Consider the following 53,927-nt stretch of genomic DNA (forward strand, 5'->3'; position numbering starts at 1 on the left):
TTGGCGTCCCCCGCTGATTTTGAATCCATCAAATCACAGCAAGGACGATGCCAACGTTTTTACACGGTCTGGGCCGGTTGCTGCCTGTCGCGACCGGCAGCTTGGGGTCGACTTAGGCCGGTCGTCACTACGGCGTGTATTGGTCAAACCGCATGCAATCGAGTGGTCAATGCGAATGCAATTCGGTGGTCAAGTCAGTGCAATTTCGCAGGCAAGCGCCAACCGAGATTGGTCCAGCCACCGCCTCACGAGCGCAAACGAGCCCAATGCCGCGAGAGTGATGCACACGGAGCGCAATCGCCCGTTGACCCTGGACGAGCGCCGCGAGCTGACGGCAGGCTATGAAAAGCTGGCCACCATGCTCGCCTCCCCTGCCCGCCAGGCCCAGCCAGAGGAACGGGCTCACATAGAGCAACTGCGAACAGCCGCACAGCAAGGCCTTTCGAGTGGTCAGGCAAAGGTTGCGGAGTTTGAAGAAATCAACCGCAACTATCAGAATGAAGATCCCGGCATGGATAGCATCATTCGCAAAGGAACATTGATTGACGCAGAACTTCGCCACGAAGCCTATGCAAGCAAAGCAATGAGCCCCGATCAAATAAAAGAAATCGCGGCAAAAGATCTTGAGGGTTACTCTTTCCTGCAGGGAAAACCCGAGCAGCAGAAGCTAGCCGTTCTAATGGGCGGCATGATGGGTGAACCTGATTACAGGTCAGCTATTTACGAGAATCCTGCGCTAGATCTTGATACTTCAATTGCAGCCGCGACCAGTATTGAGAGCCAGGCAGAAATGACAACAACACACGACAAAACCCGCGATCAGGGCATGGAACTTTAAATGACCCAACTTGTTATTCAGCATCGAGAAATCGAGGCGCAAATAAAATCCCTAGAGAATGAACTTAGAGCGATTGAGGCTAATCCTCGATACGCCCAGGAAAGGGCCTTTTTAGACGCCCTGGAGGGCCTGCTGGGCGAGTATGGGAAGTCGCTCAGCGACGTGGTTAAAATCCTCGATCCGCAGGCCGCTGAGCCACGGCGGGCGCGCGGTGCGCGAGGCCCTGCGCCTGGTATAATGCGCAAGAAGTTGCGCTATAAGAATCCGCACACGGGCGAACACATTGATACGGCTGGAGCCAATAACCGTATTTTAAAGGCGTGGAAACTGCAGTATCCTAACGACAATATCAAGGACTGGATTGTTGGGGAGTCGAAATGAAAAAACTGTTTATCGCTGCACTCGCTGTTGTTGCCCTGGCCGGTTGTAAAGAGGAAGGCGGCGCCTTTGTCGGCCAATGGAAGAACAACGCCAAGATGCCCGAAACTATCACCGTCACCGAGGCCAGCGGCGGCTACCGTGCCGTTGCCCAGATCGACGAAGACAAGAAAGGCTATATGAACGTCGAAGTCGTTCTTAAAGCCGAGTCCGACAAGCTCCTAGTCCGCGATAAAGATGGCAAGCGCGCCCTGGAGATTGCTGCAGACGGCAAGATGACCAGCTACCTGCGCCACGGCAAGGACGACACTTTCACCAAAGTGAACTGAGCTGCCCTCCCCCAAAAAGCCGCCTTCGGGCGGTTAATGAGATGGTCACCCCCACACCCTACGAGGGCTACGCTTTCGCAGGGTGTTTTGTTTCGGAGGCCATCATCATGAGCGAATTAGCATTGGTCGGCATCGACCTCGGCAAGCACAGTTTCCACCTGCACGGCCAAGACAAGCCCGGCCGTGAACTGTTTCGCAAGAAGCTCTCGCGTCAGCAGATGATGCGGTTTTTCAGCAACCTTCCGGCCTGTACGGTGGTGATGGAGGCCTGTGCCGGCGCACACTTCGTCGCTCGCCAGCTACTGGGCATGGGGCATCAAGCCAAGCTGATTTCTCCGCAGTTCGTGCGACCTTTTGTCAAGGGCAACAAAAACGATTTCGTCGATGCCGAGGCCATTTGCGAGGCCGCTTCGCGTCCGTCGATGCGCTTTGTTTCGCCCAAAACCGAGGCCCAGCAAACCCTTTCAGTGCTGCATCGCCTGCGCGAGTCGCTGGTGCGTGACCGCACCAAAAGCGTCAATCAGCTGCATGGCTTCCTGCTGGAGTTTGGTATCAGCCTGCCTAAGGGGCTGGCGATCATGAAGCGTCTGCCCAGTGTTCTGGCTGAGCATGAGTTACCTGTTCGGCTGACTGTACTGTTGCAGCGTTTGCACGAGCATTTTGTCTACCTGGATGAACAGATCAAGGCGCTGGATAAGGAGCTGGCTGGTCAACTGGCCGAGGATGACTTAGGCCGCCGGCTGCTGGGGATGCCCTGCGTTGGCCCAATCACCGCGAGTCTGCTGGCGGTGGAAATGGGTGATGGCAAGCAGTACGGCTGCAGTCGCGACTTTGCCGCGTCCGTTGGTTTGGTACCCAGACAATACAGCACCGGGGGCAAGGCCAACCTTTTGGGTATTAGCAAGCGTGGAGATAAGAATCTCAGGCGGCTACTGGTCCAATGCGCCAGAGTCTACATGCAACGGCTGGAGCAGCAGACGGGGCCGCTGGCCGATTGGGTGCGCTCGCTGCTGATGCGCCGGCACTCGAACGTAGTGGCCTGCGCCTTGGCTAACAAGTTGGCGCGGATCGCCTGGGCCATGTCGGTTCGCCATACAGAATTTGCAGCGGGGCCAGGCACCTTGAATGCCTGACCTTGCTGCTGTTGCGGTACCACAATCCACCTTTCTGGTTTTGCGATAGCTGAACAACAGATGACGTGAACGGCCTACCAGCCTGGCGAACACCCTGACATAAAAATCGGCTTTAGAAGCCGCGCGGTTTTTCAGGATCGTCAGGCGCGACTCTCATCGTGGCGCGGGGCTTGCCCCAACAGACGCCGGATAGATTTAAGCAAGCCAACCACATCGCCCGTTAATCAGTATTGCAAAAGTGGGGGTGACCATAGATTTTTATTGCCCGCTTGCCACAACATCTAGTGGCTGATGCGGGATGCAAAAAAAAGTTTCATCCTAACGGGAACGATTTGCTGGGCTGGCTGGGAAGCTCACTGCCCGACCTGTACCTAAAGTCTCATCCTAATGCCTCGCAGCGGCCTTCAAATGGTCGGAAAACCCCGGAGCCATGCGAATAAAGTGTCATCCTTACCTGAAATCGTAAGTCGTTGATTTCTATTGTGACCTTGCTATTTTCCTCCCTGATTGCGGCCTTGCAGGCCGTAATCATTGGGGGTTCCAGGGGGCGGACAAGGCCAGAACCCGATTGCTCGGGATGACACTTTATTTCTAAGGAGAAACTTTATTTGCATCCCACAGCAATTGCTCACCGTGGACACCGAGCTGTGCGTCCACTGCCACTGGTGGCATGAAGTCTGCGAGCTGCAGTTCTCGGATGATGAGGGCGGCGGGCTGTGCGATCAGTGCCGAGAAGAGCTGGGTATCGAGGGCGAGTGAGGTCTGCACGGCGGCGCGCAAATAGAAATCCACGGCCAGCCCCTAACCTATATAGTATTATTGTACCGTACTAATACAGGAGGACTTCAGATGGCCCATCGCACTGCAGGCGAGTTCCCCATTCACCACCGGCATGCCCGCCTGATGAGCAGGCGCAGGCATTTTCTTGCTGAAGCCGTCGAGCGCATCCGCCAGGTAGTGCCGGACGCGACTGAAATCTGGTGCTACGGCATCAATGCCATGCGCCCAGAAACCCCCGGAAGTGATTGGGACTTTATCGTGATGCTGCCCTCTAGCGTCGCTCCTGAGCGACTGGAGCTGCTCAACAACTTGAGCGGCCCGCTTAGCGATATCCGCAGCATCGGCACGCAGACGCTTGATGTTCAGGCCTTGCGTGTTGATGATCGATCCAGTTGCGCGGGACTGATCCGGGTCGAGGGCTTTCGCCTCTGGCAAGCTGATCACGATGGCTCAGCGCAAACACTGCCGGCCTACCCCCGCCGTGCAGCCAGCCAACAGATCAGCAATCACGCCCTCGGGTAGGCGGCAGAGGTTCATGATGGAGCAGACGATTGAACTGATCTTTCAATGGGGAGGCGCAGCATTCGGCATTGCTGGCGCTGGGCTGCTGTCGAGCAACGTCCGTCTCTCTCCCTACGGCTGGCTACTCTTCTTGGTGTCGAGCGTGCAACTGTGCATCTACGCGGTGCTCATCCAGGCATGGGGCCTGCTGGCGCTCAATGCCTGTTTCGTTTGCACGAACTTCAACGGCATCTGGCGCTGCCTCATGCCCTACCTACGCGCCCGCAAAAACGGATGCACAGATGGCACGCCAGAAGCCGCGCGCTGAGGTACAGCTGCTCCTATTCGGCGCCCCGCTACAGCCAGGCGCCTACTCCCTTCCTGCCCTACCTCCCCCCGGTGATGACGCTGCCTACCTGGCGCAGCGCCGCGCCCACTTCCGCAAGCTCAAACAGGCCCAGCTGCAGCTGGATTTGGGCGACCCCGTATAACACTCGTTCCATGCTTGGCGGCAACGACGCGGCGTGCTAGTTTCTTTGTTTATTACTTACTTTCTTTGTTTCTTGTGCGAGGCACGCCATGCGACCACCCGAGGTTCACGACGACCAGATCATTGCCGCTGGCACCCAGATCGAGGCGCAAGGCAAGCGCATCACCGGGCACGCACTGCGCCAGCTCATCGGCAACGGCACGCCAGCTCGACTGATGAAGGTATGGGCCGAGCATAAGCGCGGCACAACCCCGGCCCCGGAGGACCAACCACTCCCCACCCTGGCCGAGCAAACGCTACGCCTTGGCATCGACCAGATGACCAGCAGCATGCAGCAGCTGCTGGTGAGCCTTAACGCCAGCTGCCAGCAAGCGGCCAACGCAAAAATCGCGAGCATCGAAGAGGCGGCGGATGCACAGTGCGCGGTCTACATCGACGAGCTGAACGAGGCCAGCGAGCGCATCCAGGCCGCAAATGAGGCCCGCCAGCTGCTGGAGCGAACCCTTACCGCTCGCGAAGACAAGATCATCCAGCTGAGCAATCAGCTGGCTGCCGAGCAAGAACGCAACCGGCAAGGCGAGGCCGCGCTGGCGACCCACAAGGCCGAAAGCAAAGCCGAGCTGCAGGCAGTAAAAGAGGCTCATGCCCAGCAACAACAACAGCTCGCACAAGAGCTGGCCGCTGCCAGGCAGGAGGCCAAGGATGCTGAGCAGCGCGCCCTGGCCACCGCGTCACGTCTGCAGCAACTGGAAAGCGAAGCAACCTTCACTGCGAAGGAGCATGCCGCCGAAACCGGGCGACTAAAGGCCGAGCTGGAAACCGCGCAGAGTGCCAGCAGTGCAGCAACCAAGGCCAAGGAGCTGGTTCAGGTGACGTGCGATGCAGTGACCGAGCAGCTCAACAAAAAGAGCATGCAGTTTGAAGTCGCGCAGGCGCAGATCAAGGGGCAAGAAGAACGCATCGTAGAGCTGTGCATGCGCATAGAGGAATATCGCGGCACAGCATCCAGCCAAGCCAAGCATATTGCCCGGCTTGAACTGAAGATCGATCAACTGGAGAAAGAGCGCCAGCAGCTTTCCAGCTCGCGCCAGCAGGGCAAGAATGAGTAAGGCAGGAGCCAGCCTCTCCCTGCTGAGGCTGGCTTGGATTCAGAGCCGCGTCACCGAGGCCAGCGCTTAGCCGCCAACCTGGCGCTATCCGCACCGTAAACCACCAAGCTATCACCGACGCCCGCAGCCCGCTCATCGAGCGCATGAGCCAGCATGTCGTGGAGGGGGATTTTCCGCGAGATAATCGAGCCATCCAGATCACGACTGATCCGCAGCACGAGACTCTGGTTCTGGCTTGCAAACTGGTAGCCACGGGACGCAGCGTTATGCGCAATCATGCCCTGCCTCCTAGGTCCTATTGGACGACAATCTCGTTCTGGATGGAGGCTTTCTCGGCGTCGAGCCAGCCAGGATTCTTCTTGTCCTGCTCATCCTTGATACCGCCCAGGTACTGCAGCTCTTTGCCTGCCGCGTAGTAGCCCAGATCATCAGCCAGGCTCACCAGCGCATAGGCCCGCGCCTCTTCGCGTGAAGATTTGCGGCTCTTAACGAGGATGTCCATACCCTGCCGGTAGTAGGCCCGGCCCTGCATCTTCGATACTTCTTCTTGTCCTGCAGCGACGAGCGCCATAGCTTTGGGGTGGTCCAGCTCGCGAGCCTTTTCAAACTGCACCCTTGCACCAGGGATATCGCCACGCGATTGCTTCAGGCGCCCGAGCTGATACGTTGCTTCGGCATCCTTGCCGTAAGAGGCCAGACTGAGATAGTGCTCGGCCTCGCCCAGGTCGGACAGATGGGGCCTGTAGATATTGGCATACAGCATCCCCAGCTCACGCTGAGCGCGAACGCTATTGCGCGCTGCCGTGCGCATGAGGTCGGTGCCCAGCTCCATTTCAACCCGGCCATATTCGCCCAGCAGGTAGTTCCAGCCCAGCACGCGCAGCGCTTCGGCGTTCCCATGCTCGGCAGAGTGCTCCAGGTACACCTTGGCCATGTTCACATCCTTCTCCAGAAGGACGCCCTCACTTAGCATTCGCGCCATTTCATAGCTCGCGGACGCATTGCCCAGCTCAGCGGACTTCATGAGCTTGTCGAGCATCATCTCGTAATCACCCGTGACCTGAGCCGTCATGCCGTCCGTGTAAAGCTGCTGAGCCTGCACTTCGGGCGCAACCGGCTCTCGCTTGGCGTTCTTGGAGGCCCGGCCTGACTTAGCGGCCTTTACAGGCTTCACCGGCTCTGCCGGCACAGCGATCATTTCCGGCACAGAGTTATCTTGCCCGGTGCTGAACAGGCTTTCAGGGCCGGGGATTTCCGTCAGCGGGTACGGATTAGAAGCGCAGCCGGTCAAAAGCGCTGCAGCCAGCGCAGCAGCGAGTGCGGACGCCCGGAACAGACTCGGGCAAGTAACATTAGTGGGCATCAGGCCTCCTTCATCGTTCATGTGCTGGCGGCACTCGCGAGTGTCAGCCATTAGAAATAACACGGTTCAATGTTACTACACGATAGCAACTGCAGAGCAACTAGATAGCAGCAATGACTCGCCCAACATAGGCAAGCCCGGATGCTGCAATGTCGATAGGTGGATGCAGGTCAACAAGCAGCGGCCCGAAGATCGTCCGCTCAGGCCCAATTTTCTCGACCGACCCCAGATACGCTATGTCGCCCCTCGGGCAGCGATAGCAGTAAATCGGGCTACGGTGCTCAGGGTGAGCATCCTCGTGCATGAGGTAGGGATCGGTGCTGACCAGGAACACCTGCGCGGTATGGTGCATACGGGTTTTGGGGCGCAGCCAAAATCCACGCTGCACAATCACGTTGCCTGGCGGAACCTCTAGGTACGCGCAGCCAGTTGGCACGTCCCCATTTCTCAGGTACGCCTCAATCTGCGAATCCTCAAGCACCGGCAGGCCGCTGAAACTGCGCTGACAGTTACGAATAGTCTTGATCACAGCGCTATCGCTCCATCGTGATGCCGATATCAGGGATAGCCGGGTGGGAGCTTCTCAGTACCAGGAAGTCGCTGGTAAAGCCGGCCAGGTTGTACTGCCGGGAAAGCCGGTTATAGGTCGTGACCAGAATCTGGTAGAGCTTGTCAGCCAGCTCTTCCGGGTTTTTTACCGAGCACATGCTCGTGCTCTTGAGGCTGTCGTGGTCGTAGACGACTACTCGCAGGCCTTCGCTGGCCTTGCGCTCGACGGGATCGATCTGAGTGATGCCGCTGACATATACCGCCAGGCAAAGCGCGTCACAGCGCAGCTCAACGGCGTTGCGCGTGTAGGCGCGGCTGTCGCGCATTTTGTCGATGACGAATCGCAGAAAGTGGTTGGCACGACCATCCTCGTAGTAGCCAATAAAGGCGTTGTAGGGGCCGGTGCTCGGCTTGCGCTGATCGAAGGCGGCGCTGCCATCAGACTGGCCGATCCACGCCCCGCTAACAGGGCGTCGGATAAGCCCCTTGAAAGTCCGGCTCAGGTGCTCAATGAGTCCACCGCGAGTCAGGCTGCCGGTGCCGTCTTGCACAACGGCAGGCGCGTGCTGTCCGCCAAAGCGCCCATAGATGATTTTGTCGTTAGATTCCTGTCTCATCGTGCGGCCTCCGAGTGCCCAACCGCCAGGCTGCAGGTGTGCGGCCCGGCCGGCTCATTTGATTTGATATTATTAAATCACATCAATTATTGACGCTCAATCCCTTATTTGGTAGCGCCCTCGCGGTGGTGATATTCTGTTATCACGGTTTACTAATTACAGGGCAAACAATGCGCGGTTATTACGTCAAGGGGTCCGACAAAGACAAAGCCATTGGCAGCAATCGCGGAAAGCCCCGCATCTGGCTGCAGGGCGGTGAGCTTGCCGGCGCAGGCCTAGCCCCCGGTGATCGCTATGAAATCCATCTGAAGGGCGGCACCGTGATACTGCGCGCCAACCCCGATGGCTCACGAACCGTTTCTCACAAGGAAGTCCGCAGCGGCGCTCGTGTCCCTGTGATCGACTTGAACAGCAAAGAGCTGCTGGCGCTGTTTGACGGCATGAGTTCCATCCGGCTCGTGCAGCGCAAGGGCGAGGTATACCTACTGCCTCTGGCCTCAGAGCTGCGCAAGAAAGAGCGCCTGCAGCGGCTCAAAGACAAGGTGGAGAGCGGTGAGCCGCTGGCAGTCGGCAGCTTGTCGCACGGAGGCGGCCTGCTCTCGCATGCCGTACATGAGGGTCTACAAGAAGCCGGCATTGAGTCTTACACCAGGTTCGCCAACGAGATTCGCCCCGAGCTGCTTGAGCACGCAGCCAGAGTCAGCGAACACTGGCGCGAGGACACCATTGCGCTCGCGGCACCGATGCAGGAGCTGGCATTCGATGAAGCCGGTATGCGCCACATCCCGCGCGTGGATGTCATGGAAATGGGCCTGCCCTGCTCCGGGGCGTCCAAGGCTGGGCGCGCCAAGCGAGGCACCGATCACCCCGAGCAACACCCTGAAGTCGGCCACTTGGTTGTGGCGGCGCTGGTGATCCTCGCCAAGGCCAACCCTGCTGTCGTGCTTTTCGAGAACGTCATTCCCTACGCCTCCAGCGCCAGCGCCAGCATCCTGCGTAACCAGTTGCGCGACCTCGGATACAACACGCACGAAACCGTACTCAGGGGCGAAGACTTCAACGCCCTGGAGCACCGCGACCGCTGGTGCATGGTTGCGACTACCGAGGGCATGCACTTCGACTGGAGCATGTTGCAGCTCCCGGCCAAGGTTCCACTGAAGCTCTCTGACGTACTCGATGACATTCCAGCTGATGATCCAGCATGGAGCGAGATGAAGGGCTTGAAGGCCAAGCAAGAGCGCGATATCGCAAATGGCAAAGGCTTCATGATGCAGACCTTCGGCGCGGACTCCGAGAAGATCGCAACGCTGACCAAGGGATACGCAAAGGTCCGGTCTACCGACCCCAAGATCGAGCACCCCACCAACCCAGACCTACTGCGTCAGGTCACTCCTGCCGAGCACGCCCGCATCAAGCAGTTCCCCGAGCGACTGATTGCAGGGATGAGCGCAACCATCGCGCATGAAGTGCTGGGCCAGGGCGTACAGCGCGACCCCTTCAAGGCGGCAGGCAAGCTATCGGGCGAAGCCATTGCCCGTTTTGTCTTCGGGCTTGATCACAAGCCGGCTGACGAGCTTGAGCTTGCAAACGTGATCAGCTCCGAGCTGACCGATACCGCGAGCCGCGTGGTCGCAGAAATTCGCGCGCCGCTCAAAGGCGTCATCTACGAAGGTCCGGTGACCGTCAACGACCTCGGCATGACCATCCAAGACATCGGCAACGGCGTTGGCATCCTGCACAAGACCGACGCACTGGAGCAAGTTCGCCTTGGTGAAGTGCTGCGGGTCCAGTACCCATCCATGAAGGCCAATCCTGTCGTAGAGCACCTGAGCAGGCCATCGCCTGAAGTCAGTAACTCGCTGGCGCACGCCATCACTGAACACCAGCAGGAGGCGCCTGCTCAGCAGTCCGATCTGTTTGCGCAGCCCGCCGCCCGTAAACCTTACTCACCTGGAATGTAAGCTGGAGACTCAACATGCAGCATGACGACCTCGCCAACTCCCTCGACGAATGCTCCGGCCTGATCGGTCAAGCCAAGATCAGCCAGGGCACTCGCAACCACCTGCTGAGCCAGGCATCGATCTACGCCCTGTTCCTTTCCGATCTGAGTTCTGGCCGGCTCACTCCTGATCGCTCTCACGGCAATGCCGTGAACAGCATGCTTGAGCTGATCAGTGAGTTTTGCAGCCAGGTACGCACCGCACTCAACACCCACCAAGCTGAGTGAGAGCATTCGCCATGGAACTTGAAGACAAGCTGATCAGTGCCACCAACAAGACGTTCGGTAAATTCACCGAACTGCTTGCGAAAGTCGATCCGGTAGCCGCTCTCGTTGTGACCGGTGCAGTAGGTGCCGTTGCAGTCACCGTCAACTTCGGCGCTGAGTACCTGCACCAGCAGGAGATTTTCCGAGAAGGTGGCATTGAAGCACTGAAGGCCTATCACGCCCAAGGAGCCAGCGGAACCTTGGACTTCATCGCCAAAGGAATATCCAACGCCCTGCCCAGCGCGACGCAGAACCGGCTGGCCCTATCCACCCTCGGCACCTTTACCGTACCCGTGATTGCCTCCGTCAGCACCTTGATTGCAGGGCGATTCCAGAAGCTGAAACAAGAGATCAAAACACTGGAACAGGGCGGGCGTCAGGATAAGACGCTGGAGGCCGAGAGCGACCGACCGCGCGGAGCAACACGGATCAGCGCATCTGAGCGCTTCAATATGTCTATCGACTCGCTCTCGCGTAAGATCACCGAGGTACAGCATCAGGAGGAATCCCAGAAATCTGGGCCTAAGCTATGACACCAGAAGGTATTTTTCAGCTCCCAGTGTGGCTGGTAGCGATGGTCGCGATGCAATTCATCGGCGGCCTCTTGTACTGGTGGCTAAGGCGTCCTCTCCTGCCAGTTGTGGCCTCTGGGCTGCTGACTGGCAGTGTCGCCGGCACACTGGTTTACCAGGTAATCCCGTTCGCGGGCAGCGCCATGGCGATTGCGGTCGTCGCCGGGGTTGCTACCTGCTGCCTCTACTGCGCGCTGATGGATAAAGCCATCGGTCGTGAGCAGCTTCTGAGTGAATAGTCGTAACTCCCACGTCCCTTCACCACGTCACCACGGCTGGAAATCTGAACTCGATCCTGCACCTGGCCTTGCGCCGGGTGCGGGCGCTCGACCCTCACGCTGACTTGGGATACCGCGTCACGCCCCGTACATTGAGCGTGTCTCCCCAAGGATCAATCCTGTAAACCGGACCGTCCTTGGCAATCTGCGCCCCAAGCCCCTTCGTTCAGCGTCATCACAAACGATCAATCTTGCCCTTGCCAAGCCCTGTCAGCGGCCTGAGCGTGGCGGCTCATAGAGGCTGTCGCGGTGGCTTTTCGCAAGAGCCGCGCGAGCACTGCGTATTGCTGCTTGGCGGCGTAAATGCGCTCCAAGTCACCGCCAACAAACTCACGTTTATGTATTATTATTTCGCATTCATCATACACCCAAAGGACATCCCCATGAACAAGACCGAACTCATCAACGCCATCAGCCTCGACGCTGAGCTGCCTAAACCCCAGGTTGAGCGCACGGTAAACACCCTGCTGGAAAAGATCAGCGATGAGCTGGCGCGTGGAGGCGAAGTCGCCCTACTCGGCTTCGGCACCTTTACTGTCAAGGAGCGCCCGGCACGCACTGGCCGCAATCCCAAGACTGGTGAGCCGATGCAGATCAGCGCCTCGAAAGCACCGAACTTCAAGGCCGGTGCCAAGCTGAAAGCGTCGGTTGGCCTAAGCTGAGCTGGAAACACAAAGCCCGCCAATGGCGGGCTTTTTTGTTCCTGCATTAACCCCGGCGCTGGTGCTTGTCCGAGTAGGCCTCTGCTCTGAGCACGGCGCGAACGCCGCGAGTGCGCTTCGACTCAAGAACAATCCCGGCAGGGTGTATCTTCGACCCTAGAGCGCGCGAGGCTTCGCTGATTCGACGAATGCGCGAGCGCATCCAGTTAGCATCAGCTGTGTAGTTAGCGCACGGATTGCCTGCATACAGAGCCGCCATCTTCTCTTCAAGCTCAGCGGTCAGCACAACACGCCCCAGGATATGAAAGTCGTGATGCTGCAGCGTCAGACAGTCCTCTGCGGTCATGGCTGCCAGGTTCGACGGGACGCCTGCGCAGAATCGATCCGTCTGGAAGATGGCTTTGGCAAGCGCCAGCAGCTCACCCGCCGAGCGTTCGCCGCACTGCAGGGGAATGATCACCCTCGCCCCCGAGGCCATCCACGACTGAATACGGGGCGCGTGCTGCTCCCAGAGGGCAATCGTTGCAGCCTGATCACCCACTACGTCAGGGGCGACAATGCTCAGCCCATCGGCACGATCCGTGCGGTCAATGATGGTTTCGTATGCGGAAAAGACTTGCTGCCAGTCCACTAGCTCTCCCTTCACGAAAGCAGAGAACGCACCGGAATCGATGAACACTGCGCCACCGTTATCCAGGTACTGGGGAATCACCCGCAGCTTGGCGATCAGGTTCAGATTCAACGCTACAACGCCGACCGCAACACCCTCAGCAACCGCAGCGATTAGATCCCCTTGAGCGCTCATTCCCGAGTGGAAGGCCACATCCCAATCACGCGCCATAACCATTACCCTCTAGTCGTTTTCCCACTGCAGCAGCCCCGCCGTGTGCGAGGTTGAGTGGTAACGCTTGGGGAAGTCAGCTCTTGCGCTTGCCCCCTGAGAACTGGGGGAGGCCACGGAGCGCGTCATCCCAGTGCAGGGGCCGTTCCGGGTCATTGATCAACTTGCTGACCCAAGATGGGGAGAAGTCCCACCGCTCAGCAAGACTTCGCCCTGACCAGCCCTTTTCCTTCAAGCCAGCCTTGTATTCAGCTGGTGTCAAACGCGCCATATCACTACTGCTCCAGTTGGTGGGTTGTCATCAAGCGCGCCCAGGAAGCGATAGTCGCCCGCTTCGCGCCGAGCCGATCACCAGAGCGCGCCACGTCGAGAACGCATATTGAACTATAGGAAACATATAGGCAAGCGTTTATTGCCTATAGTTCAACACTGTTAGTGGCGTTTATAGGAGGGTCACCTGAGTTAGGTGGGTGCGCCCTGATCAATAGCAGAGGCCGGGCGTGTTGAGGCCGCTGGCAATGGAGCCTGCGGCCTGTTTCCTAAGTCGCTGAGGCGTGCATGTAAGCCGCCATATCGCCCATCTGCTCGATGATGGCAGCTTCGCTTGCTTCGTGTGCGGAGCTGATCTTGGATTGCCTTCTCAGGCACAAACCGCAATCGACGTGTGCCCAGTTGCTGGAGCCGTTGCTGGCTTCCCCGAGCCAAGTACCGCATGGCGCCTGCTCGGCTTCATCGTCATCAGGGTACGGGGTAAAGTGCGTAGTCATCGAAGGGTTCCTCTCCAGTTCACTTACGCGCTTGGGCATCATGTTTTCCCCGGCGCACTGGTCATAGGCTGACGTTCCAAGAAGGATTCAGCCTATACGGCGAGGTTCAGCTAGGTCATTGGGCGCGGGCGTTGCCCGGATTGGGGAAAGCACGCACGGCTTCATACACAACCTGCCCAGACGCAGCATGTACCACGGCACCACCGAAAAGCTCCGCGTAGTCCTTGGCCGTGCTGTAGAAGAACTTATGGGACTTGGCTCCCATCCAGGTATCGGACGTAGAAACGGCCCTGAGTCGCCTCAACGAGGTGCCAGCCCACGCGCCGCTTGTCGATCCAGAGCAGCAGTCTTTGCCAATGCGTCATTGCTTATCTCCTGCAGTCTTCTTGCTGGCCGCGATATTGGCGCTGCAGTAGGGGCAGTACCAACCGGAACGGGTCAGCTTCCAATTCAAACGGCGCGCCAGCGCCTTAAATATCCAGCGCTGGCAGGCTGTTTACGATCTTTTGGGTTTCCAGGCTGACAGTGACCACGCGCTGGAACAGTTCCAGCGGGTACTTGGGGTTGCCCATGGTTTCGATGGCCCAGTCGTTGGCGTCGTTGACGATGCCGCTGGCTTTGTCGGTACGCACGGCCTGGCGCTCCATTACCCAGTCGAGTGCGGCCTTACCGTTGACCACGTAGTCCCAGGCCGCTTCGGGGATGCCCTTGATCGTGATTCGGTGGTTGTAGATGACGGTGGTCTTGTCGCCTTTCTTGGCGAGCTTCATCTTTTCCACGCGGTAGTCGGCATCGGTGAGGGTGCCCTTGGCCTCGATGGTCAGCGGGTACGGCTCGACAGTTTCGTAGTTCAGGTGAAGCTCGGCCAATGCGCGGCCGGCTTTGCTGAATGCCCAGAAATCGGCAGCCTTCTTCACAGCCGGAATACGCGGTAGTTCCTTGCTGAGATTGTCGGCAAAGCGTTCGCGGTAATCTGGGGAGTGGAGGATGCCGTAGACGTAGTAGAACAGGTCTTCCTTGCTGATCTGCTCGCCTGGATAGGCCGACTGGAAGTGGGCCAGACCAACATCGGTGATGGCATCGCGGCGGCGCAGTCCACTTTCATCCGGCTCAGCAAAGAGATCGCCTTTGGGAGCCTGTCCTGGTTCGTCGTAAAGGTACAGGGGAAAGCATTGCGTGCCACCGTCACTCTGCAATTCAGGAGGGCTATTTACCATCAGAGCAAGATGACTACCTTCAGCTGGACGCTGCTTAACCATGATAAGCAAGTTCTTGGCCTTTGCGTCCGGGAAGATGCGTGGCATCTGGTAAACCCTTTCATTGAAGCGACGGTTGTAATACAGCCACTGTTTGGTGAAAGGTCGATAGACGCTAGGGACTAGGCTTCTAGCATCAAACGCATAGCAGTAATCGCGGATAAGGTCCTGCTTTAAGTTATGTGTCCAGCTGATGCGTGATGGATTGGTGTCGATGAAGTCATCAACCAGTTCCTGCCGAAGCTTAATATCTAGCCCCGGATGGACCGCGTTGAAGCGAGTCACTTCGGAATTGTAGAACCCAATCATACTTGCCATGTGTGTTTCTAATTTGGCCTTTCCAGAGTTGTAGGCCCAAGCGTCCCGCTGAGTTTTCACGCCGCTGGAGTAGTTAGCGAAAAGAGCCAACGAGCTTTTGTCGTCCTTGTCGCCCAATACGATGAACTGGCTAAAGCTGTTGTCGCGCTGCCTCAACCAATCACCATGCTCGTCAGGGACTAAATGCTGCCAACTTGGAACACCGGCTACGCTGGCATAGCTGACGATCTTCTCCAGCTTTTCTTCGCGGCTAAGGTAGTCGCCAATATCGTGGAAATAGATCTGGCCGTGAGCCTGTGCGTCGGGGTTCTTTACCAGCAGCGAGATGGCAATGGGCGCGCGGCTGCCGCTACCGAATATCTTGCCGCCTTCCTTCCGAGAAGTTTCGCCACTGGTGCGCTGGTTGCCACGAAGATGGAACACATAAAGGCTGGAGAACTCATCGACCAAGCACTTGCGCAGGCCGTCTGCGGTGTTTGCTTCGACAAAGCCAGCGTTGGTGACAAAGCCGATGATGCCGGCATCGCCAATACGGTCACTGGCCCAGCGAATGGAACGAATATAGCTGTCATACAGCGCGTTCTTGTTATTCGCGTCTGAGCGAGCGGCATAGGTTGTTCGGATGCGCTCATCCAGGCTGGGGTAAGGCACGTTGGCATTGTTGGCGTTCGCATCGCCTTGCCCCACGGAATACGGTGGATTACCCACAATCACCCGAATATCCAGCTCCTTCTGACGCTTACGCCGGGCACTGTTGTCCTCCAGCAGCGCGTCCACCAGATCGTCCTTCTCATACATCTGGAAGGTGTCAGTCAGGCAGATGCCTTCAAACGGCGTGTACTCGTCGATCACTTCGCCGTGGTAGGCCGCTTCGATATTGATGGCGGCGATGTAGTAGGCCAGCAGCACCAGCTCGTTGGCATGGATTTCGTGCTTGTACTTGTGCGGCAGCTCTTCCGGCTTGATCAGACCTGACTGAATCAGGCGCGTGATAAAGGTGCCCGTACCTGTGAACGGGTCGATGATGTGGACGCCCTTGCTACCTAGGGTCTGGCCGAACTCCTGTTGCAGCAGGTGGTTGACGCTGTGAAGGATGAAGTCCACCACCTCGACCGGGGTGTAAACGATGCCCAGGCGCTCGGTCATCTTGGGGAAGGCGTTGCGGAAGAACTTGTCGTATAGCTCGACGATGATCTTCTGCTTGCCCTGGGAGCTGGTGATGCCCGCTGCGCGCTGACGCACGCTGGCATAGAACTTCTCCAGGGTGTCGGCTTCCTTGGCCAGGTGGTGCTCATGAAGTGCGTCCAGCACGCCTTGCATGGCCTTGGACATGGGGTTGTGACTGGCAAAGCTGTATTCATCGAACAGCGCATCGAACACCGGCTTTGTTACCAGGTGCTGGGCGAGCATTTCGACAATCTCGCCATCGCTGATGCTGTCGTTGAGGTCGTCGCGCAGCTCGGCGGCGAAGGCGTTGAAGGCGGCCTTTTCCTGAGTGTTAGCCGGGTTTTCCAGAATGGCCTGAATGCGGTCGATGTGAGTGCGGGCGATCTTGGCGATGTCGTTGGCCCAGTCTTCCCAGTGGTGGCGGTTTCCGCACTTCTCGACGATCTTGGCGTAGATGGCTTTTTCGATTTCACCCACTTCATAGGTCAGCTCGGCCTGCTGAGTCATCTGGCCTTCGGCATCGTGCCGTGGACGCTTCTCACCGATGCCGTATTGGCCTTTGCCGGCCTGGCCGTTGCTCGTGCCGCTGGCTTTCTTCGCCTTCTTGTCGGCCTTGTCGGTGATGGCGATGACTTCCATCTTGCGCGGGTCGGAGCCAATCAGGTCGAGCTTGTTGACCATGGCGTCGAAGCTGTCGTCGTGCGAGCGCAGGGCCTGGAGTACCTGCCAGACAACCTTGTAGGTCTGGTTATCGTTGAGCGCTTCGTGAGGCTCCATGCCCGCAGGGATGACCACGGGCAGTACGACATAACCGCGCTTCTTGCCCGGAGCGTTGCGCATCACGCGGCCAACCGATTGCACAACGTCCACCTGGGAGTTACGCGGGGTGAGGAATAGCACGGCGTCGAGCGCCGGCACATCCACGCCCTCAGACAGGCAGCGCACGTTGCTGAGGATGCGGCATGTGTTGGCGGGCGGCTCGTCTTTAAGCCACTTGAGCTTGGCTTCCTTCTGGCTGGCATTCATGCCGCCATCGACGTGCTCGGCCTCGCAGATAATGCGCGAGGCTTCGTCGATGTTTTCGGACTCCTGGTAAGCCTCAACCACCGACTGGAACATGCTGGCGATGTTGATCGAGCTGACTTTGTGCTTAGTGCCCTTGTAGTTGGGCGAGATAACCTGGCAGAAGGCGACTGCGCGCTTCATGGGCTGATCGTCGCCAATCAGCTGCTCGTGGAGTCCCTGCTTGGCCAGCGCCTTCCAGCAGCCGACGATCTTGGCGGCGTCGTCTACCTTGAGCTGGTTGTCTTCGTCCTTCAGCAGCTCCTGAAGGCGGCGGTTAATGACGCTCTCTTCAACCGTGAGTACCAGTACCTTGTAATCGGTGAGCAGGCCGCGCTGAACGGCCTCGGAGAAATTGATGACGAAAAGCTCTTTGCCATACAGCGCCTCGTCATCCATCGAGCACAGGGTGACTTCACCGGACTCGGCCTTGATCTTGGCGTTGTCGCCATAGATGCGCGGCGTGGCCGTCATGTACAGGCGTTTGGCGGCGCGGATGTAGTCGGCATCATGGATGCGCACGAAGGTGCTTTCGTCATCATCGTCAAAGGTCGCGCCGGTTGTGCGGTGCGCCTCATCGCAGATCACCAGGTCGAACGCTGCCAGGTCATAGTCATGCTGGGCGCGACTGATCACGTCGATGGAGTGGTAGGTGGAGAACACCACGCTCATGTGCTCGGCATCATGGCGCTTGAGCATTTCCGCCGCAAGGCGATCCGCCTTGGTGGTGGCTGGGTAGCGCAGTTCATGGGTGAACACCTGAACGGTATCCTCGTCAGCCTTGCGCTTCTTGCCTACGTCGCTGTCGGAGCACACGGCGAAGCTATGCAGTGGGGTTTCGCTTTCCTGTGTCCATTCGGTGAGGGTCTGTGACAGCAGCGAAAGGCTGGGGACCAGGAACAGGACACGCTTACCCTTACCGGCCAAGCGCTCGGCGATCTTCAAGCTGGTGAAGGTCTTGCCCGTACCGCAGGCCATGATCAACTTGCCGCGCTCGGCATCTTTGAGGCCTGCAGCGGTGGCGTTCAATGCGGTCTGCTGGTGATCGCGCAGCTGCTTGCGCGCCTTGAGGGCAACAGCTTGGTTGGGCTGGTACTTGGCCCAGTCGATCTGGCTTTCTTCCAGGGCTTGCAGGTCGATCTTGCTGACAGGGGGCTGCTGGCCCTGCAGGGCATCCTCGGCGTGCTCACTCCAGTTGTTGGTAGTGGTGACAATGATGCGGTGCGAGAAAGGTGCCTTACCCGAGGCTGTGAAGAAGCTGTCGATGTCCTTTTTCTGGACGCGATAATCCTCGGCGTACAGCTTGCACTGGATGGCGTGGTACTCGCCCGTGCCTTGAGTGCGCGCCACCAGGTCGATGCCCGCGTCCTTACCGCTGAGGCCCTGCTCCTTGGCCCAGTCAGCGTACATCCACACCTTGTCGTACAGATCACGGTAGGTGGCCTCATTGCGCAGGTACGCGCAGATCAGCTCCTCGAAGTAAGTGCCTTTTTCGCGTTCGGTGACAGAGGCGGAGCGGTAGGTGTCGAGCAGGGCTGAGAGAGCGGACATGCGCGAAGTTCCTTTCTAGTGACGGCAGGCGCCATGCTTGCGCCAAATGGCGTGAGTCTACCATCGTGCTCGTTGATCCATATCTGGCTTATGTAAGGGGTGAAGCCAATATGCACGCGAGGAAATGGGGTAGAACCCAATCCGCCCCCGCCGTCTGGAAATTATCGAGGCACTGAGCGCGGCGAACGATCCTCAGCAGCAGAATATGGAGTGGCTGGCCAGGTTCGCCGTCCTGCTGTAGTGCGGGTGGTGCTTGCCACCAAGCTAGGTCAGCCCATCTTATCAGCGCAAGAGGTTTGCCCGCACTTTAGCCCAGCGCCGTATCCGAGCGCGCGAGGGATTGGCCGGGCAATATGCTTGGCGGGGCGCTGTCGCAATGCGCCGGAAACGGCGTGACGAAGGCGGCACGACTGGCCAATACGCCGTAAATTTACCCGCGTAAACTTGCGCGTATATTTTCAGCGTGTAGACTCAGGCCACGAATCGTAAATTTCACACGTATAACCAGCAAGGAAGTCAGCCATGCCCGTTCCCGTGATCGTCTCCACCAACTACAAAGGAGGCGTCGGCAAAACGACCACTAGCCGTGTGCTTGCCCAAGCAATGGCTGACGATAAAGCCTTCAATCGCGGCAAGCCTGTCCTGGTCATCGACCTCGACCCGCAGGGTAATACCAGCCGGCGCTGGCAGCTGCTCAAGACCTGTGAAAATGGGACGCGCATTCCAAAGCCGCATCCGAAGTTGGAAAATGATACGGTCCCCTACTCATCCGTCTGCGACCTCTGGCTTGACTTGCTGGAGCTGGGTGAGCCTGTTGCGCCTGAGCCTTACGAAACGGCAAACCCTCTGATCCATGTCGTGCCGGCTCACGAAGAGCAGATGAACGAAGTCATGCTGGTGCCGAAGGCGTCACGCGAGAAGCTGGGCCAGATGATGCGCAACTGGCTGCGCGACGTGGGCGCGAAGCCCGGTGATCGACTTGTCGATAAATACTGCTGCGTGATCATCGACACCCAGCCAAGCAAGACCCCCCTGATCGATGCGGCACTGACTGCCGCCACCCACTGCTACATCCCATTCGTTCCAGAGCCGCAGCCTGTAGAGGGCGTGTACTCGATCATCAGCTACGTTCACAGCCTGTCTTCGCAGCGCTCCGGCGATATCCCGCTTGAGCTGCTGGGGCTGCTGCCGAACATGGTGCAATCCACGCGACTGCACACCCTGCACCTGAAGAAGCTCCGCGACCATCCGGTGTTCGGCAAGTACCTGATGCCCGTCAAGCTCTCGCGCCGTATCGGCTATTCGGAGACTGATGACTGGCGCAACACGCCTGACCAGGTAACCGACCTTGAGGGCACGCAGATCGAGTTTGAGGCGCGTAAGTTCAGCAAGCACTTGATGAACAAGATCGCGGCAGGCGTGGTAATGAAGAGCGCTCAGAAGGAGGCCGAAAATGTCTAGTCGTCGCCAACTCGGCGCTGTCATCGACGACCACGCTAACGTGGCAGCTGCGCACCTGCTCGAAATGGAAGCGGCGCGCTCCGAGCGGATGGATACCAGTTATCCACTCGCAAAGATCATCCCCTCGGTACACAACCCACGCCGCAAAAGTCTTGATGCCGCAGGCGTAACGCGCGAGCGAATCGAAGAGCTTAAAAAGCAACCGGGCGAAAATATCGCGAGCTGGACCCAGCGCCTCGATAACTTTATGTCCGGCCTGAAGGGCACCATTTCAGCCGAGTCCTACGGCGTCTGGGAAGACCTGATCGACCTCGCGGTAACGATCAACGGCAAAGGCCTCATTCAGCCTATTGTCGCAACGCTGGAAGGTGAAATCGTAGCGGGCGAGCGTCGTTGGACGGCGTGCCAGATTGCCGGCCTCACCCATGCCCGCGTCATCCTGCGCCAGATCGATCCAGATACAGCAGACGTTATCCGCCTGCTCGAAAACGTCAGCCGCAGCGACCTGAGCATTGCCGCAATCGCAGAGAGCATCCGCAAGGTAATGGCCGTGAGTACCGGCGAGCCATGCGGCCCTCGAAACAACCGCATCACCATCAAGGAGCTGCAGGCGGTTATCGGCGGCGGCAGGACTCAGTGTGCCTACTACCGCGCTATCTGCCGCCTCGACGAGAATGACCCGCTGTTAGCCCAGATCGTTGCTGGCGCTTACACCAGCCTGCGCACAGCATACGAGCATGCCTCTAAACGCATGGTCGAGTACGAGAGTACCGGTATAGAGCCGCCAGCACCTCCCCCTGTTGCTGCAGTTGCCACCCCGGCGAACGATGCCACTCCCGCGCGCAACACGCCCCCGGCCCCACCTCTGCCGCAGTTCAAGGCTCGTATCCCAGGGACCGAAGGCGGCATGCGCTTCATTGACTTGCTCGGTGATATGCAGGGACTCAGCGAGGAAACCCAAACGCGGATAAAGGCCATCCGTACCGGATGGGCGGGGGCACCCGACAAGGCGCGCAAGAAGATGTTTTCTGAGGTGCTGTCGCGACTGTTCACTGACCTTGACCGACTGGATGAAGACGCAGAAGGGGAGCAGCAATGAGCCGCCGCGCACTCGCCTCAGTCGCAAGCGATCAAGAGGTTGCCGTGCCCTACCAGGTCAGCCTGTCCCCCGAGGTGGCCGAAGCTGTCAGGACGAGCATCGATCACAGCAAGCAGAGCTGGCCCGAGTGGGTTGATCTAGCCATATCCAGGCTGATGCGAGAGAGCAAAGAAGAGCGCGAAAACCTCTTGGCCGACCCCAAGCCGGGCAGCCGGTCGGGCAAGCAGACGCTCTCGTTCCGCATTTACCCCTCGACCCTGCAGCAGATTCGCCAACTGGCGAAGGAAAACCGCAGCAACATGCATACCGTTCTCTCGCATGCGTTCTTCATGCACGCCCTCTCCACCGACCTCTCCGCATAACCCTCTGCTAGCTGGGCCTAAATCAGGCCCAGCTGTTTGCGTCCGACTCTAATCATATATATAGTTAGTCAAACACGCACACGAGGGACACCCCATGCCAGCTCTACAGCTTGAATGCGCCATCCCCGCATCGCCCGATCATTGCGCCGTGCTGATCACGGACCACGCCCCGCAAGCGTTCTGCGCTGCGACCGAGAAAAACGATCAGCTCTATTTCATAAGCCAGGCAAGCGCCCAGCGCTTTGCCGAGGCTGTCAAAGCCGCTGGTTATCAGGCCCAGTGCTTTGTTGATCAGGCAGGACAGGAATTTGGTTGCACCGATGTTTTTGGCGTCCGCTACAACGCTCCCAGCGTGACCGCGTGCAGCACGACACCCTATAGCAGCCTTGGCCGTCAGGCCTCGCGCTTTCAGCCGAAACAGTAGCTGACAAAGGCGCTGAGCCTTGCTCAGCGGTGGGGGGCGCCCCTTGAAACGCCATTCACCCTATAATCGCCGGAGTTTCACAGCATGAAGCAGATCAGCCCAGAAGAGTTCCAAGCTATCATCGTCGGCCAGGCCGAGCGCGAGAACGCCGAGCGCGCCGAGGTAGGCCTGCCCCCGCTGGAAGTAACCGCGCACAGCTACGGCTCGCTCACGAGCGATAGCGGGCTGACCGAATACTTCTTCGCCGGGATGATGATCGGCTTCGTGCAAGGCGGCATCCACTACTCCAACGGTCTATGAGGCCCCGTACCCGGTCGCGCTACAGCGCTGGCGGCTTGTCTAGGACGTACCCCATGAATGAAAAGGTGCTTTACATCCACTACAACGCAAACGGCGTTGAGTGCTGCATCGTCGCCAGCAGTATCAACCAGGCAGCCAAGGCATTCGGCACGTACCACCAGACGATCAAGAGCCGCAGCAAGGTGTATTCATCGCCTGATCAGGTGCCGAGCGAGCTGCACCAGGCAATGTCGATAGCCGTCGAGCAGCCGGGCCAGATCGTGCATCTGGAGGATGGCCGCTGGAAACGCTTTTCCGGTAACACCGACCGCCTGCAGTCGGCCAAACAGCTCTCCATGCGCGGCACGAAGAATGCCCAGATCGGGGAAGGCAAGATGAACATCCGCTCGGTCACTTGCGACGACGACACATGGTCCGACTTCCTCGCGCTGGGCGGCTCCAAGTGGTTCCGCAAGGCCGTCAAGGCAGCCCGCAAGCGCCAGCTGTCCAGTGAGAGTAAAGCGGCGCAGGACAGCTGATACGCCCGCTTAGAGCAGGTAAACAAAGGCCCACTTCGGTGGGCCTTGTTGCATCTGCAGGTGACCGGCGCTCAGGGGGCGCTGAACAGATCACGCTGGTCTTGAACTTCGACGCTGGTGAAGCACTCGCCGGTAATGCAATAGCCCTCCCCATCGCGATCCTCAACCGGGCTTTCGCAACTGCGGGTAAAGCGCAGGAGGCAGGTCGTCCAGCTCGTAGACGCTGACGCCAAGGGTAATGCTCTTCATATCCTGGTGGTTTGCCACGGAGCATCCTCATTCATCAGTAGTGCAGGTATCAGAGTGCGATACCCACTTCTCTCACTTCCTGCTGCGGCGGCTCTTCACTGCCGTCATCCAGCTCTGGCGGCTCGATCCAGTAGCAACGCCCAGGTGCATCCGAGCAGTTGGGCACCACATAGACCGGCACAGCGTAGACCGTGGGCGGCTGGGGAGGTGGCGGCGGTGTTACAGCGCAACCGGCACTGGCAAGCAGTACGGGGGCAAGCGCCAGATAGCGCATAGGGAGATTCATGGGGTTTCCTTGATCGACTCAGTGCGGCCATTGCCCGCCTGTAGGCCCTATTAAACCCAGTCTTCGTAAACCCGGCCAAGGAACACGGTCACGCGCAAAGAAGCTCAGCCACGCGCTGCCAGGGGCCTTACGAGGCGACAAGCCACGGGGCACGGGCGTTTGCGCGACACGGACACGCGCAGAAAGATTTAACGTCTGAAAAAAATATAAGAAATTTCGGCTCACCCTCTTGCGCGCACTCTAATTATATATATTATTGGTCACAACACGCACCAACAGAGGGTCACAACGATGCAGACCAAAGCCGTCACTAACGCCATCACGCATGCTTGCGGTCATAGCGGCACCGCCCGCGTTTACTCACGCAGCACCCGAGATGTCCGTTCGGAATTGCAGCAAGCTCGTTGCACCCTCTGCCCTGATTGCGTCGAGCTGGTGAATACCTGGCTGACCACCGATGGCGGTGCCGCACCGTTTGATGTTGCCGTGTATCCGATGCTTGGCACTCCCAAGCGATGCTCGTGGGCTGAGAGCCTGCGCAAGGAGTGCATGAAGCGCTTCCTGCCGGCCATGACCGTGGCTGCTGAGCGTGGTGATCGCCTCGGCGCAGGCGTTTGGAAGGCGCTGTATGCGCTGCTGCGCTGCCGTGATGCGCGCTTCTGGATCGACAACCGCACGATCATCGGTCAGGCCTTCTACGTGGGGCAGGAGGCGGCGCACTTCATCCGCCACCACTCTACCTCTACCCCCACGTCCTCGATCTACGCCTGGCTCAGGCGTGAGCCGGCTTTTGTGCGCCGCGACATTGAACGCCTGTGCCCTATCTCGGTCGCTGCTTGAGCAGCTGACCGTGTAATCAAAAACGTGCTGCAATGGCAGCACCCCATTACGGATGTGAGGTGAAACATGACCGCAAAGCCTTCGACCTCCCTGCGCGCCTACGCTGAACAACGAGCCAGCGAGGCCAAAGTCGACGAATCAGTACAGCCGCTGGGGCGCCCGCGCGTCTACTCGGCAAGCCCGCTCGACATCAAGGTTTATCCCGAGCGCAACATTCGTCCGATCAGCCCGGAAACCATTGCTGAGTACAAGCAGGCCTTCCTTCGCGGCGATGTGTTCCCCCCTATTGATGTGACCGTCGAGCAGGGCCAGATCGTGCTGAAGCACGGCTACCACCGCACGCTGGCAGCTCAGGAGCTGGTGCGCGAAAAGCCGGAAATGGCGCACCTGCAGCTGGAAATGCGCGAGTTCAAGGGCAACGCCAGCGACACGATCCTGCTGATGCTCAACTCGCAAAACTCGCTGGATGTTGACCCGGTGTCGCGTGCCGAGGCCTACCGCACGCTGCTCAATCAGGGCATGCCGATGCAGAAGATCGCAGAGCGCATTGGCAAAGTGCCCGAGCATGTGAGCCAGCAGCTGATCCTGGTCGAAGCCGACGAGGCCGTTAAGCAGGCTATCCGCGAGAAGAAGATCGCCGCTACCGCCGTCATCGAGCTGCTCCGCAACGAGAAGGAAACCGGCGAGCCTCATGGCAAGGTTGTCCGCCAGATGCTGGAAAACGCAGCGGCTGCCGGCAAGACCAAGGCCACCATGAAGCATCGCGCACCGGCTGCCCCTCGCCCTGGTGTCGCGCCGAAGCTCTCGATGAAGGTCGTGCGCACCTCGCTGAAATCGATCAGCGAAATCTCAGGCAGCCTGCGTGACGCACTGGGCGATTACCAGGCCTCCACTGAAGAGGGCGCCGAAAATAACGCTAAGATGGTCGCGGTGAGTCTGCCGGCCAGCAAAATCGCAGAGCTGCTGCAGCTGCTTGATAGCCAGAACGAGCACGCCGCCCAGGAAGCAGTCCATAAAACCGAGGGCGAATAAGCCTTTGGTGTTACAAAGGCATCTGGGTTGATAAGAGCGTGGCAGAACATCCGATCAGCCGGCCATCATCGAGCACAATCCAGTAGTGCAGCGAGATGCACCGGTCTGGCTGGCCTCTTCGCTCCATGCGCCCTATGTAGGTCTTGAACGCAACGCCGGCCTGCACAAGCTCGATACTGGCCAAGCGCACTCAACTGGCGCAGCAATGGCTGGCGCGAGCAGATCGAGTAGAGCGCTGTCTGTTCTCACTCGGTCGTGTCTGCCGTGTAGGTCACCCCAAGGGCGCAACCGCTGAACTGGTGCCCAGTGACTGCCAGCTGCTCGCCACCCTCGAAAACGAGGGTAAGCACATGCTCCCGAGCTTCGACACGAGCAACGGTCTTGCCTACGAGGCTATTCGCGTCATCAAGCGTCAGCTCAGAGAGCGGTGAAACTTCGTTACCAGGGTCATCCGCGAACATTACTACTCTCCTTGTCTGTATTCAGCGGCGGCGCGGTGCGCCGGTAGGGGCTACTCGCTTGGGGCTTGCTGCGGCTTTGTCGCGGGCCTCTTCTGACGCAGCCGCTCCGGCATCCGCATATCAAGATCGTGCGCATCGGCTTCAGCATTGAACTCGGCCCACGGGTCGCCCGGCCTGCCCGGCCAGATCGGCTTGCGCAGCGCCGGCTCATCCTCTTCGCCCAGGTGATACCCATAACACTCAGGGCAGAACATCCCATGAGGCACCGACATTTCACCGCAGGCGTAGCAGGGCTGCGTGTCGTGGGCGGGCCTAGACCCCTTCTCCGGTACAGGCACCCTACCCGACTGCACAGCCACCGGCTCGGGCATCGTCGGCTCGGGCATCGTCGGCTCGGCCATCAACTGTGAAGCCCGCTGAGACGCACTGTCCCAGCTCTCGCCAGGATAGGCGATCTGCGAAGCCAGAGCCTCGACACCCAAGGGGTCTTGCTCAGGATTGCGCAGGCTCACGTCGAGCATCACGATGGCGCGCTGGCGCGTGCTCTCCCAGTCTTCACCAGGGCGAGCGATCCGCTCGGCCAGATCCTCGATTCTCTCTTGTGCGTGGAAGCGCTCACCAGTCCAGCGATCCTGTGCGTCGAGCTTCACCACCGCGCGCTTACGTGCAGCTTCCCAGCTCTCCCCCTTTAGGATCATCCGCTCGGTCATCGCGTCGATGCGGGCAGGATGATGCTCGGGGGCTGGCACTGCTTTCTTACGCTTCACTGCACCATCCACGCATGTAGTTGCTTGAGAGGGGAACCGCCCGCGAGCGCGACAGCCATGACCGCAAAGGGAGCCAACAGCATCAGCTTGGTGAACCATCCGAGCGAAGACATCGCTGCACGTCGCAGGAATTTCCCACTCCGGGCGCCAGCGCCATGGCCAGTGAAGTGCTCACGCAAAGCAGTGATAGCGGCTTCGCGGCGAGCGGCGCGTTGTTCTTTGGTCAGTTGTATAGCGTTCTTCAGCTGCATAATTTCCTAGCCGTGTTTAGGCATGATCCAGCTGGGCGATTGCTTTGCGGGACATGCTGTGAATTTTGGCTTGTGCAATGCGTACAGACATATCAAGCCACCGAGGAAAGAAATCTTCAAAGGTCAGCTCGATGACTTCCCCGTCCTCTGGGGCATCCCCGCCAAGATCAATGAACTGGCAGGTGTCACCCACACGGCAGAGGTCGTATTCATTGTCCTGCCCAAACCACGCCAGAAATGCTGACTCAGGCCCAAATTCAACAGTCACTTCGTAAACGTCATAATCTGGGCCAGTGTGGAAGTGCTCCGGGTCATCGCTGGTTTCAACACTCTCCACGATCCTGATAGTCGCCCGAACAAAGCTCTCAGTCTGCTCACTGCGGGTCACAGCCGACCCCCTTCGCTTTGCCTGGCATTGTGAATGCGTACAACCGCAAAGCCGCACAACGAGAGCAGCCCGAAAACAGGCGCAATCCTGATTGCATCTGCAAAACTCACCGCAAGGCTCAACTCCGTAAGAAGCCCTGCGGCGAACACTACACTGACGAGCAAGCTGACCGCCCAATAGGGCATGCTGAGTAACCGGTTAATGCTCTGCTTCATCTTTCACTCCTGAACGTAGAAGCAGCTGCTGAGCGAAGCTGCCTGCTGCAAGATATCCGCCCGATCATCGCCCGCCGCCTCACGAGGCGCCCCCAGCGTTACGCCACTGAGCGGCGACTGAAAGCCATCCATGCTACCGCCTGCACCGTGGCGCAGTGCTGCCCCGGCAACCAGATCGATCATGTTCGACATAGCGCCAGCTTGAGGCCCGAACAAGTCCGCGAGGCGCGATGACGAGAGCACCTTGAGAACGTCGCAGCCGGCGCGATCAAACGCGATCACCGCGACAGCAATGCGCTCACCAGAGCACATGATCGGCTCCATGTAGATCGACTGCCAGGTGCCCTCATGCGACGGCATAACGGGCAGCTGCGCCAGCAGCTCCTTTGGGAATGAGTCCATCGCACCCTCGCGATTCAGTTGCTGTAATTCAGAGGTGCCGGCTGTGCCGGCAGGAGCGGGGAAAAGCAGATCAGAACATCGGCATTTGCGCGCCGCTGGCCACCTGACCGCCCCCAAGTCGCGCCATGATAGCTTGCGGGTCGTGCAAGATCGGCGTGAGGCCACTGCGGTGTATCTGGTTGCTGAGCTTCAGCATACGGTTCCACTCGCCGTGAGTGCCCTTGAACAGCTCGACAGTACCCAGGCCAAGGAAGTAGTGAACCACCTCTGACGGGGCTTGAGTAACGCCAATGCGCTTGAGTGCTCGGTCGCTCTCAAACTCCCAGAACAATTCCGCACCCTCTTCGTCCACGTCGAACTCCGCGCCCTCGTTCACGGCGGTCATCAGCGCACCACTGCGCGTGACGGTCAGCGACTCGCAGTCCGCAGCAGCTGCACTGAGGTTGCGCAGCCCGTTGAAAACATCGTTGTACTCTTCGTCGCAGAAAGGCACCTCGCCACGAAAGGCAATGTCCTTCTCGGTGAAGGTCGGCATCGACGCAACGTCTGGGATGCGCCAGCGCTTGCCCTGCTCATACACCGCCTTGTAGATGCGCAGCGCCGTGAACGGCTTCTGGTAGCCATAGCGCCCCCAGAGCATGTCGATAGCGATCACCTGCCGCAGCGACAGCAGGGTGAAGCGCGGCGGGACACCGGCCTTGCTCGCGGCCAGCTGCTCGTTCGCCTGGATCGACAGCGCCAGCGCCAGCAGCTGCAAGGTGAAGGCCGGGCTGTAGCTGTTCGGAGACAGCTGCACAGTACCCGTCTCTTCGTTCACCGTGCGCCCCAGCCAGCAGCGTGCTGCCGGGTCGAAGTGGCGGGCCATCAGGAAGTTGCGAAAGCGATTCAACGGCTCCATCCAGCGGTACTCGCCCGAGTCAGACGCAATCATGTTCTCGGCGCTGGTGTCGCGGCTCACTCGGCAGCATGCCCAGCAACCAGAGCGACCTGAGGCTGAACATGGAGAAGACGACTGGCTCTTACCCGCCAGGTACGCATTAACCATGCACTCCCCGCCGTTCATCGAGCGGTAGACAGCTACAAGCTCGCTGAAATCGTCGTAGCACTCGATCTGCTCAGAGCGCACACGCCCGATGTACTCGAAAACGTCAAACTCAGTGAACTGCGCGATAGGACTCAGCACCAGTTCGCCCGAGCCTGACATAACCTCCACAGCATCGAGCGCACTCTCGCCCCTCGCCTCCATAGCACGCTTGCGCGCTGCCGATTCGTCGAAGCGGGTTCCGATCAGGGAGAACAGTGGCGCATCAGCCGGTTTCACGCCTGCTTGCTCTGCGACTTCTTTGCGAATGAGGCGACGCAGGCGGGCCATCGGCACTGCTTTCAGTGACTGCTGGCACTTGGCGTTATTGCCCACCGACGCAATCGTGCGCCCGCCGATCATGCTGACCAGGTAATCACCGCTCAACCCCGGCTTTGCCACCCATACGCGGATGCTGAGGCCGCTGCGCTCACTGTATTGCTCAATCTTCTTGAGCTGGCGCTTGTTGTATCCCACCAGCGCCGGGTTCTCGACCAAGGTGTCGGAGTGCATGACGTGGAGGGTCGGCACATTGAAGCCCTCAGCTTTCAACTGGCGGAAAGCCGTAATCGCCAGACTGAGCGTTACCGAACTGTCTTTTCCTGCGCTGAAAGCAATAATGGGTGTCATTCCCATTTTTACATGCCGTTGAATGGCCTCAATAGCGCCTGCGATCTTCTCATCCAGGGACGCATTGCTGCTGGCGCTGGATTTTGCTGGGCTGACCTCTGCGGCCATGCTCGGCATCAGCATCTGAATGGCGCTCATTGTGCTCTCCGAAAACTTGATTCGACGGGCACATGTTGAACTATAGGAAACATCAAAGCAAGTATTTTATTTAACTATAGGAAACATTTCAGCAGGCATGCCGCCCTCCCTATAAGGTTCGCATGCGTATCTTTTCATTGATTTTGTTCGCATGTGGACATAGACTGATGCCAACGGATACACCGTAGGAGCAACACCATGCGAGTAGTCAAAAGCACCAACAGCGATACGAATACGCCGCAAGCTGGGCGCGTAGCGCTCTCTTTCTTCTTCAGCCTGATGGAGAAATGGGGCTGCACAGCCGAAGAGCAGAAGGTCTTGCTTGGCAGCATCGGCAGGACGACTTTCCACAAGTACAAGATGCTTCCCGAGGTGGCACTGTCCCGCGATTTGATGGAGCGTATCTCCTACCTCATGGGCATCCACAAGGCGCTGCGCATCATCTTCAGTGCAGCGCCCGAGAGCAGCGCCTATCAGTGGGTCAAGAAGCCGAACAAGGCCGCGCCATTCAACGGACAGAGCGCGATGGACTACATGCTCAATGGCCGGATGATCGACTTGGCCGATGTGCGCCGCTACCTTGATGGGGTGCGAGGATGACAGCAGCTATCACGACTCTGCCGAGCTGGCGCAAAGCCTACCGACTGGTAAAGAGCGCACTGCCGACCATCGACATATTTGAGGACGTGCTCGACCCTGCCGACCTTGAGCTGGCGTTTGCGATTGAAGGGCTGACCAATGACCGCCTACTGAGCGAAGCCGGCGTGCTGGCCCGCGTTGCACCAGAAGACCGTGTGTGCGGGCCGGGTTCATCCCCGCTGATGGCAGCATTCACTCACATCGGCGCGCCAAGCCGCTTCACAGACGGAACCTATGGCGTTTACTACTGCGCCAGCTCGATTGATGCCGCGATTGCGGAAACTCGTTTCCACAGCGAGCGCTTCCTTGCGGCGACGAACGAATCGGCTCTTGAGTTGACCATGCGCTCCTACGTCAACCAGGTTGCAGAGCAGCTGGCCGATGTCCGAGGCATGCCCGAGCTGCACAGCCCTGATATGGCGAGCTACCCGGCATGCCAGCACGTCGCCCGCGAACTGCGCGAGCAGGGTTCGTTCGGAATCCTCTACAACTCAGTGCGCCTTCCAGGCCACGAGTGCGCTGCGATCCTGCGGCCAAAAGGCGTCACAATCCCGGTGCAGGGTGCGCACTACCGCTACTGTTGGGATGGCACCCGGATCAGCACCGTACTCAAAGTTGCCGTGGCCTAGCGCCAGTGAAGAGGCCGGTATGGCTCTTCACTCTCCACAACTTGATGCACTGGAGTTCTAGCCCGATGCCCATGGCGCTTTCTTACAAGAAATCGTCGATAGCGGGGAAGTCGGTGGGGCCTGTATCAGACCGGCGAAGCCAACCACGTTGCAAGCGATAGTTGAGCATCCTTCACGAAGTAATGCGTTGTCGCACCCCACCAGCCGCCACAGCACCACCGAACTGATCAGCATCAGGTCATGTGCTGGCAAGTAGATCGAGCTGGCCGGGGCGCATCTTAATCGTTGCCATGTACCGGCTGGCCACCGATCACTCTGACGCGGCTTCTTGCTGCCGCTGGCAGTGCTGGTAGCCGCTATGCCAGGCGGTGATATAGCTGCGCGACCAGGACAGCCGCCCATCGTCCTTGCGCTTGTCGCGGTACGGACAATCACTCACAGGCTTGCCGTCGAGAAAGGCCAGTACGCCCTTCTTGAACGCTCCCTGTAGCGAGCGGTTCCAGCAATCAAAGCCGCTGGGCGCGGGGATGGGAAGATCAACAGCCATGCGTGCCTCCAGATTCAGTCCAGCTCAAGAGAATTTGATTAGGTAATTCTATACCGTGCAATACTCTCTTGAAAACATGCCAATTATATATATTATTGCACAAACGGAATCGAACAGAGGTGCCGCATGGCAACGCCCACAGCAGGTAATCAGCTTTACATCGTTCGCGTGGAGTGCCGCAGCGAATACGCCGGCAGCATCGCAAGCCCCTACGTGCCGGTATGCGCCAGCAGCGAGGATGAGGCGAGCAAGCGAGCTGTCGAGTGGCATGGCGATAGCTGCAAGGCCCACCAAGATTGTGACCTGATCTGGCTCGTGAGTGATCGTGAGCGTGATCTGGAGTTCAGGGCCACAAAATGCCTTCGCGTCACTGATGACGAAATGGACTTTTTCCTCTCAGTCACTCAGGGTATGGCCAGCCCGCTAATCATCGGTAAAAACCAAGCATGAGTACCCGTCCAGACAGGAAGTCACCCTTTCGCCACGCATTGCGCCTGAAGCAGCCGTGCGCCAACTGCCCGTTCCGTAAGAGCGGCGGTATTGAGCTGCGAGAGGGCCGCATGCAGGGCATAGTCGATGACCTGTTGCAGGACGACCACAACACGTTCCACTGCCACAAGACCGTGCATTCAGCCCGTGGCGGCGACTGGGATGATGAGCATGAGCACTACACGCCTTCCGGCCATGAGGCCATGTGCGCTGGCGCTGCGACCCTGCTCATGGCGAAGAAGCACCCGAACCTCATCATGCGCCTTGCCTTTCTGTTCGGTGACGCCGATCCAAGCGACTGGGATGAAGCAATCAAACTGGTGCAGGTGCCGGGCGAAGAACAGACCGAAGCCACCGCGAGCACCGACGCCGCGACTGCTGCCAAGAAGGAGCGCACATGCTGATCGAACGCCCCGAAGATATGAGTCCCGATGGTCGCCTTGCGCTGTTCCGTGACAGCGATGGAGACATCCACGTCCGGGTCATTCCACCGACTGAGCGCACCGATGACTACGCACCCTCCATTGAGTTCGTCACGCATTGCCAGCGCAGCCCGCGCACCGTTGAAGCCCTGCAGGCGCTGATGGAGGCCATGCGGCTCGACAATGAAGAGCGCCCGCTACCCGGCATGCTGACACTGGAATAATCCAGTCAGCCACACGACCAGCATTCGATCAGTAAGAGGAAAGAAATGGAACATTTCGACCAGGTTAGGCATGTCACCGCGCTTTTCTCGGCTACATGGATGCAATGGAGCACGCCGGAATCCTGCCACCGCATTTGGCCGAGAAACTGAGCCCGCGACTCAATGCAGTTGTTGAGCAGGCTTTCGAGGCATTTGAAGAGCTTGAAGATGAGCGCTGCGAGCTTGAGTCGCGGGCCGGCCTCTGATCTTGGATCACCAAAACATGACGACGAATAAGCACGAATGCGAGGCCGCTGGCCTTGATCCCAAAGAGGTCGCCCGGATCGCACGCGGACTGTCCAGGTATGCGAAGCAAGCAGAGGCGCTTGGCATACAAGTTTTCGGGGGCGGCGGGACGGGGCAACTGCGCTTCGATGACGGAGCCAGAGGCGGCAACCTGATCCTGGCCGACCTTCACGGTAACTTTGATGGCGGTGACGGCGCGTGCAGCCAGGATGATTACGGCCTGCTGCGAGGCGAAAGCGCGTAAACCACCCTGCAACGAAAAAGGCCCGCGTCATGCGGGCCTTGTTGTATCTGCTGCGCTATAGGCTCACTCCCAGCTATGCAGGATCGCCGGAGCGGTAGCCGCTACCAAGTCAACGCGCAGCGGCGGCAACGTGTTGCCCTCTTCGTCACGCATCGGCTCATCCAGCAGCTTGTCGCTGACTGCGGAGGTTTCATCAATCGTCACCTCGCCATCGCTGTAGTTGTACTGCTCACACAGATAGGCCAGCGCCTCAGCAGCGCTGTAATGAGCCACGATGTCGTGATCACCAACCTGAAATGCCTTCAGCTCTTGTTGCATGTGTTCTCTCCGTAGTGGGTGATCGTTGCGACTGAGGACTGCCCTACCCGGCCAGTCCGTAAACCTCAATGCGCGCTGCCTTGTAGGCCGCAAATTCGACCTGGGCATGTTTACAGGCGTTCCATGCGTTGATGTACGGGTGGCGCTCCTGAACAGCCTCCACTGCGGCCACAACGTCATCAGCGTCTACGGCGCCTTCGGTGAGCATCTTTTCGGTGTACATGACTGACTCCTGAGTAATCCGTTGGCCAGCGGCTGCCGGCAAGAGCGGCGCGTTGCGCCGGAGGGGGAAAGCAGATCGATGTATCGGGCTTGCCTCCCCATTCCAATAATATATATTATTAGTCACCCACACACAAAGAGAAAAGCACCATGACTCACACCAACCAGACTCAAACCCACAAGCTGGCGCTGGCGACCGCAGCTCACACCCGGCTCCGTCTTGAGGGCACCCAGGCTGACGCGCTCGCGGCCTATGAAATGCTCAAGGGCAAAGAATCCAAGCTGCGCCTGTGCGAAATCGAGGAAGAGATCGGCATCTGCTGTGAAGATGAAGATGTGACCGCAGGCAGCATGGTGCTGATTATCGAGGGGCTGGCGAGCACACTTGCCGAGTTCGCCCGCGACCGTCTCGCAGACGCCCATGCCGGCCTCGTGGAGCTGGCCATTGATGGCGCGCTCGATAGCGATGCCACCGCCTGGCACCTGCCGGGCATCGTAGAAGACCAGCTGAGCAAGCGCTGCTCGGCGGCATCTGAGCTGAGCGCCAGCCAGGACGCCTACAGGTCGGTCGTGGTGTCCCTCTCTCACCTCCCCAAGGAGGACGTGGCTCTGATGAGCGAAATGGCCGAGAACGGGCAGAGCGGAATGCTGGCGGCACGCAGCTACGGCTTCTTCGTGAAGCTGCTCGACCAAGAAAGTGACACCCCGGTGACAGAGCAGTACGCGGGCGCATTCAGCGAGCACTTCTACCGCGTGCTCAGCACCGCCCGCGATGCCGGCTATGAAATGGTCGAGTTCGACCGCGACGGCACTACCTACAACGGCTTCCAGACCTTCGCCCACTGAACCACCCAAGTGGCTCGCCATGCGTGAGCCACCCTCTCGGAGCACAACCATGACCTTTGAAACCACCGCCGAAACCGCGCTCAACAGCGCAGACCTCGTAGTCATCGAAGGGTACTCGCTGGATGAGCCTATTGAGCAAATCCGCATCCAGGGCGACAAGTACCTGCGCCTCTCGCTCGACGATCTGGAGTGGCTGATCTGCGCCGACCAACCAGTATCTATCTGCGCAGGTCAGGCAATGATGGCGTTCTACGACAATCAAGACCTCACCCAACCAGCTCGCTCGGGTGCCGTTGAATTGCACGTCCGCCGTCCGCTGGCGCAGGCCGATCTGATACCTCGCGGCTGAGCGCTATGCCGCCAGCTGCCTAACCCCCGTCATCAGGCCGGTGCAATGCCGGCCTTGAGCGCCGCTGGCGCATACCCGCACCACGGCCGCCGCAATCCCCCCGCAAAAAAATGAACTATGGGAAACTTTTCTCTTTACCTTATCCCCTGATTCACTATACAGTTAATCACGCAATAAAACCGCGCCCGACTGCCTTAAGGAGGTTCCCATGACCGATCTGCAAGCCCTCACCGAGCAATTCCTCGCCAACGGCGGCAAGGTCAAGCACTGCCTTGCAGGTGATCGTGCCGTGCGCGTCTCTCCCCGCGATCTGGCTCTGTGCGAATGCGGCTGCCACGGTGATTACACCGAGCACTCCATGCGCGCTGGCGAGTCTGGCCGCGACCCTCATGTGATCGTTCGATAAGGATGCACGTCATGACCCCCATTACCGCCACTGAAAAGAGCCAAGCCGCTCGCGGCCTCGCAGGCGTGGCCGATGTGCTTCGCCAGGTCGCCACAGGCCAATTGCAACTCAACGAGGCAACCCTGCTCTCGGCCCTCGCGCGGATCGAGAATGCCTCTGCCGTGATCGAGCGCATCGACGCACCAGTCGTTCGCAAGCTGCTGGCGCTGGAGAAGACCGACAACGAAAACTGCCGGGTCTACTACCGAGGCACCAACGGTCTGCGCTACTGCTACCAGCTGGAGTCGCGCCAAGTCTTCGCCCTGTTCACCTGCACCGCGCAAGGCGAGCCAAGCATTCAGCTGGATGTGGCGGAATACGCCATCGACTACGCCCCCGGCTCCGACTGCAAGACCGCCAGCGCCTTCCGTGCATTCGCTCAGCGCCACGGCTGCGAAGCCGAGCAGGAGTGATGACAGTGAACATCGACCGGCTGAAAGACTTGCTGGCGCAAGCAGGCACTCCGCTGAGCCACTGCCAGGTATCGGGCGACAAGCCCGGCATTCAGGCAGGCGACCAGCCGGTCTGCCGCGTGCGCGAGACGCCCGATGGCGCTGCCTACGCCGCGCTGATCGTGGAGGGTATCAACGCCCTCCCCAACCTGCTTGCCGCGCTGGAATCGGCCCCAGCGCCAGCCACCGCCCCGGTAGAGGCACTGCCTGCCGACAACCCCATGCGCCAGCAGGTCGAGGCGAAGATTGCCCAGACACTGACCATGCTGCCCGGCTTCAAGCCGGCGATCACCGCAACGTGGGCCAAGCTGATCTTCGCTGCCGTCGAGCCTTGGCTGGCCGGTGGCCGCGAGTCACTGAGCAGCGCCAGCAGCGAGCCGACCCCAACCCTCAGCAGCACACCCCCAGATCAAGCCCAGTCTCGCCTGGATGCCGTGGCCGACTTCTGCGCCTACATGCTGGCGCAGGAAGGCGCTGGCGACCGCCCGAACGAGTACGCACTTGAGCGGTGGGCCAACGACTGGAACAAGACCCGCAACAAGAACACCGGAGCACCCCAATGACCACGATCACCCTCCCCGACTGCGCGGCTACGGCCTTCGCAGCCGAGGGCATCACTCTGATCTGTCTCCCCGCCGCTGGCGCTGAACCACCCGCCGTACCGGGCGAGCCGATCACCCTCAACGCCGCCGCCCCCTACGGCAAGACTCGGCAGCTCGGCACGGCCAAGGTCACCAGTGTCATGCGTGCCCGCTTGGAGTCGATCAGCGATAACGACATCCTGGCAGCCGGCTTCCCGAACTGGACGCGCTTCTCGGCTGACTGGACAACCCTGCATGGTGCCAAGGGCTTCGCGTGGGACGTTGACCCCGAGGCGTGGTTTATCCGTATCGAGGTGGCCGCATGACCGCAATCACCGGCTGGCAACGCATTCGCCCCGCGCGCTACCGCCATAACGATGGGGCTGTTGTCCATCGCGCACCCGCTGGCGCTGAAGGCTGGCAACTGGTCAAACCGTGCGGACGTGTTTTCACAGGCTTTGACAGCAGGCAGGAGGCCATGCGTAATGCGCGACTTCCAATCGCACACAAGGATTAGCCTCGTGAATGAAAACACCGTCTACGCCTACGTTGATCCAGACGGTAACCGCCGAGTCGTCGCTTACAAGAGCCTGGCCGGGGCGGCGAAACTGCTCGACCTGACCCCGTACCAGCTCAGGCAATACGGCGAGGTGAGTGAAAAGCCGAGCGAAGTGGAGCTGGCGCTATCGGAACCCGGCTCCGTGTGGCAGCGCGCCAGGGGATCAGATGACTGGGCCAAGCTCTCAGGCGCCGAGAAACTGGCCGACATTCCCCAGGTCGGCGGCAAGCGCAAAGGCGCTGGCCGACACCGCATCGCTGACGAGATATCGACTGGGCGCAGCGTCAGTCTTGACGATGATGCGCACGCCGCTTTCATCGCACTGGGCGGCTCCAAGTACCTACGCAAAGTATTGGCCGCGAACCTCGACCTGGACGATCAGGAGTGGGAGCAGCTGCGCGAGCGGGGCGGCGCTTCGTTCATTCGCCAATGCCTGCGCCAGCGATAGCGCTACCCTGCAACAGGAAGCCTGCTCTTGCGCTTGTATGTGACCACAGCAGCATTGGCAGGCTTGGCCTGCTGGCGCTTGCTGCGTACAGGCGACCGGGCAACCCCAGCGCCCGCTCTGTAGCGCTCAAGCGCTTTGCCTTCCAGCTCCCTGACTTCAAACGTGGCACCGTCGCCCGTGACTTCAATTACGATCAGGGCAAACACCGCGCTCGCTGACTCAAAGTACAGCATCTCCCCTGCATACCGGCCCAACACCAGCATTCGCTATCCCTTCTCTGTTCATCCCGCGTGAGCACACCATGCGCCGCGCGCCAATCATCCAGCCTGGCCAGCCGACTTCCTTCGGGCCGGCAGCCTGCCGTTCTGTCTGCGCTCAAGAAAACGGAGCACGCCCAGGGCCATCCTGGCATCTGCAAGCGCCCGGTGCGCCCCGCTCTCCAGTACCCCACACGCCTCTGCCGCCTCGATCAGCTTCGACCATCGCCATTCGTCGCGCCCACGCTCACGAATGCGCGTCCACTGCGCATACAGCCGCATGGCGCAAGCCGTCTCAATGGGAGGCACCGGCAACCCGTAAAGTTCATGGGTCTGACGCAGCAGCCGCTTGTCGAAGTCGGCGCTGTAGGCGATCACCGTCTTGCCCGCGACAATCGCGGCATACTCGGCGGCAAGCTCCGGCCAGCTGGGCGCGCTGGCCACCATCGCGTTGCTGATCCCGTGAATCCAGCTCGCCTCATCCGGTATCGGCTGACTGGGGCGCACCAGGGTATCCATGAGCGGGACACCCTCGGCATCAAGGATGGCGATTTCGCACACCTCATCACTACGGCCCAGCCCAGTTGTCTCCACATCCAGTACAACGACCGGACTCCCGAGCAACCTCTTGGCATAGGCCGCTACCGCCTTGCGATCCTCTTGCGCAGCTCCGCAGCTCCACCGGTATGGCACACAGCTCTCCAGGGCATAGACCTCATAAGTGCCTTGGCCTTGCCACACCACGCCCGCAGGCTTGGCACCCGGCGCAGGCATGAGCTGGTGATCGGACTTCAGGTGCGCCCTGCACTTCCAACCGTTCGCTATCGCCTCTACCGGACTCAAGTGTTTGCGCTTGTACGCCATACGGCCTCCTAACTCAGGAAGCCTCGGCCTTGGCCTTGGCGCGCTTCGATGTCACCACGACCATCTGCTCTGCCTCATGCGGCGTGTCATCCGATCCGAGGCAGGCTACGCGCAAGGTGGGCTTACCCCACGTCTTGGCCTCACAGATCGGGCATTGAAACGTGGTCTTGCTGGCGCCCTTGGCTGCCTCACGCGGCTCAATGCCCTGCTGCTGCAGTTCCTCAACCCGGACAGGCTCATAGCGCTTCATCGGCGGCGGGGCCGGCTTACCTGGCACCGGGACTGGCTGGGTATCAAGAGCTGAGGTATCGGATGACAGCTCACCGCTCTCCACGGCAGCGAAGACAGCTTCTAGGGCACCGCCCTCCCCTTCCGCGCCAGCTTCGACCGTCGCGTTTACCAGGGCACCACTCTCGGCACCAAGGGCGTCCCCGGCATCATCGACAGTGAACGCTGACAGGCCAGCATCTACCAGCAGCTCATCGCCACCCGCGCCGGATGACTCTGGCAACGTCTTCGGCGGGAACCGATCCACCCAGGACAGCGTGAAATCTTCGTCAACAAGGCGCGAGCACGCGCTATCGAATGGCCCGCCATCGATCACATAGGTCTGCACATTGTCACCCACGCGCCGCCCGCCCGGCCTGCCCGTCGAGGTGGGCATCAACCCGATACCCTCGCACATGTCAGCCCACTCGGTATTTCTGTACCGCCGACGCGGCAGCTTGTCCCGCTTCGTGTTCAGCAGCTGATCCAGGCTCACCATTTCGCGCACAAGGACGCTCAGGGTTTCATGGATAGTCCGCACGGCGAAGTAGCTCGGGTTCAGCGCAATCTCATGCGCCTGCACACCGCCCGCCCGGCTCTGAAATTGATTGGCCGAGAAGTAGCCGTAGGTGTCGTGCTGGCGCTGGAGCGTGATAACGCAAGGAGGCAGCCGCCCATCAAAAAGCTCTTGGTTGAAGAACTCGTAGGCTTTCTGCAGTTCGTCGTAGACCTGCTGCGTGGGTTTTGCTGACACCGCAATCCTCCTGTGGATCGTACTATCCACGTCCGTGCCGCGAGACTCTAAAGCCCTTCCTAGAGCATCTAAAAATATATATATTTAAAGCGCACACCCAAGCAGGCAAAAGCATGAGCATCATAAGCAAAACCGTCGAAGGCTCGACCTACTACACCACCACCTCGCGCGGCACCGTCTACAGCCTTCGCTATCACGCCGGCCAGTGGGAGCTGCACTCCAAGCGACTGGCGCTGGGAAGCTCCAGCATGGGCAGCTTCCGCTTCTTCGACTCCCTCCATGATCTGGAGGCAGCCGTAACAGCCTTTCGTGGTATCGAGAAGCTGATCCTCCCCGCCACCACGACTGCTAATGCGATCTGGCACTAGCCCATCACTCACCACTAGATAACGTGCTTACTCGGCTCGGCACTGGCGACCATATCGCCAGCCGGCCTGAAGGACGCCTGCCCGTTCTCGATATCGCCCAGGAAGCCCCAGCCTTTCTGGCGCTTGAACCTGACCACGAGCGTCCACGTCCCAGGCTGCGCGGCGCTGATCATGTGAAACCGATCAGGGCGAATGACGTTGAGCCAGCGCACTTGCCGCTCAGCCGTCTGCATATCGGTCGCCAAATAGCGCTCGGTGTAGCCACCCGTGAGCACCAGCGACACAGCCGTCCACGGGTGATCGTGCAGCTCGGTGTCTTGGTCGCGGTCAACGAAATGGTGGAGGTAGATAGCGAGAGGACGAGTACGGACGATGGAGTAGCGCTCCAGGTACTCAGATTGCTGGCCATCAGGCAGCGTCTTGAATATGCGGCGGACAGGCAGCCGCTTCGCAATCCACAGAAGGACTTTTGACATCCTGCAGATGCGCGCGTCAGCTTTCTTGCCTAAGTTGCTGTTTTGTGGTTCGATGGCCGACATGAGAATACTCGCATCTTCTTAACGAGTATCACTATACCGTGTGAGGCGGCCTACACACAACGAGCCATAGGCTCACCCCTCCCCACACGCTGCACCAGATAGACCGGATACCGGCACTGGCGCAACTCCCAGCAGGCCACTTGGCCTCATGCCATTCGACTGAAATGGAAACCGATCTCCAGCTATAGGCTGGCGCTCGTGCATTCTGCTGCGCCTTGCTGGCGCATGATACTGGATATTTGCACAGGAGTTTTGTGCGGGCAAAAGAAACCCGGCTTTCTGACGAACCTTGGCGGGCATGATCAGAATCACCGGGAGGATTGGGGAACGCTTTATTTGCAGTTCGCATTGCGAACTTGAAGCGGCCCACACACAGTACGAATCCTCCCATTTCTGCGAACAGGCGTCAAACGCTATTTCGCAATTCCGATCAAAAACACCCTCCGAAAATGACATAAGCAGTTCGCACTGCGAAATTTCAGTCAGCAAGCCGACCTTATACCCGCCATCACGTAGAGCATGGTTAAGGTTGTCGATCTAAAAAATCGCGCCATCGAGCGGCTGGAAGCGTACCGGGATAACCCGCGCGCCCTGCCGTCGCTCACCTATGCCCGTTACCTGCCCAAAGCCAGCCTGCCGCGCCACAAGCAGAAACGACAGCTGTTCGCAGTGCGAAAACACAAACAGCACCAGATGCACGCGCAACACCGGATCAACTGCGTGCAGGTGCTTCAGTGGCTGATTAAGCGCCTGGATGTGCGAACCCGGCAGTGCGTCTTCGTCAATCCAGCCCGAAATATACGGCGCACTATCTATATACCAGAGATAGCCCGTCATATCGGCATCGACGAGCGTAGCGTTACCAGGGCCATGGACTCGCTGACACGATCCCGCTATGTCCTGCGGACAGTCGTTGGCAAGTCGAATCAGCGCTACCACTACTATCTAACAGAATTATTATTCCGTGATATTCAGCTGGATATCAGCCTGCGCATCATCACCGGCAAGCTCAAGGGTCTAGACAAGAAGGCCCAGAGAGAGGAAGCCGGCAACACCAAGCCAGCGCCTGCACCCGCTCCAGCTGCCGCCAAGGCACCCAAGCCCCATATACCAGAGCCGCCACCGCGCGTGCCAGAGCCTGACCCGCCGCCAGAGCCGCCACCCCAGCGCTCCCAGAGCGCCAGGGACAAGGCCATGAAAGAAATGCCGTTCAGGCTACGCAACCGCTGACCTTCCAGGGCACCGCAACGGATGCCCTCGCCCACACTTTCCCAAAATGATCAGTTCGCACTGCGAACAGCCTCTCCACACCCACGGTTTGACCGATCCACACCCTAAATCCACATAGCTGGCGCTGGCTCGACCTCAAAAACAGCCTCGGCAGCACACATCCTCTCGCGCCACCACAAAAATACTGTCACCACCCTACGGCTAAATTCTGTCACCCATAGTTGTGGGGAAAGAAGCTAGTAAGAGGCCAACCTGCAGCACCCCATCGTCGCCACCCACGCGCCCTTCTCGGGATCAGTCACGCGCTCAGCTCTCGTTGACCAAGAACACGCTTATCCACGGCACCAGAGATTTACTGTCACCACCAGGGCACCAAATACTGTCAGCTATAGTTGTTGGGGTTTAATGCTTGTATGTGGCACAGACAGCGACCCATCTGCACGCCACAGCATCATGCTCTCAGGTCAACCACAGACAGCCATCACACACCTTGGCAACCAAAGAGCAAAAGCGGGTAATCAGTGATACGAGTCGCGGCAACCTTCTGCGTATGCCTGTCAGCACATACCAGCCGTGAGAACGAATCGCTGATCGTCATCACCCATGCTCGCCACCACAGATGCCTATCTGCAGATGACAACAAGACCAATCCTAGAAAACGAGCTGTTCGCACTGCGAACTAGAAAGTTGAGCCTTCTGGCCAATTGGCTAAACCCGTGCAAGAAACTCAGGCGGTGATCTTCAGGTGCGCATGTAAGTGCTGAGCTGGCGCCCATGGTCGATCAGTCCCGTTACGCCAGTCAGGCTTGTTCGCAAGTTGCGGGCTTCGATAACGCGACCATTGCGCACTCTCTCACCAGGATGAACTGATCGACCTGGCAGTAGCTGGCGGTATGACTGCCGGCCTGCCAGCAGAAAGCAATGCGTGTCGTAACAAACAACACGTCATCCGCCAATGTGCGGACGCCATCAGCAGAGCATGGATCAGCGCGAACGCGGGCAATTGCAGCGGCATCCTGCTGGCGCTCGAAATCCCAGTGAGGCGCTGTTCGCACTGCGAACTGGTAGAAATCCCTGCAAACCATTGCGCTGCACATTGAAAAGCACGCACTTCAGCAAAGACCAAGGCAGCAAACCTCAACACAGCGACCTAGCGAGCAGCACGAGTTTTCCGCCGCATGAGGCCCAGCCGGCACCGTGAACAGGTGTCTCAGTGAGCTTGGCCAGTTCGCTGACAAGCATCGTGTTCGTCATGCACATGACACGGGCAGCCAGCATGCAGGTGTCAATTTCTGCTGGCGCGTCTCCACGCGGGGACCTTCGCTGTCGCACTCTGCGAACGCGGCACCATCTGATGTAGTGCTGACGCCATTGCGGATCGATCTACGGCAAATGCGCAGCCCATTCGCATCAACGATCTATAAAGCAGCCGAAAGCGCCAGCACCCAAACCCAAACCAAGTTCGCATTGCGAACTGAATGCACATGCCGGCAATTGCAGCAAAGATCAATCGCGCGATCTTGGAACTCATGCGGATGCTTGCTGGCGCTGGAACCGGGCAGGCCACGCAACCCGTGGATTGGCAGCGCAGATCAGATAGCGATTACCCACGCCCAGGTACACGAGAAATCAGCAGTTCGCATTGCGAACAACCACCGTCAGTTTGCGAGCCAGCACTCTATGCCTTCACTCAGTATCGGGCGAACGCATGCGGCCCGATCAGCACCTGAGAGGCGGGTAGGAAACCTAATTCATTCGCCCGATGATGACCACCACCAGGGACGCGACTATCGCGCTGGCGCTAACCATTTGCGTGATCGGCAGTTCGCAGTGCGAACTGAACGCACTGGCCGGGATACTGAAACCGACGAGGATCGATCTACAGAACAGGCGCTGTTCGCTCACATCATTTGCCACACGGTAACGCGCATGCTCAGTTCGCATTGCGAACTGAATGTACCGACTGGCAACAGGCAATCGGCCAAGGCGGATGATGGTCGCCACCGCACAGCATGGAGATGACACCAACAGTTCGCACTGCGAACTACTGCGCCCCGGATGTGCGCAAGTGCAGGGCAACAGTTCGCGCGCCGGCCAGTGCAATCAGGGATGGGCAACCTCGATCCAATACAGCGCTCTCAGCATCCCTCATTCAGTTCGCACTGCGAACTGGTACAGGCAGCCTGCGCATAATGGCTCAAGTACGAAAGCACTCAAGCAAGTCTCGGCTGGCGCGTACTTGAGCGCCAGCCAGATCAGCAAGGATGCTCGTGAGCCTACCTGATCGATGCTGGCACAGATGCCGGGGTAGGGAGCCTGCGCGACATCGAGTCCCCACAAAGCCACGACAAGCACCACCAACGCCCCGATACCTTGCATCAGCGCATGATGCCCAGGCGTGAGTGAGCCTGTACTCACTCATCAGCATTAGGCACCCGCACCCGCCCGGATCATGACTGCACGGATGCAGGCCAGCAACCTTTCACGACACATAGCACCAGTGCCGAGGCAACGTCATAGCGCATCAGTTCGCACTGCGAACTGAGCAGGCACCTTGGCGCAAGCACGCAGTAATACGGAAGAACTCACCGAGCCACTTTCTCAAACGACCTGGCGGGAAACCGTGGTCGCTGTCGAATGTAGCCGCCGATATCGAATATCAAATGCTCGGCACCACGGTCACCGATCATCGTTGGCATGCGAAGCAGCTCGGTAGCGAAGATAGCCGTTGCCCAGATAACGAGCAGATGACTGACTCCGAGGACAAGCCTCATTTCCAGGGTCGTCCTTTGGGCAGCGAGTGCTACTGGACCAGCAGAGCTATATCAGCGTTGCAGTTCGCAGTGCGAACAAGATAAAGCAGGCATAGCAGTTCGACGCACGCCGGCCAAAGCACAGCTCGGCATCGCGCGCCAATGATCTACGGCCAAGGCAATCCCGAGCCTGTAACGCGGGCAGGTGATGCTGTCAGGGACAGAAGCCACGGCAACGAAGAGCGTCATCGCTATCAGGCTGCGCTGTGTCGGTCACGAGAAACCTTGTCGTTACCAAGCCAATGGGCGCTCGCCAACAGGGATGAGCTATCCATGGCAACGAGGACGAGCGATGCGTGAATGGACCGGTATCCAGCGGCAGTTCGCGGTGCGGAACGCTCAACTGTCGTACCAGAGGAAATGGCGGACTACCTGGCGCTGGTAGGGATGGCGCACCGATCCGAAAGACGTAGGTGCCTGGGCAGTACCTCCATAGAGAAGCAGCCCAAGCAGGGAAGAGGTGCTTGCGCTGTATAGACCGTACCTCACAGCCCATAGTACGGCTCAAGGCCGGCATAGTGCAGAGCGACTACCAGAGTGTAGATCGGAGAGGACTTCATGGTACGTCGCGGCAACTTGCTCGCTGCATGTCTAGCGGCAATCACTGCCGAGCGCAGGTGTCCGAGGCAACCTGAAGCTCCGATATAGAACGTACTTTGTGTTCGGGACATCGCAAGGAGACACCGGATGCCGGTCGTACTATCCAGTTGGACGGTGATCGTCGGAGGCTTATTGAGGCGCGTGGATCGTACTATCCAGACTGGATAAGCACGCTAGAGAGGATTGAGAGGCGATGGCTTGTGTGGATCGTACCATCCAGTCCGACCAGGAGGGCGGACACCACACAGGAGGCCTACAAGCCTACCGCAATGCCCATATCAGTGACAACGGCAGATCGACTCGGCAACAGGGCTGCTGGCGCTGGTAACGCCCGAAGGGACTCGGCAGCAGGGCGCTGGCGCTGGCAACGCCCGAAGGGACTCGGCAGCAGGGCGCTGGCGCTGGCAACGCCCGAAGGGACTCGGCAACAGGGCGCTGCGCTGGTAACGCCCGAAGGGACTCGGCAACCGGGCGCTGGCGCTGGTAACGCCCGAAGGGACTCGGCAGCAGGGCGCTGGCGCTGGCAACGCCCGAAGGGACTCGGCAGCAGGGCGCTGGCGCTGGCAACGCCCGAAGGGACTCAGCTTCACCGCATGTAGAAGGCCGACACCCCATCCTGATCTTCCTGCTTGGCAGCTGCCTCGGTCATCCCGCCAAACAGATCGCCCTGGGCGAACTTCACCCGTAGCGGATTGACCTTTCGGTCCCAGAGCTGGATATCGTCCGCGTCACCTGGCCAAGGCCTCGGCAGCACGAACTCGTAATCTCTGTCAGCCTTAGAGTCACGGGGACCGTAGTAGACCTGATTCGCCAACATGGAATGCCCCAGCATCGCAGCAAGCTCAAAGCGCGTGTACGCCATGCTCCGGCGCGTTTCCTCTGCGAAGATATGGCGACCCGTGTAAAGGCTGGCACCTGGCACGCCTTCGTCATCCGACGCACCAGCCGCTGTCGAGGCTTTGTCATCGACACCACGCTCTTTCGCTACTCGTTTCCAGGCACGATTCACTGTCATCCGAATCTTGTTGTAGAGGCTTCCGAATGAGTCCCCAGCCAACTGGACTTCTGCCAGGAAGCCCTTGAGCGTTTCGAGCTGCGAGGCAGGCCACTGATCAAGGACCAGGTAGCGCTTCTCGCGAAGTGGATTGTCCTCGCGGCGGTGGGACTGTTTGAGCGTGTGCGTCTCCAGCACCGGCCCAAGCGTCAGCATCGTCTCAGGGTCCGTGAAGGACTCAAGGTATCGCGCAGTCGGCCACTCTCGCGGCCTTAGACCTGTCATCAGGGTCGCCATGAACATAAGTGCAGACACGGGACCAGCCGTGTATCGCAGCCCACCCTTGGCATCCTCGGAAAGCAGCTGATCCATCAGGGCCATGTAAGCGCTCTTTTCCAGGCCAGCCAGGTTGCGCGTATTCGTCGTCACGGATTCAACCGTCACCACGGATCGCAAGTCCTCGGCATCACGATGGTCAGCAGCCATCACGGCCTCCTGTGACCCAGGAGGCGCCCAGTTGCGCATCATTGCAGCATCAGGATGACCCTCGGCCTCGAAAAACGCAGCCAGCCAACGGCGATAGCATTTCACCGTTGTCACCCCAAGGCCTTGATCACGAATCCTACGATTCAGCCAACACAACACGTCAGCCATATCGATCTCGCCACCCAGGCTCCCTGTTGTCTCCCTGCGGTAGGTCACCAATAGACCCATTGCCCGCCCACGAATCACATCTGAAAGCATCTAGCCCCCTGATCGGCCACGAAAATGGATATCGACACCAGCCAGTCAGGGACTCGCCAACGAAAGACGAATCGCATCGTTGGCACCCTTCGGATGGTGACGATTGCTCCTTGGTATCGAACGGTCACGGCGTTTGGTGTGTATCACCCCAAACACCATGACCTTAATAGAGTCGCACTGTTTTTAGGCGTTCATCGTGTGATACGCGAGGCGAGTGCATCCTGTGGTACAGGGTAGCCGTGCAGTGTGTGATACAGCAATGAAAACAGGTGGGCAGAGCATGAATTTCGGGGGCGGCTTACCCACCTTTTAATAATCTCAATACCAAAATAGCTGAGCGGACTCGCGTAAAACCGCGAGCGGTGTTCGACCTGGGTACTTACAGCCGGCTCTGCTGGCTTCGTGTGGCAATGAATGCCATTAAAAGCCATTCAATGGCCGGTATCACTCGATGTTCTCTTTTTTGAGCCAGGGCATCCGCTGCCATCAAGTGCCATTTCCAGCCATTTGATGGCATTAGATGCCACTTAATGGCTGTATCACACGGCGAACGCACTCGGGGCAAGAGCCAGCAGCTGTCAATCAAAACCTTTAACTGCCATTCAGTGCCATTTAATGCCATCCGGCACCAGCTTATGCCTTTGCCTGCCATCAAATGCCACTGAATGGCGGGCGACCTTGCGTGCGCACTAATCACGATTTAATATGCTTAAACCGTGTTGATCTTTTGGAGCATTGCATGGACTTCCCAGTAGCAGACGTGGCCATTCCGGCCCACCTTGAATCACCAGCTGAGCTGGTTGAGCTGAAGGCAATGCGTGGCATTGACCCTGATAAAAATGACGATGAAGAAGGGGCCGGGGCGGGCGGGCTGCGCTATAAGGCAATCCGCCAAGAGGCGTTGCGGGTTGGTGCTCAGACTGGTCTTGCCCACCGCTACGGCATGGTGATGAAGTACCTCGACGGGGTAGAGAGCAAGATCAACGTGATCTTCAGCTTCTCCGGCTTCGTGAAGGACGGGCGCTTGCTCGTACCATCTATTGTGGAAGTACCTAACCAGCTCTCCGCTGACCCCGAAACTGGCGATGTTCGCGTCATCCGCAACGCCTACACCATCGAAGAAGAAGCCAGGATCGTCTCGGTTGTGCCGACTTGGCGCGACTACCTGTGGCAGGAATTTAGCTACCCCGAAGAACCCCATCCGAGCCTGCTGCCTCGCACCAAGGGTGAGATCAAGGCATGGGAGCAAGCCGTCTATGAAGGATGGAAGGCCGGGGTTACCCAGGCAGACACCATCTACAGCGACCGCCTCGCTCAACTGACGATGGCAGTCGAAGGGCGCAACCTGTACACCACGCTTGAGAGCAAGAAGATGGTTTCTCCTGCTGCTCTCCAGGTCGTGTCTAATCGCGTGACGTTCAATGGCCGCACGATGAATGTAGGTGAGGTCATCTACACCATTAAGGAGCCGGGCAATTACACGCCTGCCGATGGATGGAGGCCTGTATGGACGCGCTGACTTTAGATCGTCCCCAAGTCAGGCATCAGGCACCGAATCAGCCCAGCGGGGCAGCCAGCATGTCAGAGGCTGTAGCTGCTCTTGGTGCAAACAAGGCTCTCGGCGCGCCTAGTTTCGATGATCCGATTAAGGTCGATCTGGCCGCGCTGAATCAGATGCTGCACTTCTGCCTCGATAACGGCGCAGATGATCTGCTGCTGATGGCAGGCGCGCCTTGGGCTGTGATCTGGTCTGACAAGGTTTGTCGCGTCGGAACGCGGGCGCTGTACGTGGAAGAACTGGAGCAGCTGTTGGTCGAGATGACTGGCAATGCTAATGCTCACATCGACATTGGTCGGGCCGAAGACTTGGACTTCACCTACGCGCTGCGCGTACAGCGCGGGCGCAATGTGCGCTTCCGCTGTAACGCAACGGGGTGCCTCGGGACGAATGGCCAGCGGGGCATTGAGATTGTTGCGCGCCCAACGGGGAAAGTGCCCCCCACGATGCTAGAGCTTGATCTGCCCGCGTACATCCGCGATGCAGCCATGCCCAAGGCAGGCATTGTCCTTATCTGTGGGCCTACTGGCTCGGGCAAGACCACTCTGCTCGATGCCATTATGCGGGGGCAGGCCACTCGGGAAGAGGGTCAGCACATCCTCACCTATTACGCGCCGGTCGAGAACGACCTGAACATTATTCCTGATTGCACTGGTTTGATTTCGCAGTGCGAAATCGGGAAAGCGGGCTACGGCGCAAACCTGAAGTCGTTCGCAGCTGCAACGCGCAACAGCCTGCGTCGGCACCCAATGGTGATTGCATATGGTGAGGCGCGCGACCCCGAGACGATTGAAGGGGCCGTGCTATCAGCGATGACTGGGCATGCAACCTACACCACTACCCACACCAGCAATGTCCACATGGCAATTCCACGGATGGCGGATGCGTTTTCTGGCGCTGATCGTAGCCGTGTTGCAAATGGCCTGATTGACCAGTCGCGGCTGATTGTTCATCAGCGGCTGGTAGCGCGTCCGAACGGCATTGGCCGCTCGCCTGTGCGTTCAGCCCTGGTGCTGACTCAGGACATTCGTACTGAGCTGCTGCGTACAAACATCGACCACCTGCCTATCGCAATGTTTGAGGCGGTCAAGGCTCACGGGATCGACCTGCTGAAAGACGCTGAAGCCCAGTTTTCCGCCGGCAAGATTCACGAGCGCGAGCTTTATGCCATCGAATCTGAAATGAAGGCGGGAGTGTTCTGATGCCGCTCAAGACGAAAGATGGAGAGATTGTCCTTACCTCGCATGCCTCTAAGTCATCGAGGGTCAACCTGAAGCTGTTCGAGGCTCACACCAGTGTGCTGGTGCCGTTGCTGGCTATCCCGGTACTTCCTTTCGGAACAACCATCAAGGTCAGCGCCATTTGTGTGCTGGTGCTGATCCTGCTTGAGCGGCGGGGGTGGACTCTCGGTGTTGCTCTGCGCCGAATGCGATCACGACTAGCAGGGCGCTACCGCTATCGAGTGACGCGCCACATGATCCTGCGCCGCTTGAAAATTGATTAAGACACTTTCATAGGAATAAGACAGATGACCACCCAAGCTAGCAATCGTAAACCTGCAGCAGCCAACAAGATGAGTCCGCGCCTTGTGGCGGATGACAATGGCTATGCCGCACACAAACTCGCGTGGATCGACCAAGCCGGCAAAATCATGACCGGGAAAGTTGCCACCATGATCCAGGCAGGCGGCAACGGCCTCAGCACAACCAAAGGCAATCGTGTTGGTGCCTATGGCGTCAACGGCAATGAGTACCACTGCTCCCCGATCATCAGCAGTCCACTCAACATCCGAAATCAAGACTACCCCGTGTCGGTAGCCAATCGCGTGCTCTTTAACCATGCGCTGGCGAAATTCGGTCTGCTGGGCGTCCCCGTCCGCGCGGCTGTGACGCTGCCGTTCCGTGACTACTTCAATGCGGACGGGACCATGAACGAAAAACTCAAGGATGCAGTGGAAACCAATTTCTCGACCCGTGACGTGACCGTGTTCAACAGCGAGTCCCAGCCTGACGTTATATCTGTCCGGGTCTGCGCCGAAGCGCTTTCGGCTTGGTTCGACTGGGCAATGGACGACCTGGGCAACATGACAGCCGACTACAACGAGCTGCACGACCTGAACGGTCAGATGCTCGTGGTGGACATTGGCGGTTCAACCACCGACCTGGTTGCGCTGGGGCTGGTCGATGGCGAGCTGCTGATCAATCATCAAAAGTCCGGCACCGAGAAAGTTGGCGTACTCGATGCCCTCAGCAAGCTCGATGACCTGGTGCGCGCAACCATGAACGCTGAGGGTGCCGCTGGTATGTCGAGCCATGACAGCAAAATGCCGCAGAACCTGCTCGAAATGATTCTGGAAAAAGGCAAGTGCAGCTATGCAGGCAAAGGCTGGAACTTTGAAGGTGAGCGCGATGCTGCTTGCCGTGGCGTAGCTGAGAGCATTGTCAGCTACATCAAGAGCAAGGTCGGTAATCCAGGCCAGTACAACTACATCTTGGTCGTTGGCGGTGGTGCCATCGTCTTCAAGAAGTGGATCACCGAAATCTTCACCAATGCCACCTTCGGTGATGAGTTCTCCAATGCACGCGGCGCGCTGAAGTACATGCGCGGCGCAATGTAAGGAGAGGTGGGCATGGCTCGCAGGGCACCAACTGGAATCCATAGTGAGTTCAAAGGGCGGATCGCCTTAACTATCAGGGCACCTGAAGGTGACTCCGTGCGGGCTAACCTGCTCCGGCGTCTTGTGGGCGAGATGGAAGAGCACCATCAAACCGGTCACCTCATTGAGTGGGTTCGCGAAGCCTTACTGGAGCGTATTGCGCGGGAGGTCCGAGCGGAGCAGGGGGTTGTGCTGGTTGAGCAGGCAGGAGCGGCTATCCAGCCGGGCGTTGGGAGGGCCGAAAGTCCGAAGCCAAGAGCAGTGGAACCTGTTCGGGAAACGGTCGTACCTACGCCAATCCGCCCACACGTAAGCGGGGCGTCTGATGGAGCGGCTGAGCCTGACGCTGAAAATGATGACGAGGACACAGCTCCAGCGAGGCTGCCTGCCGGGCTAAGGAGCATGTGATAGGTTTCGTTGTCCAAGAGCCGCTCAGGGAAGCCTGGGCGGTTTTTTTATGCCTGCAGAATCTGCAAATGAATCGCTATCACAGGCGGAAAAAAAAGGCAAATACTTCTTGCCTTGTCTGTATTATTTGATAATATTATATCGTGCCAGGAATTTAGATGGAGTGTGAGCATGATCGGTGCTGTCCTTGATGCTTTCAGGTTCTTCGTAGCCCGCCCAGCGGTGGGGCTTGTTCGGGGCTTTTTCGGTGGCGGTGGCTATAAGCCGCGCAATGACGTGCTGGAGGGCGTTAAGGACCAGTGCGCCAATCTTCCTGCAGGCCAGCAGGTTCGCCTGCCGTGGCTGCATAGCGGTGACGCGGTGGTGCCGCACCTGAACGACACTGGGCGGCTGCTCGCCTACACCGCCATTGCAAGCGGCTGGTTCGGCTTGACCGAGCGCGTGTCTGGCCGCGAGCGCGACTATCGCTACTACTATCGCCAAGATATGACCGGCAACTGGTTTGCCGAGATTTGGTCCGTGTGGAAGTCGAGCTTCTGGGCAGCGCTCCTGATCTTCCCGTACTTCGGCTGGGCCAATCGCGCCGCAGAAGGCCGTTCGCTGGATGATCATGTCGGCTTCATCCTGCTGATGATGGGCGCACTGCTTATGCTGTTCTTCCTGCCTCGGGCGATTCTGGGGCAGCACGGGGCGCACCTCGCGGCTATCAGCTTGATCAATAAGCCGACCTTCAACTACTCGGCTGCCCAGGTGGTCAACTGGCTGGCAGGCCTGACAGGCGTGAGCTTTGTGTGGATGTCGTTCGGTCTCGAATGGCACCCTGTCGAGTCGGTTTCGTTTTGGACCGGCACGGTATTCGAGGCACTGGATGATCTGTTTAGCTTCAATTATGGGCGTGGGGTGCTTGGTGTTATTCGTGATGTTCTGATCGCCTTTATTGGTCTGCCTCTCGCAGGTATTGCGATGGCTTCCTTCATCGGCGCTTGCTTCTGGTCTGTCTCGCTCCGCTTCCGGGCATTCCGCGAGGCCAAGGCGCAGCTCCTGGCAGTTGGCTATAACGACAACCAGGCAAACATGTTCAATGACGGTACATTCAGCTATGCCACTTCTGTGGTTATGCCGCAGATCGCACTGGGTTCGTTGATCCATACAGGACTTATGTTCTACATCCTGTTCCCGATCTTTAACTCCGCATATAACCTGTTCTTCGGCTAACAAATGCGCCCACCCTCGGAGGAAGCATGAAGTAGCACGCCGACCTGAGCACATAAAGCCCCGTCCCTGTACGGGGTTTTTTTTCGCCTATGTAAAGGGCTGGCTTAGATGAGCCAATTAGCACCTGCCGTAACCGTCCGCCGAACCCATCTCCCGGCTTCTTCCAGATAGCGGCATGGTGTGCACCTATTTTTGGTGGACCTAGGTGTTTTACTCGATCAACTTAGCGCATCAAGGTTAGTAAATTGTGCCCGGATACAGGTCAAGGCAGGCTTTAGCAATCAGCTTCGACGCGATCGTGCTTTGCGTTTGCCCACCATTATCTGCGAAGCATTCTTTAGCCGAGTCATACCCGAAAATAAGATCCGCTTCTGGACCCCTGGCGTAAGTCGGATGCTTGCGGCAGTTGATTGCTACGGTTCTAGCTGATAGATCGTTCTGCACGTCTGGCGCTTCTTCCAGGATGCAGCGTTGGTAGGACATCGAGCCGTGCGATGGACTGGCCTCATACAGCCTTGCGCTCTCAGCCTTCTGCTGCTCCAGCTGGTGTGCCGCTTTTGCTGACTGTACCCGCTGACTACATGCCATCATTTCTTGCGAAATTGCCTGCCCAGGACCTGGCCAGTATTTACTACAATCTTCATACATTTCGCTCGGGTGCTGTGCCTGCGCAGTTAACACCACGCCAGCAAGCAGTAGTGACGCGAGGGCATTCCTTTTAGTCGATTCCATGCTTTCCATATCCGGCCAGTGGTACTAATTATTTCCCCTTATACCACTCAGTGCCAAGTTACGTCTGCAGCGAAGCTTGGTAATGCAGAGTCGGATGCGCCGTAGATCGTACAGCCCCGATTCAAACGGTCGGTGATTTGCGATGTGCCACAGTAAATGGCCAGGCGCACTGGCTCCGACAGATCCGCTACTTCCGCTCAATTTTTACAATCGAGATTTGTACGTACCAAGTCCCATCTGGCCGTGGGAAAACCCTGGATGAGCAGCACGGATCGCCTTCGCCGGCCGTCCAGTAGCGGATGCGTGCGGGCTTGGCCTTTGAATCACCAGTGCGATCTTTGCTTGCACAAGTAGGGCAGGGCGACTGGATAGTCACACATGAAAAAGCCCCGCAGGGTATAGGTCGCAATGCGGGGCTTCTTCTAACCGGTCATCCTTATGTTTTAGCCGGAGGCGTTTCGGTTGGGCTGGCTGATGGTTGCTTACCGTGACCAGCTC

66 protein-coding genes (1 of these 66 running past the window's edge) are annotated in these 53,927 nt (G+C 58.8%); 40 read left to right on the forward strand and 26 right to left on the reverse strand.

Features of this window, described 5'->3' with window-relative positions; translation table 11 throughout:
- From EGJ86_RS19115 to EGJ86_RS19130, 4 genes are all read left to right on the forward strand, one after another.
- The coding region (locus EGJ86_RS19115) for a hypothetical protein (RefSeq protein WP_218565892.1) at nt 1-838 on the forward strand (838 nt) is incomplete at its 5' end.
- A complete protein-coding gene (locus EGJ86_RS19120) occupies nt 839-1,219 on the forward strand; it encodes a histone-like nucleoid-structuring protein, MvaT/MvaU family (RefSeq protein ID WP_125836218.1) in 381 nt (126 codons plus the stop codon). It begins immediately after the preceding gene.
- Nucleotides 1,216-1,545, forward strand: a complete 330-nt coding sequence (locus tag EGJ86_RS19125) for a lipoprotein (RefSeq protein ID WP_125836219.1) — start codon at nt 1,216-1,218, stop codon at nt 1,543-1,545. Before EGJ86_RS19120 ends, EGJ86_RS19125 begins: the two co-directional genes overlap by 4 nt.
- Nucleotides 1,546-1,652: 107 nt before the next feature.
- The gene (locus tag EGJ86_RS19130; protein WP_125836220.1) at nt 1,653-2,678 is read left to right on the forward strand and encodes an IS110 family transposase; all 1,026 of its coding nucleotides are present in this window, start codon (nt 1,653-1,655) and stop codon (nt 2,676-2,678) included.
- Nucleotides 2,679-3,269: 591 nt separating this feature from the next.
- On the opposite strand, the gene EGJ86_RS19135 is transcribed toward EGJ86_RS19130, so the two are convergent.
- Entirely contained in the window at nt 3,270-3,470 is a 201-nt protein-coding gene (locus EGJ86_RS19135) for a hypothetical protein (RefSeq protein WP_125836221.1), read from the reverse strand.
- 57 nt (nt 3,471-3,527) lie between these two features.
- On the opposite strand from EGJ86_RS19135, the gene EGJ86_RS19140 reads away from it, so the two are divergent.
- The 3 genes from EGJ86_RS19140 to EGJ86_RS19150 all read left to right on the forward strand — a co-directional run bounded on the left by EGJ86_RS19140 (nt 3,528) and on the right by EGJ86_RS19150 (nt 5,558).
- The gene (locus EGJ86_RS19140; protein WP_125836222.1) at nt 3,528-3,980 is read left to right on the forward strand and encodes a hypothetical protein; all 453 of its coding nucleotides are present in this window, start codon (nt 3,528-3,530) and stop codon (nt 3,978-3,980) included.
- Nucleotides 3,981-3,993: 13 nt separating this feature from the next.
- Nucleotides 3,994-4,287: a hypothetical protein gene (locus tag EGJ86_RS19145; RefSeq protein WP_125836223.1), complete on the forward strand. Its 294-nt coding sequence runs from the start codon at nt 3,994-3,996 to the stop codon at nt 4,285-4,287.
- A gap of 251 nt (nt 4,288-4,538) precedes the next feature.
- Nucleotides 4,539-5,558: a DNA-binding protein gene (locus EGJ86_RS19150; RefSeq protein ID WP_125836224.1), complete on the forward strand. Its 1,020-nt coding sequence runs from the start codon at nt 4,539-4,541 to the stop codon at nt 5,556-5,558.
- A gap of 50 nt (nt 5,559-5,608) precedes the next feature.
- Here the strand turns inward: EGJ86_RS19150 and EGJ86_RS19155 are convergent, their stop codons facing one another.
- The 4 genes from EGJ86_RS19155 to EGJ86_RS19170 all read right to left on the reverse strand — a co-directional run bounded on the left by EGJ86_RS19155 (nt 5,609) and on the right by EGJ86_RS19170 (nt 8,087).
- Nucleotides 5,609-5,836, reverse strand: coding sequence for a hypothetical protein (locus EGJ86_RS19155; RefSeq protein ID WP_125836225.1), 228 nt, complete (start codon nt 5,834-5,836; stop codon nt 5,609-5,611).
- A 17-nt stretch (nt 5,837-5,853) separates the two neighbouring features.
- Nucleotides 5,854-6,921, reverse strand: coding sequence for a tetratricopeptide repeat protein (locus EGJ86_RS19160; protein ID WP_125836226.1), 1,068 nt, complete (start codon nt 6,919-6,921; stop codon nt 5,854-5,856).
- A 100-nt stretch (nt 6,922-7,021) separates the two neighbouring features.
- On the reverse strand, nt 7,022-7,450 hold the full coding sequence (locus tag EGJ86_RS19165) for a hypothetical protein (protein ID WP_256672477.1): 429 nt from the start codon (nt 7,448-7,450) through the stop codon (nt 7,022-7,024).
- Nucleotides 7,451-7,454: 4 nt separating this feature from the next.
- The gene (locus tag EGJ86_RS19170) at nt 7,455-8,087 is read right to left on the reverse strand and encodes a hypothetical protein (RefSeq protein WP_125836227.1); all 633 of its coding nucleotides are present in this window, start codon (nt 8,085-8,087) and stop codon (nt 7,455-7,457) included.
- A gap of 170 nt (nt 8,088-8,257) precedes the next feature.
- Between EGJ86_RS19170 and EGJ86_RS19175 the strand changes: the two genes are divergently transcribed.
- The 5 genes from EGJ86_RS19175 to EGJ86_RS19195 all read left to right on the forward strand — a co-directional run bounded on the left by EGJ86_RS19175 (nt 8,258) and on the right by EGJ86_RS19195 (nt 11,865).
- Nucleotides 8,258-10,048: a DNA cytosine methyltransferase gene (locus tag EGJ86_RS19175; protein ID WP_125836228.1), complete on the forward strand. Its 1,791-nt coding sequence runs from the start codon at nt 8,258-8,260 to the stop codon at nt 10,046-10,048.
- Between the two features lie 14 nt (nt 10,049-10,062).
- A complete protein-coding gene (locus tag EGJ86_RS19180) occupies nt 10,063-10,314 on the forward strand; it encodes a hypothetical protein (RefSeq protein ID WP_125836229.1) in 252 nt (83 codons plus the stop codon).
- Nucleotides 10,315-10,325: 11 nt separating this feature from the next.
- Nucleotides 10,326-10,886, forward strand: coding sequence for a hypothetical protein (locus EGJ86_RS19185; RefSeq protein WP_125836230.1), 561 nt, complete (start codon nt 10,326-10,328; stop codon nt 10,884-10,886).
- A complete protein-coding gene (locus tag EGJ86_RS19190) occupies nt 10,883-11,164 on the forward strand; it encodes a hypothetical protein (protein ID WP_125836231.1) in 282 nt (93 codons plus the stop codon). The genes EGJ86_RS19185 and EGJ86_RS19190 overlap by 4 nt, the downstream gene beginning before the upstream one ends.
- Nucleotides 11,165-11,586: 422 nt before the next feature.
- Entirely contained in the window at nt 11,587-11,865 is a 279-nt protein-coding gene (locus EGJ86_RS19195; RefSeq protein WP_125836232.1) for an HU family DNA-binding protein, read from the forward strand.
- 46 nt (nt 11,866-11,911) lie between these two features.
- Here EGJ86_RS19195 and EGJ86_RS19200 read toward each other — a convergent pair whose 3' ends face one another.
- The 3 genes from EGJ86_RS19200 to EGJ86_RS19215 all read right to left on the reverse strand — a co-directional run bounded on the left by EGJ86_RS19200 (nt 11,912) and on the right by EGJ86_RS19215 (nt 18,827).
- The gene (locus EGJ86_RS19200) at nt 11,912-12,706 is read right to left on the reverse strand and encodes a hypothetical protein (protein WP_256672478.1); all 795 of its coding nucleotides are present in this window, start codon (nt 12,704-12,706) and stop codon (nt 11,912-11,914) included.
- Between the two features lie 882 nt (nt 12,707-13,588).
- Nucleotides 13,589-13,738 (reverse strand): hypothetical protein, encoded by a 150-nt coding sequence (locus EGJ86_RS25010; protein WP_158620908.1) that lies wholly within the window; start codon nt 13,736-13,738, stop codon nt 13,589-13,591.
- A gap of 205 nt (nt 13,739-13,943) precedes the next feature.
- Nucleotides 13,944-18,827, reverse strand: a complete 4,884-nt coding sequence (locus EGJ86_RS19215) for a type ISP restriction/modification enzyme (RefSeq protein ID WP_125836235.1) — start codon at nt 18,825-18,827, stop codon at nt 13,944-13,946.
- A gap of 522 nt (nt 18,828-19,349) precedes the next feature.
- Here EGJ86_RS19215 and EGJ86_RS19220 point away from each other — a divergent pair.
- The 6 genes from EGJ86_RS19220 to EGJ86_RS19245 all read left to right on the forward strand — a co-directional run bounded on the left by EGJ86_RS19220 (nt 19,350) and on the right by EGJ86_RS19245 (nt 22,991).
- Nucleotides 19,350-20,288: a ParA family protein gene (locus EGJ86_RS19220; RefSeq protein WP_125836236.1), complete on the forward strand. Its 939-nt coding sequence runs from the start codon at nt 19,350-19,352 to the stop codon at nt 20,286-20,288.
- Nucleotides 20,281-21,387 carry a ParB N-terminal domain-containing protein gene (locus EGJ86_RS19225; RefSeq protein WP_125836237.1) on the forward strand — a complete coding sequence of 369 codons (1,107 nt, stop codon included), beginning with the start codon at nt 20,281-20,283 and terminating at the stop codon, nt 21,385-21,387. The genes EGJ86_RS19220 and EGJ86_RS19225 overlap by 8 nt, the downstream gene beginning before the upstream one ends.
- Complete coding sequence (locus EGJ86_RS19230; RefSeq protein WP_125836238.1) at nt 21,384-21,749, forward strand: hypothetical protein; 366 nt, start codon at nt 21,384-21,386, stop codon at nt 21,747-21,749. Before EGJ86_RS19225 ends, EGJ86_RS19230 begins: the two co-directional genes overlap by 4 nt.
- Nucleotides 21,750-21,843: 94 nt before the next feature.
- Entirely contained in the window at nt 21,844-22,173 is a 330-nt protein-coding gene (locus tag EGJ86_RS19235) for a hypothetical protein (RefSeq protein ID WP_125836239.1), read from the forward strand.
- Nucleotides 22,174-22,257: 84 nt separating this feature from the next.
- A complete protein-coding gene (locus EGJ86_RS19240) occupies nt 22,258-22,473 on the forward strand; it encodes a hypothetical protein (RefSeq protein WP_125836240.1) in 216 nt (71 codons plus the stop codon).
- Between the two features lie 53 nt (nt 22,474-22,526).
- Nucleotides 22,527-22,991: a hypothetical protein gene (locus EGJ86_RS19245; RefSeq protein WP_125836241.1), complete on the forward strand. Its 465-nt coding sequence runs from the start codon at nt 22,527-22,529 to the stop codon at nt 22,989-22,991.
- Between the two features lie 298 nt (nt 22,992-23,289).
- Here the strand turns inward: EGJ86_RS19245 and EGJ86_RS19250 are convergent, their stop codons facing one another.
- Nucleotides 23,290-23,526, reverse strand: coding sequence for a hypothetical protein (locus tag EGJ86_RS19250; protein ID WP_125836242.1), 237 nt, complete (start codon nt 23,524-23,526; stop codon nt 23,290-23,292).
- A 291-nt stretch (nt 23,527-23,817) separates the two neighbouring features.
- Here EGJ86_RS19250 and EGJ86_RS19255 point away from each other — a divergent pair, with 291 nt between their 5' ends.
- On the forward strand, nt 23,818-24,366 hold the full coding sequence (locus tag EGJ86_RS19255) for a hypothetical protein (protein ID WP_125836243.1): 549 nt from the start codon (nt 23,818-23,820) through the stop codon (nt 24,364-24,366).
- A gap of 66 nt (nt 24,367-24,432) precedes the next feature.
- On the forward strand, nt 24,433-25,398 hold the full coding sequence (locus EGJ86_RS19260) for a hypothetical protein (protein ID WP_125836244.1): 966 nt from the start codon (nt 24,433-24,435) through the stop codon (nt 25,396-25,398).
- A gap of 245 nt (nt 25,399-25,643) precedes the next feature.
- Here EGJ86_RS19260 and EGJ86_RS19265 read toward each other — a convergent pair whose 3' ends face one another.
- From EGJ86_RS19265 to EGJ86_RS19295, 7 genes are all read right to left on the reverse strand, one after another.
- Nucleotides 25,644-25,859 (reverse strand): hypothetical protein, encoded by a 216-nt coding sequence (locus EGJ86_RS19265; RefSeq protein WP_125836245.1) that lies wholly within the window; start codon nt 25,857-25,859, stop codon nt 25,644-25,646.
- A 50-nt stretch (nt 25,860-25,909) separates the two neighbouring features.
- A complete protein-coding gene (locus EGJ86_RS19270) occupies nt 25,910-26,626 on the reverse strand; it encodes a hypothetical protein (RefSeq protein ID WP_125836246.1) in 717 nt (238 codons plus the stop codon).
- Nucleotides 26,623-26,877 (reverse strand): hypothetical protein, encoded by a 255-nt coding sequence (locus EGJ86_RS19275; protein ID WP_125836247.1) that lies wholly within the window; start codon nt 26,875-26,877, stop codon nt 26,623-26,625. The genes EGJ86_RS19270 and EGJ86_RS19275 overlap by 4 nt, the downstream gene beginning before the upstream one ends.
- 16 nt (nt 26,878-26,893) lie before the next feature.
- Nucleotides 26,894-27,265, reverse strand: a complete 372-nt coding sequence (locus tag EGJ86_RS19280; RefSeq protein WP_125836248.1) for a hypothetical protein — start codon at nt 27,263-27,265, stop codon at nt 26,894-26,896.
- Nucleotides 27,262-27,480, reverse strand: coding sequence for a hypothetical protein (locus EGJ86_RS19285; protein ID WP_125836249.1), 219 nt, complete (start codon nt 27,478-27,480; stop codon nt 27,262-27,264). Before EGJ86_RS19285 ends, EGJ86_RS19280 begins: the two co-directional genes overlap by 4 nt.
- Nucleotides 27,481-27,483: 3 nt before the next feature.
- Nucleotides 27,484-27,882, reverse strand: a complete 399-nt coding sequence (locus EGJ86_RS19290) for a hypothetical protein (protein ID WP_125836250.1) — start codon at nt 27,880-27,882, stop codon at nt 27,484-27,486.
- A gap of 70 nt (nt 27,883-27,952) precedes the next feature.
- Nucleotides 27,953-29,731, reverse strand: coding sequence for a phosphoadenosine phosphosulfate reductase family protein (locus tag EGJ86_RS19295; protein WP_125836251.1), 1,779 nt, complete (start codon nt 29,729-29,731; stop codon nt 27,953-27,955).
- 198 nt (nt 29,732-29,929) lie between these two features.
- Here EGJ86_RS19295 and EGJ86_RS19300 point away from each other — a divergent pair, with 198 nt between their 5' ends.
- Both EGJ86_RS19300 and EGJ86_RS19305 read left to right on the forward strand, forming a co-directional pair.
- On the forward strand, nt 29,930-30,331 hold the full coding sequence (locus EGJ86_RS19300; protein WP_125836252.1) for an MbcA/ParS/Xre antitoxin family protein: 402 nt from the start codon (nt 29,930-29,932) through the stop codon (nt 30,329-30,331).
- The gene (locus tag EGJ86_RS19305) at nt 30,328-30,999 is read left to right on the forward strand and encodes an RES family NAD+ phosphorylase (protein WP_125836253.1); all 672 of its coding nucleotides are present in this window, start codon (nt 30,328-30,330) and stop codon (nt 30,997-30,999) included. The genes EGJ86_RS19300 and EGJ86_RS19305 overlap by 4 nt, the downstream gene beginning before the upstream one ends.
- Nucleotides 31,000-31,309: 310 nt before the next feature.
- Here the strand turns inward: EGJ86_RS19305 and EGJ86_RS19310 are convergent, their stop codons facing one another.
- Nucleotides 31,310-31,546 (reverse strand): Rmf/CrpP family protein, encoded by a 237-nt coding sequence (locus EGJ86_RS19310; protein WP_125836254.1) that lies wholly within the window; start codon nt 31,544-31,546, stop codon nt 31,310-31,312.
- 126 nt (nt 31,547-31,672) lie between these two features.
- Here EGJ86_RS19310 and EGJ86_RS19315 point away from each other — a divergent pair, with 126 nt between their 5' ends.
- The 4 genes from EGJ86_RS19315 (at nt 31,673) to EGJ86_RS19330 (ending at nt 33,210) form a co-directional block, all read left to right on the forward strand.
- Nucleotides 31,673-31,996, forward strand: a complete 324-nt coding sequence (locus EGJ86_RS19315; RefSeq protein WP_125836255.1) for a hypothetical protein — start codon at nt 31,673-31,675, stop codon at nt 31,994-31,996.
- Nucleotides 31,993-32,439: a hypothetical protein gene (locus tag EGJ86_RS19320; protein WP_256672479.1), complete on the forward strand. Its 447-nt coding sequence runs from the start codon at nt 31,993-31,995 to the stop codon at nt 32,437-32,439. The genes EGJ86_RS19315 and EGJ86_RS19320 overlap by 4 nt, the downstream gene beginning before the upstream one ends.
- Complete coding sequence (locus EGJ86_RS19325; protein ID WP_125836256.1) at nt 32,433-32,681, forward strand: hypothetical protein; 249 nt, start codon at nt 32,433-32,435, stop codon at nt 32,679-32,681. Before EGJ86_RS19320 ends, EGJ86_RS19325 begins: the two co-directional genes overlap by 7 nt.
- A 262-nt stretch (nt 32,682-32,943) precedes the next feature.
- Nucleotides 32,944-33,210 carry a hypothetical protein gene (locus EGJ86_RS19330; RefSeq protein ID WP_125836257.1) on the forward strand — a complete coding sequence of 89 codons (267 nt, stop codon included), beginning with the start codon at nt 32,944-32,946 and terminating at the stop codon, nt 33,208-33,210.
- 63 nt (nt 33,211-33,273) lie between these two features.
- On the opposite strand, the gene EGJ86_RS19335 is transcribed toward EGJ86_RS19330, so the two are convergent.
- Nucleotides 33,274-33,528: a hypothetical protein gene (locus EGJ86_RS19335; protein ID WP_125836258.1), complete on the reverse strand. Its 255-nt coding sequence runs from the start codon at nt 33,526-33,528 to the stop codon at nt 33,274-33,276.
- Between the two features lie 43 nt (nt 33,529-33,571).
- Nucleotides 33,572-33,751, reverse strand: a complete 180-nt coding sequence (locus EGJ86_RS19340) for a hypothetical protein (protein ID WP_125836259.1) — start codon at nt 33,749-33,751, stop codon at nt 33,572-33,574.
- 149 nt (nt 33,752-33,900) lie between these two features.
- On the opposite strand from EGJ86_RS19340, the gene EGJ86_RS19345 reads away from it, so the two are divergent.
- The 7 genes from EGJ86_RS19345 (at nt 33,901) to EGJ86_RS19375 (ending at nt 37,430) form a co-directional block, all read left to right on the forward strand.
- Nucleotides 33,901-34,596: a hypothetical protein gene (locus tag EGJ86_RS19345; protein ID WP_125836260.1), complete on the forward strand. Its 696-nt coding sequence runs from the start codon at nt 33,901-33,903 to the stop codon at nt 34,594-34,596.
- Nucleotides 34,597-34,645: 49 nt separating this feature from the next.
- Nucleotides 34,646-34,945: a hypothetical protein gene (locus EGJ86_RS19350; RefSeq protein WP_125836261.1), complete on the forward strand. Its 300-nt coding sequence runs from the start codon at nt 34,646-34,648 to the stop codon at nt 34,943-34,945.
- Nucleotides 34,946-35,153: 208 nt separating this feature from the next.
- Nucleotides 35,154-35,351 (forward strand): hypothetical protein, encoded by a 198-nt coding sequence (locus tag EGJ86_RS19355; RefSeq protein WP_125836262.1) that lies wholly within the window; start codon nt 35,154-35,156, stop codon nt 35,349-35,351.
- An 11-nt stretch (nt 35,352-35,362) separates the two neighbouring features.
- Entirely contained in the window at nt 35,363-35,803 is a 441-nt protein-coding gene (locus tag EGJ86_RS19360) for a hypothetical protein (RefSeq protein ID WP_125836263.1), read from the forward strand.
- 5 nt (nt 35,804-35,808) lie between these two features.
- Entirely contained in the window at nt 35,809-36,405 is a 597-nt protein-coding gene (locus EGJ86_RS19365; protein ID WP_125836264.1) for a hypothetical protein, read from the forward strand.
- Nucleotides 36,402-36,749, forward strand: coding sequence for a hypothetical protein (locus EGJ86_RS19370; RefSeq protein WP_125836265.1), 348 nt, complete (start codon nt 36,402-36,404; stop codon nt 36,747-36,749). Before EGJ86_RS19365 ends, EGJ86_RS19370 begins: the two co-directional genes overlap by 4 nt.
- A 195-nt stretch (nt 36,750-36,944) precedes the next feature.
- Nucleotides 36,945-37,430 carry a hypothetical protein gene (locus EGJ86_RS19375; RefSeq protein ID WP_125836266.1) on the forward strand — a complete coding sequence of 162 codons (486 nt, stop codon included), beginning with the start codon at nt 36,945-36,947 and terminating at the stop codon, nt 37,428-37,430.
- Between the two features lie 2 nt (nt 37,431-37,432).
- Here the strand turns inward: EGJ86_RS19375 and EGJ86_RS19380 are convergent, their stop codons facing one another.
- Genes EGJ86_RS19380 through EGJ86_RS19390 form a run of 3 tightly spaced genes read right to left on the reverse strand, consistent with a single transcriptional unit; the run spans nt 37,433 to nt 39,572 of the window.
- Nucleotides 37,433-37,693, reverse strand: coding sequence for a hypothetical protein (locus EGJ86_RS19380; RefSeq protein WP_125836267.1), 261 nt, complete (start codon nt 37,691-37,693; stop codon nt 37,433-37,435).
- 54 nt (nt 37,694-37,747) lie between these two features.
- Nucleotides 37,748-38,551 carry a 3'-5' exonuclease gene (locus tag EGJ86_RS19385; protein WP_125836268.1) on the reverse strand — a complete coding sequence of 268 codons (804 nt, stop codon included), beginning with the start codon at nt 38,549-38,551 and terminating at the stop codon, nt 37,748-37,750.
- Nucleotides 38,552-38,564: 13 nt separating this feature from the next.
- Nucleotides 38,565-39,572, reverse strand: coding sequence for a sprT domain-containing protein (locus EGJ86_RS19390; protein ID WP_125836269.1), 1,008 nt, complete (start codon nt 39,570-39,572; stop codon nt 38,565-38,567).
- A 113-nt stretch (nt 39,573-39,685) separates the two neighbouring features.
- Between EGJ86_RS19390 and EGJ86_RS19395 the strand changes: the two genes are divergently transcribed.
- A complete protein-coding gene (locus EGJ86_RS19395; protein WP_125836270.1) occupies nt 39,686-39,940 on the forward strand; it encodes a hypothetical protein in 255 nt (84 codons plus the stop codon).
- 14 nt (nt 39,941-39,954) lie between these two features.
- On the opposite strand, the gene EGJ86_RS19400 is transcribed toward EGJ86_RS19395, so the two are convergent.
- Nucleotides 39,955-40,479: a hypothetical protein gene (locus EGJ86_RS19400; protein ID WP_125836271.1), complete on the reverse strand. Its 525-nt coding sequence runs from the start codon at nt 40,477-40,479 to the stop codon at nt 39,955-39,957.
- Nucleotides 40,480-40,998: 519 nt separating this feature from the next.
- Between EGJ86_RS19400 and EGJ86_RS19405 the strand changes: the two genes are divergently transcribed.
- Complete coding sequence (locus EGJ86_RS19405) at nt 40,999-41,709, forward strand: hypothetical protein (RefSeq protein ID WP_125836272.1); 711 nt, start codon at nt 40,999-41,001, stop codon at nt 41,707-41,709.
- Nucleotides 41,710-45,708: 3,999 nt separating this feature from the next.
- Here EGJ86_RS19405 and EGJ86_RS19410 read toward each other — a convergent pair.
- The gene (locus EGJ86_RS19410; RefSeq protein WP_125836273.1) at nt 45,709-46,602 is read right to left on the reverse strand and encodes a hypothetical protein; all 894 of its coding nucleotides are present in this window, start codon (nt 46,600-46,602) and stop codon (nt 45,709-45,711) included.
- A gap of 997 nt (nt 46,603-47,599) precedes the next feature.
- Here EGJ86_RS19410 and EGJ86_RS19415 point away from each other — a divergent pair.
- From EGJ86_RS19415 to EGJ86_RS19435, 5 genes are all read left to right on the forward strand, one after another.
- Nucleotides 47,600-48,379: a type IV secretory system conjugative DNA transfer family protein gene (locus EGJ86_RS19415; protein ID WP_158620909.1), complete on the forward strand. Its 780-nt coding sequence runs from the start codon at nt 47,600-47,602 to the stop codon at nt 48,377-48,379.
- 347 nt (nt 48,380-48,726) lie between these two features.
- Nucleotides 48,727-49,620: an ATPase, T2SS/T4P/T4SS family gene (locus tag EGJ86_RS19420; protein WP_372237978.1), complete on the forward strand. Its 894-nt coding sequence runs from the start codon at nt 48,727-48,729 to the stop codon at nt 49,618-49,620.
- Entirely contained in the window at nt 49,620-49,922 is a 303-nt protein-coding gene (locus tag EGJ86_RS19425) for a hypothetical protein (protein ID WP_125836276.1), read from the forward strand. The genes EGJ86_RS19420 and EGJ86_RS19425 overlap by 1 nt, the downstream gene beginning before the upstream one ends.
- Nucleotides 49,923-49,946: 24 nt before the next feature.
- Nucleotides 49,947-51,035 carry a ParM/StbA family protein gene (gene parM / locus EGJ86_RS19430; protein WP_125836277.1) on the forward strand — a complete coding sequence of 363 codons (1,089 nt, stop codon included), beginning with the start codon at nt 49,947-49,949 and terminating at the stop codon, nt 51,033-51,035.
- Between the two features lie 618 nt (nt 51,036-51,653).
- Entirely contained in the window at nt 51,654-52,697 is a 1,044-nt protein-coding gene (locus EGJ86_RS19435) for a hypothetical protein (RefSeq protein ID WP_125836278.1), read from the forward strand.
- A gap of 237 nt (nt 52,698-52,934) precedes the next feature.
- Here EGJ86_RS19435 and EGJ86_RS19440 read toward each other — a convergent pair whose 3' ends face one another.
- The gene (locus tag EGJ86_RS19440; RefSeq protein ID WP_125836279.1) at nt 52,935-53,429 is read right to left on the reverse strand and encodes a hypothetical protein; all 495 of its coding nucleotides are present in this window, start codon (nt 53,427-53,429) and stop codon (nt 52,935-52,937) included.
- A 436-nt stretch (nt 53,430-53,865) separates the two neighbouring features.
- A protein-coding gene (locus EGJ86_RS19445) for a DotA/TraY family protein (RefSeq protein ID WP_125836280.1) crosses the window boundary here: on the reverse strand, nt 53,866-53,927 show its 3' end. 2,308 nt of this gene lie beyond the right edge of the window; only the last 62 of its 2,370 coding nucleotides appear in the window; the start codon falls outside the window, past its right edge — the gene reads right to left on this strand; the stop codon is at nt 53,866-53,868.

The sequence above is a fragment of the Pseudomonas sp. o96-267 genome (genome assembly GCF_003935465.1).
Lineage (GTDB): Bacteria > Pseudomonadota > Gammaproteobacteria > Pseudomonadales > Pseudomonadaceae > Aquipseudomonas > Aquipseudomonas sediminis.

Coding starts and splice junctions, on each gene's coding strand:
- EGJ86_RS19120 (WP_125836218.1), top strand. CDS start 839: ATGACCCAACTTGTTATTCAGCATCGAGAAATCGAGGCGCAAATAAAA.
- EGJ86_RS19125 (WP_125836219.1), top strand. CDS start 1,216: ATGAAAAAACTGTTTATCGCTGCACTCGCTGTTGTTGCCCTGGCCGGT.
- EGJ86_RS19130 (WP_125836220.1), top strand. CDS start 1,653: ATGAGCGAATTAGCATTGGTCGGCATCGACCTCGGCAAGCACAGTTTC.
- EGJ86_RS19140 (WP_125836222.1), top strand. CDS start 3,528: ATGGCCCATCGCACTGCAGGCGAGTTCCCCATTCACCACCGGCATGCC.
- EGJ86_RS19145 (WP_125836223.1), top strand. CDS start 3,994: ATGATGGAGCAGACGATTGAACTGATCTTTCAATGGGGAGGCGCAGCA.
- EGJ86_RS19150 (WP_125836224.1), top strand. CDS start 4,539: ATGCGACCACCCGAGGTTCACGACGACCAGATCATTGCCGCTGGCACC.
- EGJ86_RS19155 (WP_125836225.1), bottom strand. CDS start 5,836: ATGATTGCGCATAACGCTGCGTCCCGTGGCTACCAGTTTGCAAGCCAG.
- EGJ86_RS19160 (WP_125836226.1), bottom strand. CDS start 6,921: ATGCCCACTAATGTTACTTGCCCGAGTCTGTTCCGGGCGTCCGCACTC.
- EGJ86_RS19170 (WP_125836227.1), bottom strand. CDS start 8,087: ATGAGACAGGAATCTAACGACAAAATCATCTATGGGCGCTTTGGCGGA.
- EGJ86_RS19175 (WP_125836228.1), top strand. CDS start 8,258: ATGCGCGGTTATTACGTCAAGGGGTCCGACAAAGACAAAGCCATTGGC.
- EGJ86_RS19180 (WP_125836229.1), top strand. CDS start 10,063: ATGCAGCATGACGACCTCGCCAACTCCCTCGACGAATGCTCCGGCCTG.
- EGJ86_RS19185 (WP_125836230.1), top strand. CDS start 10,326: ATGGAACTTGAAGACAAGCTGATCAGTGCCACCAACAAGACGTTCGGT.
- EGJ86_RS19190 (WP_125836231.1), top strand. CDS start 10,883: ATGACACCAGAAGGTATTTTTCAGCTCCCAGTGTGGCTGGTAGCGATG.
- EGJ86_RS19195 (WP_125836232.1), top strand. CDS start 11,587: ATGAACAAGACCGAACTCATCAACGCCATCAGCCTCGACGCTGAGCTG.
- EGJ86_RS19200 (WP_256672478.1), bottom strand. CDS start 12,706: ATGGCGCGTGATTGGGATGTGGCCTTCCACTCGGGAATGAGCGCTCAA.
- EGJ86_RS25010 (WP_158620908.1), bottom strand. CDS start 13,738: ATGGGAGCCAAGTCCCATAAGTTCTTCTACAGCACGGCCAAGGACTAC.
- EGJ86_RS19215 (WP_125836235.1), bottom strand. CDS start 18,827: ATGTCCGCTCTCTCAGCCCTGCTCGACACCTACCGCTCCGCCTCTGTC.
- EGJ86_RS19220 (WP_125836236.1), top strand. CDS start 19,350: ATGCCCGTTCCCGTGATCGTCTCCACCAACTACAAAGGAGGCGTCGGC.
- EGJ86_RS19225 (WP_125836237.1), top strand. CDS start 20,281: ATGTCTAGTCGTCGCCAACTCGGCGCTGTCATCGACGACCACGCTAAC.
- EGJ86_RS19230 (WP_125836238.1), top strand. CDS start 21,384: ATGAGCCGCCGCGCACTCGCCTCAGTCGCAAGCGATCAAGAGGTTGCC.
- EGJ86_RS19235 (WP_125836239.1), top strand. CDS start 21,844: ATGCCAGCTCTACAGCTTGAATGCGCCATCCCCGCATCGCCCGATCAT.
- EGJ86_RS19240 (WP_125836240.1), top strand. CDS start 22,258: ATGAAGCAGATCAGCCCAGAAGAGTTCCAAGCTATCATCGTCGGCCAG.
- EGJ86_RS19245 (WP_125836241.1), top strand. CDS start 22,527: ATGAATGAAAAGGTGCTTTACATCCACTACAACGCAAACGGCGTTGAG.
- EGJ86_RS19250 (WP_125836242.1), bottom strand. CDS start 23,526: ATGAATCTCCCTATGCGCTATCTGGCGCTTGCCCCCGTACTGCTTGCC.
- EGJ86_RS19255 (WP_125836243.1), top strand. CDS start 23,818: ATGCAGACCAAAGCCGTCACTAACGCCATCACGCATGCTTGCGGTCAT.
- EGJ86_RS19260 (WP_125836244.1), top strand. CDS start 24,433: ATGACCGCAAAGCCTTCGACCTCCCTGCGCGCCTACGCTGAACAACGA.
- EGJ86_RS19265 (WP_125836245.1), bottom strand. CDS start 25,859: ATGTTCGCGGATGACCCTGGTAACGAAGTTTCACCGCTCTCTGAGCTG.
- EGJ86_RS19275 (WP_125836247.1), bottom strand. CDS start 26,877: ATGCAGCTGAAGAACGCTATACAACTGACCAAAGAACAACGCGCCGCT.
- EGJ86_RS19285 (WP_125836249.1), bottom strand. CDS start 27,480: ATGAAGCAGAGCATTAACCGGTTACTCAGCATGCCCTATTGGGCGGTC.
- EGJ86_RS19290 (WP_125836250.1), bottom strand. CDS start 27,882: ATGGACTCATTCCCAAAGGAGCTGCTGGCGCAGCTGCCCGTTATGCCG.
- EGJ86_RS19295 (WP_125836251.1), bottom strand. CDS start 29,731: ATGAGCGCCATTCAGATGCTGATGCCGAGCATGGCCGCAGAGGTCAGC.
- EGJ86_RS19300 (WP_125836252.1), top strand. CDS start 29,930: ATGCGAGTAGTCAAAAGCACCAACAGCGATACGAATACGCCGCAAGCT.
- EGJ86_RS19305 (WP_125836253.1), top strand. CDS start 30,328: ATGACAGCAGCTATCACGACTCTGCCGAGCTGGCGCAAAGCCTACCGA.
- EGJ86_RS19310 (WP_125836254.1), bottom strand. CDS start 31,546: ATGGCTGTTGATCTTCCCATCCCCGCGCCCAGCGGCTTTGATTGCTGG.
- EGJ86_RS19315 (WP_125836255.1), top strand. CDS start 31,673: ATGGCAACGCCCACAGCAGGTAATCAGCTTTACATCGTTCGCGTGGAG.
- EGJ86_RS19320 (WP_256672479.1), top strand. CDS start 31,993: ATGAGTACCCGTCCAGACAGGAAGTCACCCTTTCGCCACGCATTGCGC.
- EGJ86_RS19325 (WP_125836256.1), top strand. CDS start 32,433: ATGCTGATCGAACGCCCCGAAGATATGAGTCCCGATGGTCGCCTTGCG.
- EGJ86_RS19330 (WP_125836257.1), top strand. CDS start 32,944: ATGACGACGAATAAGCACGAATGCGAGGCCGCTGGCCTTGATCCCAAA.
- EGJ86_RS19335 (WP_125836258.1), bottom strand. CDS start 33,528: ATGCAACAAGAGCTGAAGGCATTTCAGGTTGGTGATCACGACATCGTG.
- EGJ86_RS19340 (WP_125836259.1), bottom strand. CDS start 33,751: ATGTACACCGAAAAGATGCTCACCGAAGGCGCCGTAGACGCTGATGAC.
- EGJ86_RS19345 (WP_125836260.1), top strand. CDS start 33,901: ATGACTCACACCAACCAGACTCAAACCCACAAGCTGGCGCTGGCGACC.
- EGJ86_RS19350 (WP_125836261.1), top strand. CDS start 34,646: ATGACCTTTGAAACCACCGCCGAAACCGCGCTCAACAGCGCAGACCTC.
- EGJ86_RS19355 (WP_125836262.1), top strand. CDS start 35,154: ATGACCGATCTGCAAGCCCTCACCGAGCAATTCCTCGCCAACGGCGGC.
- EGJ86_RS19360 (WP_125836263.1), top strand. CDS start 35,363: ATGACCCCCATTACCGCCACTGAAAAGAGCCAAGCCGCTCGCGGCCTC.
- EGJ86_RS19370 (WP_125836265.1), top strand. CDS start 36,402: ATGACCACGATCACCCTCCCCGACTGCGCGGCTACGGCCTTCGCAGCC.
- EGJ86_RS19380 (WP_125836267.1), bottom strand. CDS start 37,693: ATGCTGGTGTTGGGCCGGTATGCAGGGGAGATGCTGTACTTTGAGTCA.
- EGJ86_RS19385 (WP_125836268.1), bottom strand. CDS start 38,551: ATGGCGTACAAGCGCAAACACTTGAGTCCGGTAGAGGCGATAGCGAAC.
- EGJ86_RS19395 (WP_125836270.1), top strand. CDS start 39,686: ATGAGCATCATAAGCAAAACCGTCGAAGGCTCGACCTACTACACCACC.
- EGJ86_RS19400 (WP_125836271.1), bottom strand. CDS start 40,479: ATGTCGGCCATCGAACCACAAAACAGCAACTTAGGCAAGAAAGCTGAC.
- EGJ86_RS19405 (WP_125836272.1), top strand. CDS start 40,999: ATGGTTAAGGTTGTCGATCTAAAAAATCGCGCCATCGAGCGGCTGGAA.
- EGJ86_RS19410 (WP_125836273.1), bottom strand. CDS start 46,602: ATGGCTGCTGACCATCGTGATGCCGAGGACTTGCGATCCGTGGTGACG.
- EGJ86_RS19415 (WP_158620909.1), top strand. CDS start 47,600: ATGGACTTCCCAGTAGCAGACGTGGCCATTCCGGCCCACCTTGAATCA.
- EGJ86_RS19425 (WP_125836276.1), top strand. CDS start 49,620: ATGCCGCTCAAGACGAAAGATGGAGAGATTGTCCTTACCTCGCATGCC.
- parM (WP_125836277.1), top strand. CDS start 49,947: ATGACCACCCAAGCTAGCAATCGTAAACCTGCAGCAGCCAACAAGATG.
- EGJ86_RS19435 (WP_125836278.1), top strand. CDS start 51,654: ATGATCGGTGCTGTCCTTGATGCTTTCAGGTTCTTCGTAGCCCGCCCA.
- EGJ86_RS19440 (WP_125836279.1), bottom strand. CDS start 53,429: ATGGAATCGACTAAAAGGAATGCCCTCGCGTCACTACTGCTTGCTGGC.